General features: G+C 70.6%; 52 protein-coding genes and 1 tRNA gene (2 of these 53 only partly in view). 26 read left to right on the forward strand and 27 right to left on the reverse strand.

The annotated features are described in order from the left end of the window. The 4 genes from F8S09_RS12545 to F8S09_RS12560 form a co-directional block, all read right to left on the reverse strand. Window positions 1-173, reverse strand: the 5' portion of a protein-coding gene (locus F8S09_RS12545) for an ABC transporter ATP-binding protein (protein ID WP_152871833.1). It extends 661 nt beyond the left edge of the window; 173 of the gene's 834 nt are visible here — the first part of the coding sequence; it begins with the start codon at window positions 171-173; its stop codon lies off the left edge, out of view. After that, a complete protein-coding gene (locus F8S09_RS12550; RefSeq protein WP_152871834.1) occupies window positions 166-1,149 on the reverse strand; it encodes a branched-chain amino acid ABC transporter permease in 984 nt (327 codons plus the stop codon). The genes F8S09_RS12545 and F8S09_RS12550 overlap by 8 nt, the downstream gene beginning before the upstream one ends. Window positions 1,150-1,186: 37 nt before the next feature. After that, complete coding sequence (locus F8S09_RS12555; protein WP_152871835.1) at window positions 1,187-2,047, reverse strand: branched-chain amino acid ABC transporter permease; 861 nt, start codon at window positions 2,045-2,047, stop codon at window positions 1,187-1,189. A gap of 148 nt (window positions 2,048-2,195) precedes the next feature. Further along, window positions 2,196-3,335, reverse strand: a complete 1,140-nt coding sequence (locus F8S09_RS12560; RefSeq protein ID WP_152871836.1) for an ABC transporter substrate-binding protein — start codon at window positions 3,333-3,335, stop codon at window positions 2,196-2,198. A 177-nt stretch (window positions 3,336-3,512) separates the two neighbouring features. On the opposite strand from F8S09_RS12560, the gene F8S09_RS12565 reads away from it, so the two are divergent. Together F8S09_RS12565 and F8S09_RS12570 are read left to right on the forward strand one after the other, a co-directional pair. After that, on the forward strand, window positions 3,513-3,986 hold the full coding sequence (locus F8S09_RS12565) for an acyl-CoA thioesterase (RefSeq protein ID WP_152871837.1): 474 nt from the start codon (window positions 3,513-3,515) through the stop codon (window positions 3,984-3,986). Between the two features lie 26 nt (window positions 3,987-4,012). Continuing rightward, a complete protein-coding gene (locus tag F8S09_RS12570) occupies window positions 4,013-4,600 on the forward strand; it encodes a histidine phosphatase family protein (protein WP_322618818.1) in 588 nt (195 codons plus the stop codon). 56 nt (window positions 4,601-4,656) lie between these two features. Here the strand turns inward: F8S09_RS12570 and F8S09_RS12575 are convergent, their stop codons facing one another. Beyond that, window positions 4,657-5,178, reverse strand: a complete 522-nt coding sequence (locus F8S09_RS12575) for a DinB family protein (RefSeq protein WP_152871839.1) — start codon at window positions 5,176-5,178, stop codon at window positions 4,657-4,659. A gap of 47 nt (window positions 5,179-5,225) precedes the next feature. Between F8S09_RS12575 and F8S09_RS12580 the strand changes: the two genes are divergently transcribed. Then, window positions 5,226-5,822 (forward strand): hypothetical protein, encoded by a 597-nt coding sequence (locus F8S09_RS12580; protein ID WP_152871840.1) that lies wholly within the window; start codon window positions 5,226-5,228, stop codon window positions 5,820-5,822. A 7-nt stretch (window positions 5,823-5,829) separates the two neighbouring features. Here F8S09_RS12580 and F8S09_RS12585 read toward each other — a convergent pair whose 3' ends face one another. Continuing rightward, window positions 5,830-6,447 (reverse strand): CAP domain-containing protein, encoded by a 618-nt coding sequence (locus F8S09_RS12585; protein ID WP_152871841.1) that lies wholly within the window; start codon window positions 6,445-6,447, stop codon window positions 5,830-5,832. 100 nt (window positions 6,448-6,547) lie between these two features. Between F8S09_RS12585 and F8S09_RS12590 the strand changes: the two genes are divergently transcribed. From F8S09_RS12590 to F8S09_RS12605, 4 genes are all read left to right on the forward strand, one after another. Then, a complete protein-coding gene (locus F8S09_RS12590) occupies window positions 6,548-7,384 on the forward strand; it encodes an enoyl-CoA hydratase/isomerase family protein (RefSeq protein ID WP_407643665.1) in 837 nt (278 codons plus the stop codon). A gap of 177 nt (window positions 7,385-7,561) precedes the next feature. After that, window positions 7,562-8,554: a malate dehydrogenase gene (locus tag F8S09_RS12595; RefSeq protein WP_152871919.1), complete on the forward strand. Its 993-nt coding sequence runs from the start codon at window positions 7,562-7,564 to the stop codon at window positions 8,552-8,554. Between the two features lie 168 nt (window positions 8,555-8,722). Beyond that, the gene (locus tag F8S09_RS12600; protein WP_322618797.1) at window positions 8,723-10,780 is read left to right on the forward strand and encodes a prolyl oligopeptidase family serine peptidase; all 2,058 of its coding nucleotides are present in this window, start codon (window positions 8,723-8,725) and stop codon (window positions 10,778-10,780) included. 87 nt (window positions 10,781-10,867) lie between these two features. Then, a tRNA-Leu gene (locus F8S09_RS12605) sits at window positions 10,868-10,952 on the forward strand. Between the two features lie 62 nt (window positions 10,953-11,014). On the opposite strand, the gene F8S09_RS12610 is transcribed toward F8S09_RS12605, so the two are convergent. Further along, window positions 11,015-12,190, reverse strand: coding sequence for a glycosyltransferase family 4 protein (locus F8S09_RS12610; protein ID WP_322618798.1), 1,176 nt, complete (start codon window positions 12,188-12,190; stop codon window positions 11,015-11,017). Between the two features lie 120 nt (window positions 12,191-12,310). On the opposite strand from F8S09_RS12610, the gene F8S09_RS12615 reads away from it, so the two are divergent. Together F8S09_RS12615 and hisA are read left to right on the forward strand one after the other, a co-directional pair. Continuing rightward, window positions 12,311-13,114: a MerR family transcriptional regulator gene (locus tag F8S09_RS12615; protein WP_152871843.1), complete on the forward strand. Its 804-nt coding sequence runs from the start codon at window positions 12,311-12,313 to the stop codon at window positions 13,112-13,114. Between the two features lie 99 nt (window positions 13,115-13,213). Beyond that, window positions 13,214-13,945: a 1-(5-phosphoribosyl)-5-[(5-phosphoribosylamino)methylideneamino]imidazole-4-carboxamide isomerase gene (gene hisA, locus F8S09_RS12620; RefSeq protein ID WP_152871844.1), complete on the forward strand. Its 732-nt coding sequence runs from the start codon at window positions 13,214-13,216 to the stop codon at window positions 13,943-13,945. Window positions 13,946-14,005: 60 nt separating this feature from the next. Here hisA and F8S09_RS12625 read toward each other — a convergent pair whose 3' ends face one another. Next, the gene (locus F8S09_RS12625) at window positions 14,006-15,187 is read right to left on the reverse strand and encodes a YihY/virulence factor BrkB family protein (protein ID WP_152871845.1); all 1,182 of its coding nucleotides are present in this window, start codon (window positions 15,185-15,187) and stop codon (window positions 14,006-14,008) included. Window positions 15,188-15,288: 101 nt separating this feature from the next. Here F8S09_RS12625 and F8S09_RS12630 point away from each other — a divergent pair, with 101 nt between their 5' ends. After that, the gene (locus F8S09_RS12630; protein WP_152871846.1) at window positions 15,289-15,714 is read left to right on the forward strand and encodes a thioesterase family protein; all 426 of its coding nucleotides are present in this window, start codon (window positions 15,289-15,291) and stop codon (window positions 15,712-15,714) included. A 50-nt stretch (window positions 15,715-15,764) separates the two neighbouring features. Here the strand turns inward: F8S09_RS12630 and lon are convergent, their stop codons facing one another. From lon to clpP, 3 genes are all read right to left on the reverse strand, one after another. After that, the gene (gene lon, locus F8S09_RS12635; protein WP_152871847.1) at window positions 15,765-18,212 is read right to left on the reverse strand and encodes an endopeptidase La; all 2,448 of its coding nucleotides are present in this window, start codon (window positions 18,210-18,212) and stop codon (window positions 15,765-15,767) included. Window positions 18,213-18,347: 135 nt separating this feature from the next. Then, a complete protein-coding gene (clpX, locus tag F8S09_RS12640) occupies window positions 18,348-19,565 on the reverse strand; it encodes an ATP-dependent Clp protease ATP-binding subunit ClpX (protein WP_322618799.1) in 1,218 nt (405 codons plus the stop codon). Beyond that, window positions 19,562-20,173 carry an ATP-dependent Clp protease proteolytic subunit gene (clpP, locus tag F8S09_RS12645; protein ID WP_152871848.1) on the reverse strand — a complete coding sequence of 204 codons (612 nt, stop codon included), beginning with the start codon at window positions 20,171-20,173 and terminating at the stop codon, window positions 19,562-19,564. Before clpP ends, clpX begins: the two co-directional genes overlap by 4 nt. 148 nt (window positions 20,174-20,321) lie before the next feature. On the opposite strand from clpP, the gene F8S09_RS17700 reads away from it, so the two are divergent. Next, a complete protein-coding gene (locus F8S09_RS17700; RefSeq protein WP_194165336.1) occupies window positions 20,322-20,492 on the forward strand; it encodes a hypothetical protein in 171 nt (56 codons plus the stop codon). 60 nt (window positions 20,493-20,552) lie between these two features. On the opposite strand, the gene F8S09_RS12650 is transcribed toward F8S09_RS17700, so the two are convergent. Next, window positions 20,553-22,223 carry a ribonuclease J gene (locus F8S09_RS12650; protein WP_152871849.1) on the reverse strand — a complete coding sequence of 557 codons (1,671 nt, stop codon included), beginning with the start codon at window positions 22,221-22,223 and terminating at the stop codon, window positions 20,553-20,555. A gap of 251 nt (window positions 22,224-22,474) precedes the next feature. Here F8S09_RS12650 and F8S09_RS12655 point away from each other — a divergent pair, with 251 nt between their 5' ends. The 3 genes from F8S09_RS12655 to F8S09_RS12665 are packed head-to-tail and all read left to right on the forward strand — an operon-like array spanning window position 22,475 to window position 25,882. Further along, window positions 22,475-23,140, forward strand: coding sequence for a response regulator transcription factor (locus F8S09_RS12655; protein WP_104989698.1), 666 nt, complete (start codon window positions 22,475-22,477; stop codon window positions 23,138-23,140). A 7-nt stretch (window positions 23,141-23,147) separates the two neighbouring features. Continuing rightward, window positions 23,148-25,424, forward strand: a complete 2,277-nt coding sequence (locus F8S09_RS12660; RefSeq protein WP_322618800.1) for a PAS domain S-box protein — start codon at window positions 23,148-23,150, stop codon at window positions 25,422-25,424. Then, window positions 25,421-25,882, forward strand: a complete 462-nt coding sequence (locus F8S09_RS12665; protein ID WP_322618801.1) for a response regulator — start codon at window positions 25,421-25,423, stop codon at window positions 25,880-25,882. Before F8S09_RS12660 ends, F8S09_RS12665 begins: the two co-directional genes overlap by 4 nt. A gap of 128 nt (window positions 25,883-26,010) precedes the next feature. Here F8S09_RS12665 and F8S09_RS12670 read toward each other — a convergent pair whose 3' ends face one another. From F8S09_RS12670 to F8S09_RS12695, 6 genes are all read right to left on the reverse strand, one after another. Continuing rightward, entirely contained in the window at window positions 26,011-26,469 is a 459-nt protein-coding gene (locus F8S09_RS12670) for a hypothetical protein (protein ID WP_152871851.1), read from the reverse strand. A gap of 114 nt (window positions 26,470-26,583) precedes the next feature. Continuing rightward, window positions 26,584-27,126 (reverse strand): HD domain-containing protein, encoded by a 543-nt coding sequence (locus F8S09_RS12675; protein WP_152871852.1) that lies wholly within the window; start codon window positions 27,124-27,126, stop codon window positions 26,584-26,586. A gap of 290 nt (window positions 27,127-27,416) precedes the next feature. After that, window positions 27,417-27,989 (reverse strand): HNH endonuclease, encoded by a 573-nt coding sequence (locus tag F8S09_RS12680; RefSeq protein ID WP_152871853.1) that lies wholly within the window; start codon window positions 27,987-27,989, stop codon window positions 27,417-27,419. A 209-nt stretch (window positions 27,990-28,198) separates the two neighbouring features. Then, window positions 28,199-28,879 carry a MarC family protein gene (locus F8S09_RS12685; protein WP_322618803.1) on the reverse strand — a complete coding sequence of 227 codons (681 nt, stop codon included), beginning with the start codon at window positions 28,877-28,879 and terminating at the stop codon, window positions 28,199-28,201. A gap of 56 nt (window positions 28,880-28,935) precedes the next feature. After that, the gene (locus F8S09_RS12690; RefSeq protein WP_152871854.1) at window positions 28,936-29,586 is read right to left on the reverse strand and encodes a hypothetical protein; all 651 of its coding nucleotides are present in this window, start codon (window positions 29,584-29,586) and stop codon (window positions 28,936-28,938) included. 41 nt (window positions 29,587-29,627) lie between these two features. Next, window positions 29,628-30,032, reverse strand: coding sequence for a Fur family transcriptional regulator (locus tag F8S09_RS12695; protein ID WP_152871855.1), 405 nt, complete (start codon window positions 30,030-30,032; stop codon window positions 29,628-29,630). Between the two features lie 139 nt (window positions 30,033-30,171). On the opposite strand from F8S09_RS12695, the gene F8S09_RS12700 reads away from it, so the two are divergent. Next, window positions 30,172-31,110, forward strand: coding sequence for a biotin--[acetyl-CoA-carboxylase] ligase (locus F8S09_RS12700; RefSeq protein WP_322618804.1), 939 nt, complete (start codon window positions 30,172-30,174; stop codon window positions 31,108-31,110). After that, complete coding sequence (locus F8S09_RS12705; RefSeq protein WP_152871857.1) at window positions 31,107-31,694, forward strand: biotin transporter BioY; 588 nt, start codon at window positions 31,107-31,109, stop codon at window positions 31,692-31,694. The genes F8S09_RS12700 and F8S09_RS12705 overlap by 4 nt, the downstream gene beginning before the upstream one ends. Window positions 31,695-31,898: 204 nt before the next feature. On the opposite strand, the gene F8S09_RS12710 is transcribed toward F8S09_RS12705, so the two are convergent. The 4 genes from F8S09_RS12710 to F8S09_RS12725 all read right to left on the reverse strand — a co-directional run bounded on the left by F8S09_RS12710 (window position 31,899) and on the right by F8S09_RS12725 (window position 37,140). Beyond that, complete coding sequence (locus F8S09_RS12710) at window positions 31,899-33,764, reverse strand: glycoside hydrolase family 2 TIM barrel-domain containing protein (protein ID WP_322618805.1); 1,866 nt, start codon at window positions 33,762-33,764, stop codon at window positions 31,899-31,901. A gap of 351 nt (window positions 33,765-34,115) precedes the next feature. Further along, window positions 34,116-35,195 (reverse strand): recombinase RecA, encoded by a 1,080-nt coding sequence (recA, locus tag F8S09_RS12715; RefSeq protein ID WP_152871858.1) that lies wholly within the window; start codon window positions 35,193-35,195, stop codon window positions 34,116-34,118. Further along, window positions 35,192-35,926 (reverse strand): RNA 2',3'-cyclic phosphodiesterase, encoded by a 735-nt coding sequence (gene thpR, locus F8S09_RS12720; RefSeq protein WP_152871859.1) that lies wholly within the window; start codon window positions 35,924-35,926, stop codon window positions 35,192-35,194. Before thpR ends, recA begins: the two co-directional genes overlap by 4 nt. Next, window positions 35,923-37,140 carry a CinA family nicotinamide mononucleotide deamidase-related protein gene (locus tag F8S09_RS12725; protein WP_152871860.1) on the reverse strand — a complete coding sequence of 406 codons (1,218 nt, stop codon included), beginning with the start codon at window positions 37,138-37,140 and terminating at the stop codon, window positions 35,923-35,925. Before F8S09_RS12725 ends, thpR begins: the two co-directional genes overlap by 4 nt. Before the next feature lie 131 nt (window positions 37,141-37,271). Between F8S09_RS12725 and F8S09_RS12730 the strand changes: the two genes are divergently transcribed. The 5 genes from F8S09_RS12730 to F8S09_RS12755 all read left to right on the forward strand — a co-directional run bounded on the left by F8S09_RS12730 (window position 37,272) and on the right by F8S09_RS12755 (window position 44,230). Next, on the forward strand, window positions 37,272-38,657 hold the full coding sequence (locus F8S09_RS12730) for an NCS2 family permease (RefSeq protein ID WP_322618806.1): 1,386 nt from the start codon (window positions 37,272-37,274) through the stop codon (window positions 38,655-38,657). 220 nt (window positions 38,658-38,877) lie between these two features. Continuing rightward, window positions 38,878-41,172: a DNA polymerase III subunit gamma/tau gene (gene dnaX, locus F8S09_RS12735; RefSeq protein ID WP_152871862.1), complete on the forward strand. Its 2,295-nt coding sequence runs from the start codon at window positions 38,878-38,880 to the stop codon at window positions 41,170-41,172. A 61-nt stretch (window positions 41,173-41,233) separates the two neighbouring features. Continuing rightward, on the forward strand, window positions 41,234-43,021 hold the full coding sequence (locus F8S09_RS12745) for a glycoside hydrolase family 10 protein (RefSeq protein WP_322618807.1): 1,788 nt from the start codon (window positions 41,234-41,236) through the stop codon (window positions 43,019-43,021). Between the two features lie 440 nt (window positions 43,022-43,461). Then, a complete protein-coding gene (locus F8S09_RS12750; RefSeq protein WP_152871864.1) occupies window positions 43,462-43,950 on the forward strand; it encodes a flavin reductase family protein in 489 nt (162 codons plus the stop codon). Window positions 43,951-43,960: 10 nt separating this feature from the next. Further along, a complete protein-coding gene (locus tag F8S09_RS12755) occupies window positions 43,961-44,230 on the forward strand; it encodes a hypothetical protein (protein ID WP_322618808.1) in 270 nt (89 codons plus the stop codon). Window positions 44,231-44,325: 95 nt separating this feature from the next. Here the strand turns inward: F8S09_RS12755 and F8S09_RS12760 are convergent, their stop codons facing one another. Further along, window positions 44,326-46,161, reverse strand: a complete 1,836-nt coding sequence (locus tag F8S09_RS12760) for an ABC transporter ATP-binding protein (RefSeq protein WP_322618809.1) — start codon at window positions 46,159-46,161, stop codon at window positions 44,326-44,328. Window positions 46,162-46,222: 61 nt separating this feature from the next. Here F8S09_RS12760 and F8S09_RS12765 point away from each other — a divergent pair, with 61 nt between their 5' ends. From F8S09_RS12765 to F8S09_RS12775, 3 genes are read left to right on the forward strand one after another with little or no spacing between them, the layout of a single operon-like run. Beyond that, window positions 46,223-47,173 carry a CobW family GTP-binding protein gene (locus F8S09_RS12765; RefSeq protein WP_152871866.1) on the forward strand — a complete coding sequence of 317 codons (951 nt, stop codon included), beginning with the start codon at window positions 46,223-46,225 and terminating at the stop codon, window positions 47,171-47,173. A 34-nt stretch (window positions 47,174-47,207) separates the two neighbouring features. Then, window positions 47,208-47,924, forward strand: coding sequence for a hypothetical protein (locus F8S09_RS12770; protein ID WP_152871867.1), 717 nt, complete (start codon window positions 47,208-47,210; stop codon window positions 47,922-47,924). A gap of 15 nt (window positions 47,925-47,939) precedes the next feature. Next, entirely contained in the window at window positions 47,940-48,404 is a 465-nt protein-coding gene (locus tag F8S09_RS12775) for a PaaI family thioesterase (protein WP_152871868.1), read from the forward strand. Between the two features lie 53 nt (window positions 48,405-48,457). Here the strand turns inward: F8S09_RS12775 and csaB are convergent, their stop codons facing one another. The 4 genes from csaB to F8S09_RS12795 form a co-directional block, all read right to left on the reverse strand. Beyond that, entirely contained in the window at window positions 48,458-49,429 is a 972-nt protein-coding gene (gene csaB, locus F8S09_RS12780; protein WP_322618810.1) for a polysaccharide pyruvyl transferase CsaB, read from the reverse strand. Continuing rightward, on the reverse strand, window positions 49,426-51,360 hold the full coding sequence (locus F8S09_RS12785) for a DUF5693 family protein (protein WP_407643666.1): 1,935 nt from the start codon (window positions 51,358-51,360) through the stop codon (window positions 49,426-49,428). The genes csaB and F8S09_RS12785 overlap by 4 nt, the downstream gene beginning before the upstream one ends. Window positions 51,361-51,515: 155 nt before the next feature. Beyond that, entirely contained in the window at window positions 51,516-52,130 is a 615-nt protein-coding gene (udk, locus tag F8S09_RS12790) for a uridine kinase (RefSeq protein ID WP_322618811.1), read from the reverse strand. Beyond that, entirely contained in the window at window positions 52,127-53,188 is a 1,062-nt protein-coding gene (locus F8S09_RS12795; RefSeq protein WP_152871869.1) for a Glu/Leu/Phe/Val dehydrogenase family protein, read from the reverse strand. Before F8S09_RS12795 ends, udk begins: the two co-directional genes overlap by 4 nt. A gap of 378 nt (window positions 53,189-53,566) precedes the next feature. Between F8S09_RS12795 and F8S09_RS12800 the strand changes: the two genes are divergently transcribed. Both F8S09_RS12800 and F8S09_RS12805 read left to right on the forward strand, forming a co-directional pair. After that, window positions 53,567-55,039 (forward strand): E3 binding domain-containing protein, encoded by a 1,473-nt coding sequence (locus F8S09_RS12800; RefSeq protein ID WP_152871870.1) that lies wholly within the window; start codon window positions 53,567-53,569, stop codon window positions 55,037-55,039. Window positions 55,040-55,202: 163 nt separating this feature from the next. Next, on the forward strand, window positions 55,203-55,859 hold the 5' portion of the coding sequence (locus tag F8S09_RS12805) for an adenylosuccinate synthase (RefSeq protein WP_152871871.1). It continues 558 nt past the right edge of the window; only the first 657 of its 1,215 coding nucleotides appear in the window; it begins with the start codon at window positions 55,203-55,205; its stop codon lies off the right edge, out of view.

Below are 55,859 nucleotides of genomic sequence, written 5' to 3' on the forward strand. Positions count from 1 at the left end.
GGCTGGTAGAACCCCGAGATCAGGTTGAAAAAGGTGCTTTTGCCCGCCCCGTTCGGCCCGATGATCGCGGTGATACGCCCCGCCGGAAGGCGGGTCGTCACGTCGCGCACGGCGTGCAGGCCGCCGAAGCGGATGCCCAGCCCCTCGACATCCAGGATGCTGCCCTCAGGCATGGTCCACCGCCCGTTCGGTGCGGGCGCTGGCCCGGCGCGTCTGGGCGCGGTCCCACAGCCCCGCGAGGCCCTGCGGCGCGAACAGCACCAGCAGCACCAGCAGCGGCCCGAACACGATGTACTGGTAATCCTGCAGCCCCTTCAGGAACTGCAGCGCCACGTAGACGATGCCGGTGCCCAGCAACGGCCCCGCCAGGGTGCCCACCCCGCCGACCAGCAGGTACAGCAGCACCGTGAAGGTGGTCGTCGGCCCGGCCACCGCCGACCCCAGGAACCCCACGTAGGCTGCGTACACGCCGCCCGCCAGCCCCGCGATGGCCGTCGAGAGCATCAGCGCCCGCAGCTTGTGTGAGAAAACGTCGATCCCCGCGCTCCGGGCGAGGTCCTCGCCGCCCCGGATGGCGACCAGCGAACGCCCGAACACGCTCTGCCGGGTGCGGGCCACGAGCAGCACCGTCAGCGCGAGGGCCGCGAGCGCCACGTAGTAGAAGTTGGCCGACTTGGAAAAGTCGATCCCGAACAGGCTGGACGCGGGCGGCACCCCGTTCAGGCCGTCATTGCCCCCAGTCAGGCTGTCCCACTTGTTGATGATCAGCGCGATGATCACGCCCACGCCCAGCGTGAAGATGGAAAAGGCGTCGCCCTTGGTCCGGAAGGCCACCAGCCCCAGCAGCAGCCCGCCCAGCGCACAGATCAGAACGGCGGCGGGCCACGCCAGCCAGAAGTTCCAGCCCTGCTTGAGCGTCAGGATGCCCACCGCGTAGGCCCCGATCCCGAAAAAGCCCGCGTGCGCCAGCGGTAACTGCCCCGTGTACCCCAGCATCACGTTCAGGCCGTAAGCCACCATCGACCAGATCATCACGTTGATCGCCACGTCCAGCACGAAGCCGCCGGGCTGAAACAGCGGAATCAGCGCCGCGAGGGCAAAGACGGCGACCCACACCAGGGCGCCGGGTTTGAAGCCGGGGCGGGTCATCGGGCGCCCCCCCCGTGACGAAGTCCACTCACCCGGATCACGTCCCCCTCCGGAACAGCCCCTGCGGGCGAATCGCCAGCACGATCACCAGCGCCGCGAAGCCGATCACGTCCGCGAAGTCGAGGTTGATGTAAAAGCCGCCGAACACCTCCGCGAAGGCCAGCAAAAAGGCCCCCACGATGGCCCCCGGCACGCTGCCCATCCCGCCCAGGATGATGATGGCGAAGACCTTGAGGTTCATCACCTCGCCCATCGCGGGCGTCACCGACACGATGGGCGCGATCAGGGCCGCCGCCACCGCCGCGAGCGCCCCCGAGATGGCGAAGGTCAGCATCCCGACCCGGTTCACGTTGATGCCGACCAGCCGGGCGCCCTCGCGGTTCTGGCTCATCGCCTCGATGGTCGCGCCCGTCAGCGTGCGCTTGAGGAAGAAGTTCAGCCCCAGCATGACCAGCACCGAGGCCACGATCACCAGCAGCCGCTGCCAGGTGATGACCACGCCGCCCAGGTTGAGGATGCCGGGCACCGGCTCGGCGATCTGCTTGAAATCGGCGCCCCAGATTAGTTGGACGACCGCCTCGAAAAAGAACAGTACCCCGATGGCCGCGATCATCGCGTGGACGTGCGGAGCGTTGCGCAGGGGATAGAACACCAATCGTTCGAGCAGCGCCGCGAGCAGCGCGACCGCGACCGCCGCGATCAGCAGCGCGGCGAGGTAGGGCACGCCCAGCCCGTTGAGCACCGCGTAGGTGAAGTAGGCCCCCAGCATGTACAGGCCGCCGTGCGCGAAGTTGGGCACCCGCATCACGCCGTACACCAGCGTCAGCCCCAGCGCGACGAGGGCGTACACGCCGCCCAGCGCCAGCGCGTTGGAGAGTTGTTGAAAGAGGATGGTCAAGGTGGGGTCTCCTGAAAAGCGCGAGAGGCCGGGAAGAAAGCAAAGGAGGCCGCGTCCCGCTGGGTAGGGGGCGCGGCCAGGGCCGGATGGGGAAGAGGCCGCGCCGCCGGGCGTGGAACGCGGGGGGCGGACCTCTGCGGCATTCCGTTTACTTGTAGACCTTGGTCACGCGCAGGCGGTTGTACTTGCCACCCTTGACGCTGGCGATCACGAACTCGGCGTCCACGTGGCCCCCGGCGGTCACGCCCGCGAGCTTGTAGATCGTCTGGCGCTGGGGCAGTGCCCGCGCGGCGGCGTTGAGCCGGGCGCGGATGGCCTCGGGGTTGTCGGTGGTTCCGGCGAGCGTCATCGCGCGGGCGATGATGTTCATGCCCATGTAGTTCAGCGCGGCCTCGCTGGTGGGGTCTTTCTTGTAGGCCCGCACGTACTGGGTGCGGAAGACCTGGGTGCCGGGGTACTCGACGGTGGGCAGCACGCCCACGCTGCCGTCGAGGTAGCTGCGCGGAATCACGTCGTCCATCTGCTCGAACTTGGCCTGGTCCATCACGATGAAGCCACCCTTGAAGCCCTGCTCCCGCGCAGCCTTGATCACCTGCGCGGTGGGCTGCGAGGGACCGCCCACGAACAGCACGTCGGGACGCTCGGCGAGGGCCTTGGTCACGGCGCTGGAGTAGTCCACGGTGGTGTTGTAGTCCACGCCGTTGTTGGCGCCCACCGTCCCGCCCTGCTGCTTCCACCCGTCGCTGATCGCCTCGGTCCACTGCTTGCCGTAGGCGCTGGTGGTGCCGATCAGCCCGAGCTTCTTGCCGAAGGCCTTCATCTGCGTCTGCACGAAAGGCTGGATGTAGTTGTCGTAGCGCGGCGGCAGCATAAAGGTCAGCGGGTTTTTCGCCGCCAGAATCGCGGGTTCGCTGGAATACGCGACCAGCAGGAAGTTGGGGTCACGCACCGCGAGCGGCTGCACCGCCTGAATCCCGCCCGCGTGCGGCACGAAGATGATGTCGATGCCCTGCGAGGTCAGGCGCCGCACGTTGGTAGCCGTCTCGTTGGGAAGGTAGCGGTCGTCGAGCGACACCAGCCGGAAGGTGACCTTCTCGCCCCCCACCGTGATGCCTCCGGCCTTGTTCAGGTCATTGATCGCCATCTCGATGCCGCTCTGGACATCCTTGCCGTAAAAGGCCGCGCCACCCGACAGCGGCCCGCTGTAGCCGATGCTGACCACCTTGTCGGCCAGGGCGGGAGCCGCCGAGAGGGCAAGGGCCAGCGAAAGCAGAAGACGCTTCTTCATAAGACCTCCGGTGCAGTTCTGAACACCGCACGAGACTTGACGTGTGCCAGGTGGGCTGGCAGCCGAACAGCGCAGGATTGTGGGTAGGCGCATGCTGGCATGGACACGGGGGGGTGTCAATTGTCCAGCCCCCATTCCTTCACCGTTCCCGGCGCGGGCCGTACACTGCCGGGCGCGATGACCGACTCTGCGCCCGTTCAGCCCCCCCAGCCCCGCACCCCTGCGCCCCGGAGCCGCGCCCGGATGCTCGAACTCGTCTTCCCCAAGGACACCAACTACCTGGGCACCGCTTTCGGGGGTTTCGTGCTGTCGCTGATGGACAAGGCGGCGAGCGTGGCGGCGGTGCGGCACGCGGGGCCGGGGGGCGCAGTGGTCACGGCGCGGATGGACGGGGTGGACTTCCGCACACCCATCCGGGTGGGGGACGCGGTGGCCCTCGACGCCCGCGTGGTGCGGGTGGGCCGCTCCTCCATGACCATTCAGGTGGATGTGTACCGCGAGCACATGGCCTCCGGCGAGCAGGAACTCGCCACCACGGGCCTGTTCGTCTTCGTGGCGATCGGCGAGGACGGCACTCCCCGCCCGGTGCCCCCCCTGGCCGAGGGCCTGGACATCGCCAGCGCCCACCCTGACGCCGAGGCCCGGCCCTGAGCACCGCTCCCCTCCAGCTCACGCTGATTCGCCACGGGGCGACTGCCTGGAACGGCGAGGGCCGCTGGCAGGGCTGGACCGACACGCCGCTGGGCGAGTTGGGGGAGAGACAGGCCGCGCGGCTGGCGGGGCGGCTCCTCGGCACCGACCCCGGACAGGTTCACTCCAGCGACCTTCAGCGGGCGGTGGACACGGCCCTCCTCGCCCTGCCCGGCGAGCCCCTGACCCTCGACGTGCGCCTGCGCGAACTGCACTTCGGGCGCTACGAGGGCGCGACCTCCGAGCAGGTGCTGCACGACCCCGAGTACGCCGCGTGGCAGCGCGACCCCTGGCGCCTGCCCGCGCCCGGCGGCGGCGAGAGCCTGGAGGCAGTGGGAGAGCGGATGCGCGACTGGGCCGAGGGGCTGCCCGGCGGGACCGTCACCGCCTTCACCCATGGGGCGGCGCTGCGGGCGCTGCTGTGCACCCTCTTCGGCTGGCCCGCGACCCCGCAGCCGGGGTACGTGCTGCCCTTTCCCTACCGCCACGCGCACACCGGCCTGACCCGGCTGGAGCGTGGCGCGGCGGGCTGGACGCTGATCATGTACAACGACCACGCGCATCTGGAGGGGTAAAGGGTCGTCAGCAGCCAGTCGCCAGGACCCCACCGGAGCGGCGGGGGGCTGCTCCTTTACTGATTTGCCAGCGCCAACCGCACGTGCGCGAGGTGATGCCGGAGGTGCCAGTCGTGCTTGGCGACGAGGCGCCACAGGTCCTGCTCGCCCTCCTGCGGGTGGGTGACGCGGCGGGTGAACTGCGCGGGGTCGGTGCCGCGCAGCAGGGCCGTCCAGCGCATGTTCGCGGCGTCCATCAGCCCCAGCGCCTCCCCCACGGGCAGCGCCGCGTCCGCCAGCCCGAGCCACGCCTCCTGCGCGAACGGCTGAATGACGTAGCCCTCCACTGTCAGGCCATATTTCAGGCGGTTCAGGCCGTGCAGATGCGCGTCCGCCGCGTGGTGCGCGAGCTGGGCCACCGTCCAACTGCCGGGGCGGTAGGTGCGGGCCAGCGCCCCCGCGTCCAGCCCGGTTACGGCGTTCCGCCAATCGCGCCCGGTCGACTCCATCCGCAGGGCGACGGCCTCCAGCGCCGCCCGGTCCCGCGCGGGTAGGTCCTGAATCGGGCCGATAGGAAAGCGGCGGTCCTGGGCAGTCATGGGGGCAGTATCCCCCGCCCGGTGACCTCCCTGCTAAGCTCCCCTCCATGCTGACCTTCACCGAGGCGGCCCGGCAGCCCGCCGCCGTGGTCGGCGCCGAGACGCACCGGCTGGCCGCGCACGCCGGGCGCCTGAGCGCCGGGATGGTGGTGCCCGCGAGCTACGAGGAGGCCTTTTACCGGGGCAACAACCTGCCCGAGCAGCTCCGGCGCCTCTTCTCGGTCCTCAATCCCGCCCGGCTGGACGAGGACCTGCTGGAGGCGCTCGCTCCCCGCGCCGCCGAGCTGATTCGCACGAGTGCTTTGTCAGACGACGCGGTGCAACTGTTCTACCGGGCGCTGGGCAATGCTCGGCTGCTGGGCGGCGAGCTGCACCTGCGGCGATCCGGCGAGCGCGAGGTGGAAACGGCGCAAGTCGCCCCACCCGGCACGGCGGCCCTGCACGCCCTCAAGCGGCTGTGGGCGCTGGACTGGACCTTCGAAGCCGTGCTGGCGCGGCTGGACGATCACGGCAGCGTGGGCCTGGAAGCCCGTCCGGTGCTGCTGTTCGCGGGTGAACCGGGCCGCCCCAACTCTGACCTCGCCGCCGAGCTGGGGGTGGGGACGGCGCTGGTCAACGGGCGGGGGCTGGTGGGCCTGCCCTGACCGGGGCTTACCAGCCCGCCGTGTTCAGCACCCAGTAGGCCCGGCCCGCCCCGTCGGCCCGCGCCACGCTGCCGTGGGGCACCGGGCTGTACAGGGCCGCGCAGTGCGAGACGCTGCCCTTCCACGCCGCGATGACCTCGGCGGGATCGGTCATTCCGGCGGCGAGGCTTTCCTCGAAGCGCAAGGTCATGCCCGCAGGGGGGGCGGGTTTGAAGCCCGCCTCCACCATGCGCCGGGCCGGGGTGCTCGTCCCGAGTTTATGGGGAAGCTCCAGGGTGCCCCGGCCCGCCAGCACCACCGCGTACCGGGTCGCCGCCTCGTGCAGGTGCCCCTCGAAGGTCAGCGCGGCGCGGGCCGGGAACGTCCGGCCGTCCGGGCAGGTACCGCCCCGGCGGCGCTCGGCGTTCACGGCGTCCAGCATGGCCTTCTCGGCCCCCGACTGCGGGAATCCGGCCACGGGAACGAGCGCAGGGCGGAAGTCGGCGGACCCCTGGTAGCTGAAGGTGTCGGCGTAGTCGGAGTCGCTGACGGTCACGGTGACGCCGCCCGCGCCGGGAGCGGGGGTGGGGCCGCCGCAGGCGGCGAGCAGCAGGGAAAGCAGCAGGGCAGGCAGGGCGATACGCATGGGGGGCACCTCCGGGGAAACCAGCGTCAGCGTAGGGCCTGACCCCTCCCTGCGGGCTTGCCTCTTCGGGGGGGCCATCCGGGGGTGTTAGCCTCCCCCCATGCACGCCCAACCCCTGACCGCGCAGCAACTTACCGCGCCGGGCGCCTACCCCGGCCTGCACCTCACCCTGCATGAGGGCGGCATCCTTGAGGTCGTCCTCCGCAACGAGAAGACCCTCAACTCCGTGGACGCCGAGGCCCACCGCGCCCTGACCTCCATCTGGCGCGACATCGACGCTGCTTCCGGCATCCGCTGCGTGCTGGTGCGCGGCGAGGGCCGGGGCTTCTCGTCGGGCGGCGACTTCGCCCTGATCGAGGAAATGAGCCAGGACTTCACGGCGCTGGCCCGCGTCTGGAAGGAAGCCCGCGACCTCGTGTACAACCTCGTGAACTGCGGCAAGCCCGTCGTGAGCGCCATTCACGGTCCCTGCGTGGGGGCGGGGCTGGCAGTCGCTCTGCTCGCGGACGTGAGCGTCGCGGCGAAGTCGGCCCGGATTCTGGACGGACACGTCCGGCTGGGTGTGGCGGCGGGTGACCACGCGGCCATCATCTGGCCCCTGCTGTGCGGCCTGAACAAGGCCAAGTACCACCTGATGACGGGCGAACCCGTGAGCGGCGAGGAAGCCGAGCGCATCGGCCTCGTCAGCCTGTGTGTGCCCGACGAGGAACTGCTCGACCGCGCGTGGGCGGTCGCCCGCAAGCTTGCCTCGGGCAGCCCCACCGCCGTGCGCTGGACGAAATACGCCCTGAACAACTGGCTGCGGGCGATGGGGCCGACCTTCGACACCAGCCTCGCCCTGGAGTTCCTGGGCTTTACCGGCCCCGACGTGCGCGAGGGATTGACCAGCCTGCGCGAGAAGCGCGAGCCGAGATTTCAGGAGGACGCGCCGATTTGAGGAGAGCGGCCAGCTTCCAGCGACCAGCCGCCAGATCGGGGGGCTTTTGCTGGAAGCTGGCCGCTGGTCGCTGGCTGCCCGCCCTCGCTGTCTCCCCCACAGGCACGCCGCCTTCCTCTCGCCCCCGCGTTATTGTTGGGCGAAAAACTTCAACCCTGGGGAGGATTCACCATGACCATGAACACCAAGCAACCCGTCCGCGTGGCCGTCACCGGCGCCGCCGGGCAGATCGGCTACAGCCTGCTCTTCCGCATCGCGTCGGGCGACATGCTGGGCAAGGACCAGCCCGTCATCCTGCAACTGCTGGAAATCACGCCCGCCTTGAAGGCCCTTCAGGGCGTCGTGATGGAGCTGCGCGACTGCGCCTTCCCGCTGCTGGCCGACATCGTGACCTCGGACGACCCGATGGTCGCCTTCAAGGACGCCGACTACGCGCTGCTCGTGGGCGCGATGCCCCGCAAAGCCGGGATGGAGCGCGGCGACCTGCTGAGCGCCAACGGCGGCATCTTCAAGCCACAGGGCGAGGCCCTGAACGCCGTCGCCAGCCGCGACGTGAAGGTGCTCGTGGTCGGCAACCCCGCCAACACCAACGCCCTGATCGCGCAGCAGAACGCCCCCGACCTTGACCCCAAGCAGTTCACCGCGATGGTGCGTCTGGATCACAACCGCGCGATCTCGCAGCTTGCCGAGCAGACGGGGCAGCCCGTGAGCGCGATCAAGAACATCACCATCTGGGGCAACCACTCCTCAACCCAGTACCCCGACCTCTCGGAGGCGACCGTGGGCGGCCAGCCCGCGCTCGACCTCGTGGAGCGCGAGTGGTACGAGGGCACCTACATCCCCACCGTCGCCAAGCGCGGCGCGGCGATCATCGAGGCGAGGGGGGCCAGCAGCGCGGCCTCGGCGGCGTCGGCGGCCATTGACCACATGCGCGACTGGGCGCTGGGCACCCCGGAAGGCGAGTGGGTCAGCATGGGTATCCCCAGTGACGGCTCCTACGGCGTGCCCGAGGGCCTGATCTACGGCTTCCCGGTGCGGTGCAGCGGCGGCAAGTATGAGATCGTCCAGGGCTTGGACGTGTCCGAGTTCAGCCGGGGCAAGATGGACGCCACCGCCCAGGAACTGATTGAGGAGCGCGACGAGGTCCGCAAGCTCGGCCTGGTGAAGTAAAGGCCGGAAGGACAGGAGAGGGCGGGGCTTGCGGGCCTCGCCCTCTCGCATTGTGGGCTTGACGTGCTGTTCGGTGCTGGGTGGTGGGGGTCCGGCCCCTGGAGGACGCCGTGGCCGCATTGAAGATCGGCAGTCCTGCCGTTTCGTCCCCGTGACAGAATGCCCCCCGTGACCCCCTCATACCCGGAGTCTCCGCGTGGCGACCACGTGGACGTGTACACCGACCCCCACGGCCGCGAGGTCCGCGTGCCCGATCCCTACCGCTGGCTGGAGGACCCCGACTCGCCCGAAACCCGCGCCTGGGTGGAGGCGCAGAACCGGGTGACGGGGGCGTACCTGGAGGCCCTGCCCGCCCGCGCCGCTTACCGGGAACGCCTGACCTCCCTGTGGAATTACCCCAAGGAAGGCACGCCCTGGAAACGCGGCGAGCGGTACTTCCGGCAGTTCAACCCCGGCTTGCTGAACCAACCTGTGCTGGAGGTAGCGGACGATCCGCGTGGGCCGTGGCGCACCCTGCTCGACCCCAACACGCTGAGCGCGGACGGGACGGTGGCGCTGGCGGGGGCGTCGGTGAGCGAGGACGGCAGGCGGCTCGCCTACGGCACCCAGAGCGGCGGCAGCGACTGGGTGACCTGGCAGGTGCGCGACGTGGCGACCGCAGAAGACCTCCCCGACCGCCTCGACTGGAGCAAGTTCAGCGGCGCCGAATGGCTCCCCGACGGCTCCGGCTTCTACTACAGCGCCTACGACGCGCCCACGGAAGGCGGCGTCCTGACCGGGGCGAACAAAAATCAGCGCCTGATGTTCCATCGGGTCGGTACTCCGCAGGCCGAAGACTCCCTCGTCATCGCCCGGCCCGACGAGCCCGACTGGGGTTTCCGCCCGCAGGTGACGCATGACGGCCGCTTCCTCGTCCTGCACGTCTGGAAGGGCACCGACCCCAAGAATCTGCTGTGGGTGCGCGACCTCGCCTCGGACGGCCCCTGGACCGAACTCGTTCCCGACTTCCGGGCCAGCTTTGAGCTGATCGGCAACGAGGGCGACGTGCTGCTGCTCAAGACCGACGAGGACGCGCCGCGTGAGAAGGTGATCGCCTGGGACATCAGCACGGGCGAGCGCCGTGACCTTATCCCGGAAGGGCCGCACAAGCTGGACTACGTGGCGGCAGTGCCCGGCGGCCTCCTCGCCGTCACCTTGGAGGATGCCAGCCACCGGGTCACGCTGCACGGGCGCGACGGCACCCGCCAACGCGAAATTGCCCTGCCCGGCCTCGGCTCCCTGATGGGCCTGAGCACCCAGGAGGACGACCCCGAGGTCTTCCTGGGCTTCACGTCCTTCCTGACTCCGGCCATGCCCTACCGCCTGCTCCTCCCCGACGGCGAACCCGAACCGCTGGCCGACCCCGCGCTGACCTTCGACGCCTCCGCCTACGAGGTCACGCAGGAGTTCGCCACCAGCCGCGACGGAACGCGGGTGCCCCTCTTCCTCGTGGCGCGAAAGGACATGGTCCGCGACGGCCAGAACCCCACCCTGCTGTACGGCTACGGCGGGTTCAACATTAGCCTCACGCCTGCCTTCAGCCCCTCGCGGCTGGCGTGGCTGGAGCGCGGCGGCGTGTACGTGCAGGCCAACCTGCGCGGCGGCGGCGAGTACGGCGAGGAGTGGCACCGGGCGGGCACGCTGGGGCAGAAGCAGAACGTCTTCGACGACTTCATCGCGGTGGCCGAACACTTGATCGCCTCGGGCGTGACCTCGCCCGCGCACCTCGGGATTCAGGGCGGCAGCAACGGCGGGCTGCTGGTCGGCGCGTGCATGACCCAGCGCCCAGACCTCTTCGCAGCGGCCATTCCGCAGGTCGGCGTGCTGGACATGCTGCGCTATCAGCACTTCACTATCGGCTGGGCTTGGGCGTCCGACTATGGCCGCGCCGATGACCCGCAGATGCTGGCGGCCCTGCTGGCCTACTCGCCCCTGCACAACCTGAAGGAAGGCACCGCCTACCCCGCCACCCTGATCACCACGGGCGACCACGACGACCGGGTGGTTCCGGCGCATTCCTTTAAGTTCGCCGCCGAGTTGCAGCGGGCGCACGGGGGAGAGGCCCCGGTGCTCATCCGCATCCAGACGCGGGCCGGGCACGGGGCAGGCAAGCCGACCGCACTGGTGATTGAGGAGGCCGCCGACGTGTGGGCCTTTCTGGAGGACCGGCTGGGCGGCCCCCGCTGAAGCGCAGCGGTTGACAGTCCCCCGCCTCGCCGCTAAAGTAAGCAAGCCCTGAAACGCGCCCCCGCGCGGGCGCGAGAGCCAAGGAATGCCGAGGTGGCGGAATTGGTAGACGCACTAGTTTCAGGGACTAGCGCCGCGAGGCGTGTGGGTTCAAATCCCATCCTCGGCACCAGAAAGACCCCCGCGAACAGGCGGGGGTTCTTCTTTTGGCAAGGGGGAAAAGCTGCGTCCGGCTCAGCCGCTCCGCCCGGTCCAGAGTCGGCTGCGCGTGCGCCCCTGCGCCACCGTCCGGCGGTACACCTCCTCCAGCGCGGCGGCGCGGGTGGGCAGGTCGTACTGCGCGGCGCTCGCCCGCGCCCCGGTCTGCAACTCGGGCAACCGGGCGGGGTGCAGCACGTCCAGCAGCCCGGCGGCCAGCTCGTCCGGGGTGGCCTCGGTGACGGTGCCGTTCACGCCCTCCTGCACGAGGTCCAGCGCGGCCGGACTCTGCGCGGCCACCAGCGGCGCTCCGGCCGCGAGGGCCTCAATCATGCTCATGGGGAGCACTTCCGAGGTGCTTGCCGTGATGAAAGCGTCGGCGGCGGCCAGCGCTTCGGGCACGCGGGCGTAGGGCACGGGTCCGGTGAAGGTGACGCCGGGGGGCGCCACCGCCTGCGCCGCCGCCCGCCCCGGCCCGTCGCCCACGACGAGCAGCCGCAGCTCGGGCCGCGACGCCTGTGCCTGGGCAAAGGCCCGCAGCATCACGTCCAGATTCTTCTCGGGGGCGAGGCGGCCCAGGTACATGACCAGCGGCACGTCCCCCGGCACCCCGTACTCGGCCCGGAAGGCCTCGCCCCGCGCCTCCCGGAAGCTGGCGAGGTCCACCGGGTTGGGAAACAGCTCCACCTCTCCGCCGAAGCCGTAGTCGCGCAGCATCTCCACCATCGCGCGGCCGGGGGCCAGCACGGTGTCGACCCGCCGCGCAAACGCGGCCACATGCGGGCGCAACATCGCCCGGCCCACCCGCTTGGGCATGGGGGCGTAGTGCAGATACTGGTCGTACTGGGTATGCGCGGTAAAAACGACTGGGGCGCCCGAGAAGCGCGACCAGCGCAGCGCGAGCCGCCCGGCCAGGAAGGGATGCATGGTGTGCAGCACGTCAAGGTCGCGCAGCGGCAGGCGCGAGGTCAGCAGCGGCCCCGGCGCGAGCAGGACTGGGTAATCGGCCGGAGCCCCGAGCGCCCGCGCCCCCGCGAAGGACGAGTTCAGGCGGTAGACGCCTTCCTCATGGCCACGCGCCTGGGGGTGGCGCGGCGCGAAGACGCGGACCTCGTGCCCGCGTTCGCGCAGGCCACGGGCGTACAGCGCGGTACTCGTGGCGACGCCGTTGCGGGACGGCAGGTAGGTGGCGGTCACGATCCCGATTCGCACGATTCCCCGGAGTGTACCCCTGAACACAGGGGCCGGGCGCCGGGCGATCAGGCCCGCGCTCCCGGACCGCGCCTGCCCAGGGCTTGACCTTCCCGCCACTGGAACCCTTAGCGTGCCGGTATGCGAGGTCGCCTGAGCATCTCCCGGTTCGCCGCCCTCACCGGCCTCTCGACGAAGACCTTGCGGTACTACGACGCGGTCAACCTGCTCCGGCCCCAGCACGTCGATCCGCTCACCAGCTACCGCTTCTACGGCGTGTCCCAGATTGACCCGGCCGTCCGCATCCGCCGCTGGCGGGAGCTGGGGCTGCCCATCGACGAGATTCGGCGACTCCTTGACCATCCCGAGCAGGCAAAGGAGGTCTTCCATCATCACGCCCGTCGCCTGAGCGCCGAGATCGAGGACCGGCAACAGGCCTTGCTGCACCTGCGCCACTTTCTTCAGGAGGCCCCCATGAATTACCGCACCGAGCTCCTGCCCGCCCGCCAGACCCTCAGCATCCGCACCCGGCTCCAGCCGCCCCACTACGAGGTCATTCCCGAAGCCCTGCGGGAACTGATGCTGTACGCCAGGGCCCAGGGCTATCAGGTGGACGCCCCGAGCTTCTTCGTGCATGACAACGACGACCAGGGCGAGGGCAGTCTCGTCGAGATCTGTCTGCCCATCGCGGGCGAGGTGAAACCCCAGGGGCGCATCGAGGTCCGGACCTTTGAGGGGGGGAAGGCTTTTCTCGGCCGGTTTGTAGGCCCCTACGACCAGACGGGGGCCGCGTATTCGGCTGTGGTGGAGGAGGCCCTCCGGCGGGGGCTGAGCATCACCGGAGTCACCGCCGAGTTCTACGTCAAGAGCGTGCCGGATACCCCGAATCCCGAGGCTTACGAGACGGACATCGCCTTCTTTCTGGAAGAAGAGACAGGAGTGTGACCCGTCGGGGGGAGGAGCCGGACAGCAGCGAAGCGGCCCACGAAAGAGGCGCAGCCAGCCCATGAACCGCCCACCCTGGGCACCGCTATCCTGACCCCCATGACGCCCGGCTCCCCCCGCCCCCAGCCCCAGATCATTCCCTGTGTGGACATCCAGTCGGGCCGCGCCGTGCGGCTCTACGAGGGCGACCCCGACCGCGAGACCGTGTACTTTGACTCGCCGCTGGACGCGGCCCGGCACTGGGTCAGCCTGGGTGCAGGGCTGGTGCATCTGGTGGACCTTGACGCGGCGACCGGGCGCGGGGAGAACCGGGCTATTCTTCGCCAGATTGCCGCCGAACTGGGCGTACCCGTCGAGGTCGGCGGCGGCATCCGCGCCCGCGCTGCCGCCGAAGCCCTGCTGAGGGCCGGGGTCGAGCGGGTGGTCATCGGCACGGCGGCGGTGAAACACCCCGAACTGGTGCGTGACCTGATTGCCGCGCACGGCCCCGAGCGGGTGGTCGTGAGCCTCGACGCGCGGGGCCTGGAGGTCGCCATCCACGGCTGGGCCGAGGGCAGTGGGTTGGGGGTCGCGGAATTGACGCCTCAGCTGGCCGACGCCGGGCTGGAAACCCTGATCTTTACCGACGTGACCCGTGACGGCACCCTCAGGGGCCTCGACCGCGAACTCATGCGGCAGGTGCGCGGCCTGTGGGTGAACACCCTGATCGTGGGGGGCGGCGTGGCGAACGTGGAGGACGTGCGCCTGCTGGCCGAGGAAGGCATCGAGGGCGCCATCGTGGGCCGCGCGATCTACGAAGGCACGCTGCCCTACCCGGTGCCGGAGCTGTGATCAAAAGAATGGGGGCGCGGAGGAGTCTTTCTCCCCGCGCCCCGACTTCCATCTCTGCTCCTACTTCTTCTGGCCGCCTGTCAACCCCAGCACCCGCAGCACGATCACGGTGGGCACGGCCAGCAGCGCCGTCACGGCGTTCCACAGCGTTCCGCGCACGGTGGGAAGCACCCGGCCTTCCTCGCGGGTGGGGACCTCCGGCAGCACGCGCGGCAACTCGGCCCGACGCTCCTGGACCCCGTGAACCAGCCGCGCCCAGCGCCCCGGAATGGGCTTGCCCTGCTCGGCGGCCTGCTTGAGGCCCTCCAGTTCCTGGTCGCTGGGGGTGGGGTCGAGGTCGGCGCCCTTGTTGATCAGTTCCTCTTTCTTGGTGACGCTGACGGCGCCGCCCGCGCCCGAGCCGTACTTCTGCGAGTAGACCCAGGTGACTTCCGCCCCGAAGAAAAAGATCATCGCGGAGTAGTAGATCCACAGCAGCAGGATGACCAGCGCCCCCGCCGCCCCAAAGGCGCTGCCCGGCGCGAAGCGGCCCAGGTACCAACTGATCGCCAGTTGCCCCAGCCCGAACAGCACGGCGGTCACCGCGCTGCCCACCCAGACCTCGCGCCACTGGAGCTTGACGTTGGGCAGCACCTTGAACACCCCCGCGAACACCAGCGTCAGCACGCCCACGCTGACCAGCAGCGTCACCACCCGCACGAAAAAAGCGCCCAGCCCGATGGCGTTGCCCAGCTCCCCGGCGATGGACGACAGATAGGTGTTGCCCACCAGAAAGGCGATGACCAGCACGCCGAAGGCCAGGATCAGCACGAAGGCTTGCAGGCGCGACTTCACGATGTTCCACACCCCGCCCGCTGGTCCCGGCTCTGCGCCCCAGAGGGTGTTGAGGGCGTCCTGCACCTGCACGAACAGCCCGGTCGCGCCCAGAAACAGCGTCACGAAGCCGATGATGCTGGCGATCACGCTCGACTGCTGAAGCTGGTTGCCCGACGGCAGGATGCCCTGCACGAACTCTACCGCGCTCTCATTGATGTTCTCGGCCAGGAACGAGAAGAGGCGTTCTTGCACGTCCACGTTGGCGAGCAGCCCGCTGGCGACCGCCAGCACGAAAAACAGCAGCGGCGCGACGGCAAAAATCGAGTAGTACGCCACCGCCGCCGCCAGCCGGGGGGCCTTGTCCTGCCCGAAAGCCAGGGCCGCTTCCCGGATCAGGGTGAAGAGGTCAGGCAGTTTGAGCTTCATGGGGAGCAGTGTACCGGGGGGAGGCCTGAGCGCCGGACACCGCGCCGGGGCAGGTTTCTTCACGCTCGGCCCCCTCCCCGCCCCTCTGTTAGCCTCACCCCATGCGCCCCATCCCGCCCGGTTTCACCCAGACCCTCACTGTGCTTGTCACCGACGAGATGACCGTGCAGTTCGCCGAACTCGGTGCCGTTCACCCGGTGTACGCAACCTACTGGCTGGCCCGCCACTTCGAGGAAGCCGGGCGCAAGATCATCCTTCCCTTTCTGGAAGACGGCGAGGGCGGCATCGGCACCCAGGTGGATGTGACCCACACCGCCTCCGCGCTGCCCGGCATGACGGTCACCGTCACCGCCACCTTCACCCGGATGGAAGGCCGCCGGATTTTTTGCGACCTCCGCGCCGTCTCCGAACTGGGCGACGAGATCGGGCACGGCACAACAACCCAGATGGTGCTGCCCCAGGCGAGAATTGACGCGAACTTTGAGACGCTGCGGGAACGCTGGCAGGCGCACCGAGAGCAGGCCTAAGAAAACCCCCGCCGAAGCGGGGCTGGAGGATGATGGCCTGCTGGCGGCGCTTACGCCCCCGGCTGCGTCACGTCCCGGCCCTGGGTGGGCGGGATGGTCGCGGGTTCCTCAGCGGGCTTGGGCAGCAGCACGAGGTCCAGCACCTGCCCCACCCGCTCGAAGGTGTGGATGCGCAGGTCGCCCCGGATGGACTCGGGCACGTCCTGAAGGTTGGGTTCGTTGTCCTTCGGGATGATGACCTCGCGGATGCCGCCCTGATGGGCCGCGAGCAGCTTCTCCTTGACGCCGCCGATGGGCAGCACCCGGCCGCGCAGGCTGATCTCGCCCGTCATCGCCACGTCCAGCCGCACCGGGCGCCCAGTCACCGCGCTGATCACGGCGGTGGCGATGGTGATGCCCGCGCTGGGGCCGTCTTTCGGGGTCGCCCCGTCGGGGAAGTGGACGTGCAGATCCATCGTCTTGTGGAAGTCGGGGTCGGCCCCGTAGCGGGCCGCGTTCGCACGCAGGTAGGCGATGGCGGCGGCCACGCTCTCCTTCATCACGTCGCCCAGCGAACCGGTCATGACGATCTTGCCGGTGCCGGGGGTCGCCAGCGCCTCGACCAGCAGCATCGTGCCGCCCACGCTGGTCCACGCCAGGCCCTGCGCCACGCCGACCTGCGGCTCTTTCTCCATCCGGTCGGGGCGGTGCTGCGGCACGCCGAGGTACTCGGGGATGTCGGCCGCGTCGATCACCTTCAGGCCCTCCCAGGGCTGCTCCAGCAGTTCGCGGGCGGCCTTGCGGGCCAGCTTGCTGATCTGGCGGTCGAGGTTACGCACGCCGCTCTCGGCGGTGTACTCCTCCACGATCCGGTTCAGCGCCGCGTCGGTGATCTCCAGCCGCCCGGTCAGGCCGTGGCTCTTGATCTGGCGGGGCACTCGGTAGCGCTTGGCGATCTCCACCTTCTCGGGCTGGGTGTAGCCCGGAATCTGGATAACCTCCATGCGGTCCAGGAGGGGCCGGGGAATGGTCTGAAGCGTGTTCGCCGTCGTGATGAACATGACCTGCGAGAGGTCGTAGGGCACTTCGAGGTAGTGGTCCTGGAAGGTGTGGTTCTGCTCGGGGTCCAGCACTTCGAGCATCGCGCTCGACGGGTCGCCGCGCCAGTCGCTGCTCATCTTGTCGATCTCGTCGAGCAGGATGATCGGGTTAGTCACGCCCGCCGTCTTCATCGCCTGGATGATCCGGCCCGGCATCGAGCCGATGTAGGTGCGGCGGTGGCCGCGAATCTCGGCCTCGTCACGCACACCGCCCAGCGCCATGCGGACGAACTTGCGGTTCAGGCTGCGGGCGATGCTCTTGCCCAGCGAGGTCTTGCCGACTCCGGGAGGGCCGACCAGCACCAGGATGGGCGCCCGCAGCTCGGCGTCGTCGGTGCGCTCCTCGGCGGCCCGCTCGCGGCGCTGCTCCTCGGTCTCGCCCTCCTTGTGGGTGAGCTGGCGCACCGCCAGGAACTCCAGGATGCGGTCCTTCACGTCGCCCAGGGCGTAGTGGTCGGCGTCCAAGATCTCGCGGGTGCGCTGAATATCGAGGATCTCCTCGTCGCGCTTGCTCCAGGGCACGTCGGTGAGCCAGTCGATGTAGTTGCGCACGACCGTGCTCTCGGGGCTGCCGCCGGGGGTGCGCTCCAGTCGGGCGAGTTCCTTGAGGGCCTTGTCCTTGACCGTCTCGGGCATCCCGGCGGCCTCGATCTTCTCACGCAGGGCGTCGACCTCGGCCGGGCCGTCCTCGCCGCCGCCGAGTTCCTTGCCGATGGCCTTCATCTGCTCGCGCAGGTAGTACTCGCGCTGGTTGGCGTCCATCTGCTCCTTGACGCGCCCGGCGATCTTCTTGTCCATGTTGAAGCGCTCGGTGTCGCGCGTCAGCAGCCGCAGCACCGCCTCCAGCCGCGCCCGGACGTCCAGCGCCGAGAGAACCTCCTGCTTTTCCTCGGGGGTCCAGGTGGCGTGGTGCGCGACCGAGTCGGCGAGCGCTCCCACGTCGGTCAGGTTCTTCAGGCCCTCGAGCTGGTAGTTGTCCAGCCGCAGGTTCTTGTTCTGGCGCTGGTACTCCTCGAAGGCGGCCTTGACCTCCTGCGCGATCACCTGCACCTCGCGGGCCTGGGTCTCGTCCGTGGGGACCGTGGCCGCCTGCGTCTCGGCGCGGACCCGCAGGTAGCTGCTGGGCACCTCGTCTTGCACGCGGGCGCGTTCCTGCGCCTCGACCAGCACCTGATAGGTGTTGTCGGGCATCCGCACGACCTGCTTGACGACCGCCAGCACGCCGACCTCGTACAACTCGGCGCGGGTGGGGTCGTCGGTGCGGGGGTCGCGCTGGGTCAGCAGCAGCACGCGGCGGTCGCTGCTCTGCGCCTCGTCCACAGCCCGCTTGCTCTTGGGACGCCCCACATCGATGTTCATGGTGATGCCGGGCAGGATGACCATATTTCTGAGGGCGACTACGGGAAGTTCCCAGATCATGCTTGCTCCTTCGGAAACCGGCCGGGGGCCGGGAATTGGGTGAGTCTAACGCGGGAGGCCACAACGACAGTCCCGCCCACGATGTCCCGGAATTCTAGGGACCTGGGCGGGAAACCGCTGTAATCTCTCTTGCGTTTAGGCAGACTTCTTGAGTCCGTTAGACTCAAGCAGCGCGAGGGGATTGTCGATGTGCTCGGCGTCGAAGCGCAGGTCGCGCAGGCCCTCGACCGGCAGCTCGAACAGCAGATCGGTCATCGCCTTTTCCAGCACAGCCCGCAGTCCACGCGCTCCCGTCTTGCGCTCGCGGGCGCGGTGGGCGACCTCACGCAGCGCCGCCTCGCTGAATTCGAGGTTCACGTCCTGAAAGCCGAACAGCGCCTGGTACTGCCTCACGATGGCGCCCTGCGGCTCGGTCAGGATGCGGACCAAGGCGTCCTCGTCGAGGTCCTGAAGCTGCACGACCAGCGGCAGGCGGCCCACGAACTCGGGAATCAGCCCGAACTTCACGAGGTCCTCGGGCAGGAAGCGCAGTTCCTCCTTCTCCTCGCCCTTGTGCTCGGCGCCGAAACCCACCGCGCGGACATTGGTGCGGGCGCGGGCGATCTCGGCCATGCTCTCGAAGGCCCCGCCCACGATGAAGAGGATGTTCCGCGTGTTGACCTGCACGAGTTCCTGCTGTGGGTGCTTGCGGCCCCCCTGCGGCGGCACCTGCGCGACTGTGCCCTCGATGATCTTGAGCAGGGCCTGCTGCACGCCCTCGCCGCTCACGTCGCGGGTGATGGAGGTGCCTTCGGACTTGCGGGCGATCTTGTCGATCTCGTCGATGTAGATGATGCCGCGCTCGGCCGCCGACACGTCGTACTCGGCGGCCTGGAGCAGGCGCACGATCACGTTCTCCACGTCGTCGCCCACGTACCCGGCTTCCGTCAGCGTGGTCGCGTCCGCGATGGCAAAAGGAACTTCCAGCATCTCAGCCAGCGACTGCGCGAGCAGCGTCTTGCCCGTCCCGGTCGGCCCGATCAGGAGGATGTTGCTCTTTTGCAGGTTCACGTCGGGGTGCGCGAGGCGCTGGTAGTGGCTCACGACCGCGACCGCGAGAGCCTTCTTGGCCTCGTCCTGCCCGATCACGAACTCGTCGAGGTAGGCCTTGATCTCGCGGGGGGTGGGCAGTTCTTCCAGAGAGAACTCGCTCCCGGCCTTCTTGTTCTGCTTGACGAGTTCGTGCGCCCGGTCGGTGCACTCGTTGCAGATAAAGGCCGCGCGGCCCGGCGCCTCGATCAGCTGGGCGATCTGGGGGTGCTGCCGCCCGCAAAAGGAGCAGCGGTCCCCACCCGGTGCGCCGCGCCCGGTCACAGCGCGGCCTCCAGCGAGCGGGTGTTCTCGATCACGGAGTCGATCAGGCCGTACTTCTGGGCCTCCTCGGGCGACATGAAGTAGTCGCGCTCCATGTCGCGCAGCAGCTTGTCGTGCGGGAGGTCGGTGTGCTTGTGGTAGATGCTGACCAGCTTGTCGCGCAGGTGCAGCACCTCCTTGGCCTGCACCTCCAGGTCGGGGGTGTTGCCCCGGAAGCCCGCCGAGCCCTGGTGGATCATGATGCGGCTGTTGGGCAGGGCCATGCGCTTGCCCTTGTCCCCGGCCATCAGCAGGACCGAGCCCATGCTCATGGCGATGCCGACGCAGATGGTCGAGACGGGCGCCTTGATGTAGCGCATGGTGTCGTAGATCGCCAGCCCCGCGTAGACCTCGCCGCCGGGGCAGTTGATGTACATCTGGATTTCCTGCTCGGGGTTTTGCGAATCGAGGAGCAGGAGCTGGGCGACGATGGTGTTCGCCATCTGCGACTCGATGGGCGTGCCCACAAAGATGATCCGGTCTTTGAGCAGGCGCGAGTAGATGTCGTACATCCGCTCGCCCCGACCGGTCTGTTCGATCACGTAGGGAATCACGCTCATGGCGGGCATTATCGCACGGGTTCCCGCGCCGAACGTGGGCAAGGCTGCGCTGGGCGGTCGCCGCTAGGCTCCTTACCGACCCTTGAGACGGCCCGCCGTGCCCCGTGGGGCCGGGGTAGGCTGGAGTTCAAGTTCACAACCCAGGAGGTGTCCAGCGATGACCAGACGCGAACACGAGGAACACACCGAGACCACCGAGGTCACCACGCCGGACGGCGAGACCCACCGCCACACCGAACACCACGAGGTGACGGGGGAGGCCCCGCGCGAGCCCGAACCCCAGACCGAGACGACGACCACCACGACGACCACGATCTTTCAGGACTGACGAGAGAGAAACAGGGCCGGAGCGGCGAAGGCTCCGGCCCTGTTCCCCTGTCCCGCTCCCTCAGTCCACGATCATCGGAATCAGGACCGGGTTGCGCCCCGTCGCCTTGCGGACAAAGCGGCGCACGGCCCCGTACATGTCGTCTCGCACGTCTTCCAGCCGCTTCTTCTCGCGCAGGCCGCCCTCGACGGCCTCCAGCGCGACCTTGCGAATCTGGCTGTCGAGTTCGCGGTTGGACCGCACGAACCCGCGTGAGACGATCTCGACGTGCGGGGTGGGATGCAGCACCGCCGTCATGATCAGGATGCCTTCCTGCCCCATGGAGGCGCGGTCGAGCAGCACGTCGTCCCCGATGTCGCCCACGCCGAGGCCGTCCACGTACACCGCCCCGGCGGGCACGGTGCCCGTCACCTTGAACTCGTCGGGGCCGACCCGCACCACGTCGCCGTTCTTGGCGATCAGGGTGCGCTTGGGGGGGCGGGGCAGCGTCTGCGCGAGCTTGGCGTGGTTGATCTGGTGCCGGGGCTCGCCGTGCCAGGGCAGGAAGAACTTGGGCCGCGCGAGGTTGAGGATGGTCGCCAGCTCCTCCTGCGACCCGTGCCCGGAGGCGTGGACCCGGTAGGTGGGCGGATAGTACACGTCCACACCGATCTCGTACAGGCGGTTGACGATCAGGTTCACCGCCTCCTCGTTGCCGGGGATCGGATTGCTGGACAGGATCACGCTGTCCCCGCGCCGCAGGGCGATCTTGGCGTGGTTCCCGAACGCGAGCCGCCCCAGCACCGCCATCGGCTGCCCCTGCGAGCCGGTGCAGACATACAGAATCTGCTGGTCTTGCAGTCCGGACACTTCCTCGGAGGTCAGGAAGGGGTCGGGCGTCTCGAGGTGCCCGGTGGCCTGCGCGACCTGCGCGTACTTCAGCATCGAGCGGCCTTCCATCACCACCCGGCGGCCCTGGCGGTGGGCGATGTGCAGCAGATTCTGGATGCGGTTGACCTGCGAGGCGAAGGTCGTCAGGAAGACCCGGCCCTTCAGGCCCGAGATCAGCTCCTCCAGATTCCTGGCGACCTCGGCCTCGCTGGGGGTGCGGCCGGGGCGCTCGGCGTTCGTCGAGTCGCTGATCAGGAGCAGTACGCCGTCTTTCCCGGCCTGCTCGATGCGGGCGAGGTCGGAGGGCTTGCCGTCGGCGGGCTGCTCGTCAAGCTTGAAGTCGCCGGTGTGCATGACCACCCCGGCGGGCGTGGTCAGCAGGTAGCCCATGTTGTCGGGGATGGAGTGGGTCATCCGCAGGAACTCGACGTGGAAGTGTTTGCCGATGCGGACCTTGTCGTTCAGGTCCACCTCGCGCAGGTCCACGTCGCCGTCCTTGATGCCGAACTCGGAGAGTTTCTCGCGCACCAGCCCCAGCGTCAGGGGGGCCCCGTACACCGGCACCTTGGGCAGCCGGGGCAGGATGTAGGGCAGCGCCCCGATGTGGTCCTCGTGGCCGTGGGTCAAAATCCAGCCCTTGATCAGCCCGGCGTGCTGCTGGAGGTAGTCGATGCGCGGAATGATCAGGTCGATGCCCATCTGGTGGGCGTCCGGAAAGGCGAGGCCGCCGTCAACGACCATGATCTCGTCGCCATAGCGGTAGGCGGTGATGTTCTTGCCGATCTCGCCCATGCCGCCGAGCGGAACGACTTCGAGGTGGGGAGCGGCGCCCGTCGGCGCGTCTTGGGATGGTTTGGTCATGAGGTCTCCGGGGGAGTCCGGTACGCGGCGGGGAGGCCGCGGGCACGGGGCGAGAGATGCAGCCAGGCCCGAAACGGCGCGGGGCATGGCCCAGGGACAGCGGATTGTGTCGGCCCGGTCCGGGAGGGGAGCACGGGGCGCAGTCCCCGCAGCCTAGCACAGCGTCCCGCGCCCCCGGAGGTGCGCGGGGCGAATGCAGCGCCCTGCACGATTTCTTCTGAACTGCCCGTGAAGCCGCGTATCATGAGGGGGTGAGTGCCCAACGGATTCTTGTGATCGAGGACGACCTCGACATCGCCAACGTGCTGCGCATGGACCTCGGGGACGCGGGGTATGCCGTGGAGCACGCCGACTCGGCCATGAACGGCCTGATCCGGGCACGCGAGGACCACCCGGACCTGATCCTGCTCGACCTCGGCCTGCCCGACTTCGACGGCGGCGACGTGGTGCAGCGGCTGCGCAAGAACAGCGCCGTGCCCATCATCGTGCTGACCGCCCGCGACACCGTCGACGAGAAGGTCCGGCTGCTGGGCCTGGGCGCCGACGACTACCTCATCAAGCCCTTTCACCCCGACGAGCTGCTCGCACGCGTCAAGGTGCAACTGCGGCAGCGGGTCACCGAAAGCCTCACGATGGGTGACCTGACCCTCGATCCCCAGAAGCGGCTGGTGACCTACAAGGGCGAGGAACTGCGGCTCTCGCCCAAGGAGTTCGACATCCTCGCCCTGTTGATCCGGCAGCCGGGCCGGGTGTACTCGCGCCAGGAGATCGGCCAGGAAATCTGGCAGGGCCGTCTCCCCGAGGGCAGCAACGTCGTGGACGTGCATATGGCGAACCTGCGGGCCAAGCTGCGCGACCTCGACGGGTACGGCCTGCTGCGGACGGTGCGCGGCGTCGGGTATGCCCTGCGCGGATGAGGCCCCGGTGTCCCTGACGCCCCCGGCAGGGGCCTCGGCCCTGCTGGGCGCCCTCCCTGACCCCGTGCTGCAGCTGACGGAGGAAGGGGGCGTGGCCTGGCTCAACCCGGCCGCCCGCGAGCGGCTGGGCGAGCCGGGGCCGGGGGGCTGGCGGGACCTCTTCTCGCCGGAGACGGCCGGGCTGCTGGCCGAGGCCGCCGCGCAGGTCCGCGCCGGAGCGCCCGAGGTGCGCCGCAGCGTGGGCCTGCCCGGCTCGCTCTCCTCGGCGCTGGCGACCCTGACCCCCGACGGAGGGGGGGGCGTGCTGCTGCACCTGCGCGACTCCCGGCACCCGCTGGAGGTCGCCGAGGAACTGATGGATGGCCTAGGCCTGGGGCTGCTGGTGCAGGCGGAAGATGGCCGGGTTTTGCAGGCCAACGCCGCCGGGCAACGCCTGCTGGACCTCAGCCTCGCGCAGATGACGGGGACGGTCCCGGCGCAGGGCGACTGGCACGTCGTCTCGGCGGCGGGCGACCGGCTGTCCTCGGAGGAACTGCCCACCCGCGCCGCGCAGCAGACGGGCGAGGCGCAGCGTGACGTGCTGCTGGGGGTGGCCCTCCCGCAGGAGGCGGGGGGCACCCGCTGGCTGAACGTGACGGCCCTGCCGCGCCACATTCCTGGCACCCGGCAGGCCAAGCAGGTCACGACCGTGTTCGCGGACGTGACGCGCGAGCAGACCCTGCGCCGCGAACTGGAAAGCAGCGAGCAGCGTTACCGCTCGCTGGTGGAGGCGACCTCGCAGATCGTCTGGACCACCAGTGCCGACGGCACCTTCGGGGGACCGCAGCCGGACTGGACGGCCTTTACCGGGCAGCCGGAGGCCGAGTACACGGGCGCAGGTTGGCTCACGGCCCTGCACCCTGAGGACCGCGCGTCGGCCGAGCTGGCCTGGGCGCACGCCTCGGCCACCCGCAGCCTGTACCAGACCGAGTACCGCCTGCGCCGCGCCGACGGCACCTACGTGCCCATGCTGGCGCGGGGGGTGCCTGTGCTGGCGCCGGACGGTCAGGTGCGCGAGTGGGTGGGCGTCAACCAGGACCTCAGCGCGGTGCGGGCGGCGGAAGAACACCTGCGGGCGCTCAACGCCGAGCTGGAGGACCGGGTGGCGGGGCGCACCCGCGAACTGGCCGAACTGACCCGCTTTTCCACCCTGCTGCTCACGGCGGCGGGCGAGGGCATCTTCGGGCTGGACCGCCGGGGGCGCACCACCTTTGCCAACCCGGCGGCGGCCCGGCTGCTGGGCTACAGCATCGAGCGCCTGATCGGGGCCGACCAGCACGCCCTGATTCACCACCACCGCGCGGACGGCGCGGCCTACCCGGTCGGAGAGTGCCCCATCCACCAGACCCTGCAAGACGGCCAGCCCCGCCGCTGCGAGGAGGACGTGTTCTGGCACGCGGGGGGCCGGGCCGTGCCCGTGTCCTACGTGGTGTCCCCCACCCATGACGCGGCGGGGGAGGTCAGCGGGGCGGTCGTGATGTTTCAGGACATCGGCGAGCGCCAGCAGGCCCGCGCCGAACTCGAAGCCGCCGTGCGCGACCTGGAGCGCAGCAACGCCGAACTTGAACAGTTCGCTTACGTCGCCTCGCACGACCTGCAAGAGCCGCTGCGGACGCTGGGCAGCTACGCCGAACTGCTTGCGCGGCGCTACCACGGGCAGCTCGACGACCGCGCCGACCAGTACCTCGGGTTCATGGTGGAGGCGGTCGGGCGGATGCGCGGGCTGATTCAGGACCTGCTGAGCTTCGCGCGGGTGGGCCGCGCCGGGGGAACCGGGGCCGTCCCCACCCCGGTCTCGCTCGACGGGGCGCTGCGGCAGGCCCAGGGCAATGTCCGTGCCCTGCTGGAGGCGACCGGGGGGGAGCTGATCTGGGATACGCCCCAGACGGTGCGGGGCCATCCGGGGCTGCTGATCCAACTGCTGACCAACCTGATCGGCAACGGCCTGAAGTTTCACCGGGGGGGAGTGCCGCCCCAGGTGCGGGTTACAGCGGCGCAGGAAGGAGAAGAAGTTCTCATTCGGGTGGCCGACAACGGAATCGGGATTGCACCTGAGTATCATGAACGGGTGTTTGCGATCTTCCAGCGCCTCAACCCCCGCGAGACCTATCCCGGCAACGGCATGGGCCTCGCCATCTGCCGCAAGATCGCCGAGGCGCATGGTGGTGGCCTCACCCTGACCTCCACGCCCGGCGAGGGCACGACCTTCCTGTTGCGGCTGCCGCTGTGGCGGGAGGACGCGTGACCCCCGACCTCACCGCCCCGGCCCGGACCGGGCACATCGAAATTCTGCTGGTCGAGGACAGCGAGCCGGATGTCCTGCTGACTCAGGAAGCCTTCGAGGGAGCGCGGGTACCCAACCGCGTCCACGTCGTCCGCGACGGCGTCGAAGCCCTGCGCTTCCTGCGCCGCGAGGACGAGCACGCGGGCGCTCCCCGCCCCGACGTGATCCTGATGGACATCAACATGCCGCGCAAGAACGGGTTGGAGGTGCTGGGCGAGATCAAGGCCGACCCTGACCTCGCCACCATTCCGGTCGTGATGCTCACCACCAGCCAGTCGGACGACGACGTGCGCGGTTCCTACGCCCGGCACGCCAGCGGCTACGTGGTCAAGCCCGTCGGCTTCGAGAATTTCCTTCAGGCCATCCGCGCCTTCGAGGACTTCTGGATGACCTTCGTGCGCTTTCCGCCCCGCGCCTGATCGGCGCCCGCCCCCCTGGCCCCTCGGCCGGGGGTCTTCTTTGTGGCTTCGCAAGGCCAGGACATCACAGCGACCGGCCAAAAAAACCGCCCCCAGCCCGGAGGCGGGGACGGTCTTGGAACCCGCGCTTAGCGGCGGTCGGTGGTGCTGGTGGTGGTCGTGTGGGTGGCGACGGGCACCGGGCCGGGGCGGTTGCGGCCCAGCAGCCCGAAGAGGCCCGCGAGGCCCAGCAGGCCCCAGGGGAACTGACGGGTGTCGGCCACGCCGTCGTTGTTGGCATCCACCACGCCGTCGTTGTTGGGGTCCACGGCGTCGTTGACGTCCTCGACCGCAGTGTCCACCGCCTCGCCGGTCTCGGTGGCAGCGGTGTCGATCGCCTCGCCAGTCTCTTCAGCGGCCTGGTCCACGTTCTCGCCGAAGTCCTCGGCCACGCCCTCGTCGCCCTCACCGGGGGTACCACCGAAGTCGTCGGTGGTATCCGTCCCAGTGGTGTCGTCCTGCACCTGGAGGTAGCCCGCCGTCGGGGCGGTCGCCAGGGCGGTGGGGGCGGCAAAGATCAGGGCCAGAGTCAGCAGGGTCTTGTTCATGGGTCTCCTTGAGGTCGCTGTGTCAGCAACGGTTGAATTGAGCACAGTCTGAGCGGGCGACATGGCCGGGCGCTGAGTGCGCGTCCATGAGTCCTTCATGTGTGGCTGCCAGTCTCATGAGGCAGAGGTGGCTTCCTGCAGCGCCCGCAGCACATTCGTCATGTGGGTCTCCAGCGCGACCCCCAGTTCCTGCGCTCCCTGCTCAACTTCCTCGCGGTTCACGCCCGCCGCGAACGAACGGGTCTTGAACCGCTTGTTCAGACTGCTGGGTTCCACCCCGCGCACGTCCCGGTCGGGGCGGATCAGGGCCGCCGCCTGCACCAGCCCGGTGAGCTCATCCACGGCGAACAGGGTCCGCGCCAGCCGCGTCTCGCGGGGGACCCTGGTATAGCTCGCGTGGCCCAGGATCGCGTCCAGCACCTCGGCGGGGAGATCGGTGTGCTCCCGCAAGTAGGCCACACCCCAGGTCGGGTGCTCGTCGGGGTGCTGTTCATAGTCGAAGTCGTGCAGCAGGCCGGTGACGCCGTACAGCTCCTCGTCCTCGCCCCAGAAACGGGCATACCAGCGCATCGCGGCTTCCACGTTCAGCATGTGGCGGCGCAGCGACTCGGAGGGGGTGTGGGCCTGCATCAGCGCGAGGGCTTCTTCGCGGGTCATGCGGCAGTGTAGGGCCGAAAAGCGCCGGGCGGGTCGCTGGGTCTGACGCTCGGCTTGACTCTGCTCCAGGGGCAAAATCCAGACTGGAGCGGTGCCCCAGCCGCCCGCACCCCTTCTCAGCCTCGGCCAGTTCACAGGCCTGTCCCGGCTGTCGCCCAAGGCTCTCCGGCTCTCCGACACGCTGGGCCTGCGGCGGCCCGCCCGTGAGGTGTCCCCCTTCAGCCTGCGGGCCAGAGCGCCCGCTGGAGAGCGCCCACCCCCTGACGTGGCGAGCCAGACGGGGCTGCCCCTCAGCCCTGGCCGATGTACCGCGCCCACTCGGGTTGCCAGTGGGCGAACTGGCCGTGGGCGTAGACGCCGAAGGTGGGGGCGCGGGGGCGGGTGCGCAGGGGCATCCCGGCCTCGTCGGGGGTGCGGTTGCCCTTGCGCTGGTTGCAGGGGCGGCAGGCGGTGGTCACGTTCTCCCAGCCATGCCGCCCGCCGCGCGAGCGGGGCAGCACATGGTCGAGGGTCAGGTCCTGCTCCGAGCCGCAGTACTGGCAGGTGTAGGTGTCGCGCCTCAGCACGTTGCGGCGGTTGAAGGGCACCGGGTGCACGCGCGGGCGCCGCACGTAACGCCGCAAGCGGATCACGCTGGGGACCCGCAGCACGGTCGAGGGCGAACGCACCACGTCGCCGCCGATTTCCAGCACCTCCGCGACCCCATACTGCACGAGCGTAATGGCACGCTTGACGCTCGTGACGTGCAGAGGCTCATAGGATGCGTTCAGCACCAGCACGCGCGGTGCGTTGAGGTCGGGGACCACCCGCAGCTCGCGTGCCTCCTTTCCGGTCACGCTCGTGTGTAGGTTCACGCGGAGCATTCTAGAGCGGCCCCCCCGCGCAGATGTTGCGCCAAGTCGCTTAGGGCGGGGGCAGGAAGGGACCACTCACCCCCTCACTGCGCGAGGCCTCTCTCCCAGGGGAGACTCGTAGAGCGGCTTGCCGACTTGCAAAGCTCGGCAGGCAAGGGGCGCTGCGGCAGCAGCGGGGTGAGAGTCCTTTTACCAGCGAAAGCGCTGGGACCGGGCGCTCAGCCCCCCGCGTGCCACCACCCGCGCAGCGCTTCTTCTGTTCCGCCGCGCAGGAGTTCCAGCACCCCGTCGGCCACGTACTGCACAGCCAGGGCGCCCAGCAGTACCCCCAGCACGCGGGTGACCACATGCACGCCCGTCACGCCGATCACGCGGGCGATCTGCCCGGAGAGGCGCAGGGCGAGGTAACACAGCAGCAGCACCACGAAGGTCACGAAAAAGACCGCTGAGAGCAGCGGCAGGCTGCCGTGCGCGTCTCCGGCCAGAATCATGATGCTGGCGAGGGTGCCGGGTCCGGCGATCAGCGGAATGGCGAGCGGAAACACGCTGATGTCCTGACGCTCCTGCGCCTCCTGTTCCTCCTCGGGGGTTTCCTTGGAGCCACTGGGGCGGGCAAACACCATGTCCAGCGCAATCAGGAACAGCAGGATGCCCCCCGCGATCCGGAAGGCGCTGAGGCTGATGCCGAGGTGTTCCAGCAGCGCCCGGCCGAACAGCCCGAACAGCAGAATGATGACCCCGGCGACCAGCGTGGCCTTCATGGCCACCCGCCGCCGCTCGAAGCTGGGGCGGTTTCCGGCCAGCCCGATAAAGATGGGTGCGAGGCCGATCGGGTCCATCACCACCAGCATGGTCAGGAAGGTCTGGAGACTGATGCTGGAGAGTTCCGCCACATTCACCCCCCCAGCCTACCGCCCGCCCCTGGGGAAGCGGACCCGGCCAGTGCCCGTACGCCTCAGCGCCGCACGTTGAGGGTCAGCGTGCCGGTCGCCTCGAAACTCTGTTCCCCCTTCCGCTGCACCCCGCGCACGTTCAGGGTGTAGGTGTTGGCCGGAGTGCTGGGCGAGACGGTTACCCGCAGGGGCACGGTTTCACCAGCGGCAGCCTGCGCCTGCCCGAAAGTGGCGTTTACGCCGGGCGCGGTGGTCTGGCTGCTGAACACGAAGGGGCCGGGGTGCGTCTGCGCCGAGTAGCCGCCCACCCGCGCGGTGAGGTCGAGGGTCGTGCCCGCGTCCACGGTGAGTTCGGCGACCGATTCGCTCTCACGCGACACCACCACGTACCCCCCCGCGCAGCCCGAGGCCCGCAGCACGCCGATGTCCCGCGCCCCCACCGCCAGCGCCGGGAAGAGCGAGGCCACCACCAGCCCCAGCGTCAGCGCGGCCCGGCGGGGGCGGCCCCAGTTCACGGCCGTCAGGGCCAGCCCGCCTGGTCCCAGCAGCAGCGGCGGCAACAGCGCGAGCACCGTGCGGCCCTGGCAGGGGCCGTCCAGCACGGCGAAGCCGACCCCCCGCACCAGCAGCAGCACCAGCGCCCCCAGTCCCCACCCCAGCAGGAAGGCGGGCAGGAAGAAGCGGGGGCGCGGCGCGGCGGCAGGAGCGGTCATCCCGGCAGGCTAGCGCGGAGGGGGCGGGACGGTCTGCCCAGCTAGTCCGTGATCGGAGCCTTGGTTCCGCAGTCGGGGCACACGCCCATGAACTCCAGCCGCACGTCGGTGACCTGAAAGCCCGCGGGCAGGGCGGAGGGCGGCAGCACCGGGACGGCGGCGGCCTCCACGTCGAAGATCGCCCCGCAGCAGCGGCAGACCGCGTGGTGGTGATCGTGGCCCGCGTGCTTGTAGTCGTAGCGGGTGGCCTGCCCCGCCCGCTCGATGGTCACGACCACCCCGTCGCGTACCAAGGCGTCGAGCGTGCGGTAGACCGTGCCCAGGCTGACCTGCGGCAACGCCTCGCGCACCCGGCCATGAATCCACGCGGCGTCCGGGTGTTCGCGCGACTCGCGCAGCACCTCGATCACCGCCTGTCTCTGCCGGGTCTGCCGCACCATCGTCATGTCCCGAAGATAGCAAACGGCCTGAAGTGGGCCTGACGCGGGGATCACGGTTGGCCGTCGCCTCCCTGCCGCCAGGCAACCCGCCTCTCTGAACCCGGTTCATTGCCTTTCGTTCAGCCGATCCTCTAGAACACTGAACGTGCCCGAGCGCCTTCTGCCCCTGCTGACCGACCAGCCCCAGTCCGGGGACGCCCTGGGAGCGCGGCTGGGGGTGAACCGGGTCACCGTGAACACGCTGGCGCGGCGGCTGGAGGGGGAGGGGGTGCCCGTGGTCACTGGCCGCGCCGGGTACGCCCTCGCGCCCGGCACGCCCGCGCCGGGGCTGGTGGCCGTCTCCGGCACCTTCGGGCGGGCGCTGCGCTACCGGGGCACCCTGGGCAGCACCCAGGATGAGGCGCGGGCGTGGGCGGATGACCCTGGAGGCCCCGCTCCGCACGGCGCGGTGGTCGTGGCCGAGCGGCAGACCGCCGGGCGCGGGCGGCGGGGCCGGACCTGGGACACGCCGCACGGCACCCTGGTCTTCAGCGTGCTTTTGCACGGGCCGCTGCCCCTGCCTGACCTCGCCCTCATGCCGCTGGCTGCCGGGGTCGCGCTGCACGCGGCCTGCGAGGTCGGCGGACTGAAGTGGCCCAACGACCTGCTCGCGCCGGATGGCCGCAAGCTCGCCGGAATTCTGCTGGAGGCCGACCTGCGGGGCGAGGAAGCCCGCCGGGCGGTGCTCGGCCTCGGCGTGAACGTGGCCGCCGCCCCGCCCGGCGCCGCCGGGCTGCACGAGTTCCGGCCGGGGCTGACCCGCGCCGCGCTGCTCTCGCGCCTGCTGGCCGAGCTGGAGCGCTGGCTCTCAGCCCCGCCGGACGAGGTGCTCGCCGCGTGGCGCCGCTCCAACCTCACCCTGGGCCGCGAGGTCCGGGTCAAGGCGGCGCGGGGCGAGGTGTCGGGCACCGCCCTCGATCTGGACGCGGGGGGCAGCCTCCTCGTCCGCCTTCCTGGCGGCTCCACCGTCCCTGTCCACGCGGGCGACGTGCAACTCGTCGGTTCCCTTCAAGCCCCTTCCCGTCCCCAGGAGGACACCCCATGACTCAACTTGCTCATCCCACCCTCGCCCGCACGCTCGTGCCCCGCTCCAGCCTCGTCCGTGACGCCGCGCTCGTCCTCGGGGGCGCGGCCCTCGTCGCCCTCGTCGCGCAGGTCGAGATTCCCCTGCGGCCCGTGCCGGTCACCCTCCAGACCCTGGCGGTGCTGCTGGTGGGCGCGGCGCTGGGCTGGAAACGGGGCTTCGCGGCGCTCGCGGTCTACCTGGTGGCGGGTGCGGCGGGCCTGCCCGTGTTCTCCGGCGGCACCGGCACCCTCCTGAATGCTGAGGGCGCCCTGCGCCCCAGCCTCGGCTTTCTGCTGAGCTACCCCTTTGCCGCCGCGCTGGTGGGCGGGCTGGTGCAGCGCTACGCCCTGGACCGCCAGCCCGCCGGGGCTGCCCTCGCCATGCTCGCGGCCAGTGGGGTGATCTACGCCTTCGGCCTGACCGGTCTGGGGCTGCTCACGGGGCTGAGGGGAGAAGCCCTGCTGACGGCGGGCCTGACCCCCTTCCTGGTCGGGGACGCCCTCAAGATCGGCCTCGCGGCGCTGCTGCTGCCGGGAGCGTGGGCGCTGGTGCGGCGGCGCTGAGCTGAAGGAAGGCTGCGCTGAGGGAAGTTGGGAAGGGCGGGCGGCTCCGGGGGAGGGAGGCCCGCCTTTTTGCTGGGCTGCTGGCGAGGAGAGACCCCTCACCCCCTCGCTGTGCGAGGCCCCTCTCCCCCTGGGAGAGGGGACGAAAAACCCCTCTCCGAGTGGAGAGGGGTGCTGCGGCAGCAGCGGGGTGAGGGGTCCTTCCTACGCTTCCGCCTCCTCCACTACGCGGTGGGGGGCCAGCGTGTCCTGACGCTTGCGCCAGCGGGCCGAGTGGCCGAAGGGGTTGGAGAGGGGGTCCACGGCCATCTCGCGGGCGGTGCGGGGTCCCTGGGTGCTGCGGGCGAGCGTGCGCAGGTCGGCCTTGGGGCGGCGGTCCTCGTACAGCAGGCCGTTTTTCTCCTGGAAGGTGTCGGCGAGCTGGGTGTAACAGAAGCCCGAGAGCCCCTCGCAGGAGTGGATCACCGAGAGCAGCAGCGAGTAGTCGCTCAGAAAGGCCGTCTCGCTCTGCGACTGGCTGTAGCCCCAGCCGCTCTGGCGTCCCGGAATGTACGCGATGCCGCCGAACTCGGAGAGGATCACGGGCAGCCCGGCTTCGGGGAGGTGGCCCAGCGTGAGCAGGCGGTCGGCGGGCTGCTGGTGTTCGAGGGTCTGGTGGGTGCTCTCGGAAGTCCCGTAGCGGCGCCGCAGCATCTCGGGGTCGTCGGCATAGTCGTGGATGGTGAGTAGGTCGGTGGCGGTGTGCTCCCAGCCGTCGTTACCAATCACCGGGCGGCCCGGGTCCAGCGTCTTGGTGAGGTGGTAGAGCGCCCGCACGTAGTCGCGGTGGGCGGGGTTGTTGGGCAGGTCGGGCACCCCCCACGACTCGTTGAAGGGCACCCACGCCACGATGCAGGGGTGCGACATGTCGCGCTCCAGCACTTCCAGCCACTCGCGCGTGAGCCTACCGACCGCCTCGGGCGTGAAGCGGTAGGGGCTGGGCATCTCCTCCCACACCAGCAGGCCCAGCACGTCGCACCAGTACAGCCAGCGGGGGTTCTCGATCTTCTGGTGCTTGCGGGCACCGTTGAAGCCGAGTTGCCGCGCCAGCTCCACGTCGCGGCGCAGCTCCTCGTCGGTGGCGGCGAGCAGACCTTCCGGCCAGTAGCCCTGGTCCAGCACCATCCGCAGGTAGTAGGGCCGCCCGTTGAGCAGGAAGCGGTTGCCGGAGACGCCCACCGACCGCAGCGCCGTATAGCTCTGCACCCGGTCGAGCAGCACCTCGCCGCGCCACAGCTCCACCACGGCCCCCAGCAGTTGCGGGTGCCCCGGACTCCACAGCAGTTCGTTGCGGAAGTCGTCGATGCCGGGGTCGGCCAGCGAGAGCTGCCGGGCCATGTGGCTATGGGTCGCGGCGTAGCGGTCGTCGATCAGCAGTTCGTCGCCGCGCCACAGCCGCACCCGCAGGGTCAGGTCCGGCCCCAGCTCCCCGCTGATGATCGCCCGCACCCCGATCTGCCAGCGCTGCATGTCGCTGGTCCAGGTCAGGCGCTCCAGGTAGGTGTCCGGCACCGGCTCCAGCCACACGGGTTGCCAGATGCCGGTCGTGCGGGGATACCAGATCGAGTGCGGCTCGCGCTGCCAGTCCTGCTTGCCGCGCGGCTGGGTCAGGTCGTGGGGGTCGTCCTCGGCCCGCACCACGATCTCCAGGGTGGGGCTGAAGGCCGCCTGCCGGGTCACCTCCGCCGTGAAGGGCGTGTGCCCCCCCTCATGCTCGGCCACCAGCTCGCCGTTAACCCACACGCGGGCGCGGTAGTCCACCGCCCCGAAGTGCAGCAGCAGCCTTCCGACCCGCTCGTGGGTGTCCAGCGTCACCGTGCGGCCGTACCACACCACCCGGTGAAAGCCCTCATCGTGAATCCCGCTGCGTTGGCTCTCGGGCGGGTAGGGCACCACGATCTCGCGGTCGAAAATCACTTCCTCGGGGTGCGACCACTGCGCGGCGTCGTCAAAAGCAAAGCGCCACGAACCGCTCAGGTCGCGCCAGTGCTCGCGCTCCAGCAGCGGGGTGGGGTGGGTGGAATAGGGCACGCGGGAACTCCTGGGGTGGGGGAGCGGGGGCAGGGCCGGTGGGCGGACAGATGAGAGATGGTCCACGCTACACGGTCTGGCGTGAGGGAGTAGGGGATGGGTTACGGGGTGGGCGAGCCACGAAAAAGCCCCACCTTCACTCGGGTGGGGGCTTCGTCTTGGGGCGGGTTGTGGGTGTGCTCCCGTGCGGAGACCCCGCCCGAAGGATGGCCCCAGTGTGGCCGCCCGGCCCCAGCGGGGGCATCCGCCGAAAGGGGGAGGAGCGGGTAGGGGAGATGGCGGGGCACCTCCCCACGCAAAACGCCCCCACCCGACTTCCGGGCAGGGGCGCTGACGGCGAATGCTGTCGGCTTATTCCGCGACGGCGGGCACGCTCGTTGCCGGGGCCACGTCCCCGGTGCGGCCTTCCTTGATGCTCGCCAGCACGCGCTCGCGGATCTCGGCTTCCAGCTCGGGGCGCTCGGCGATGTATGCGATGGCCTTTTCCTTGCCCTGGCCGATGCGGTCCTCGCCGTAGGAGTAAAAGGACCCCGCCTTCTTGATGATGTCCATGTCGGACGCCAGCGTCACGAGGTCGGAGAGCTGATCGAAGCCCTTGCCGTACACCAGCGTCAGCTCGACTTCCTTGAAGGGCGCGGCAACCTTGTTCTTCACAGTCTTGACCTTGACGGTGTTCGCTACGGCGTCGTTGCCGACCTTGACCGGCTGACCGATCTTGCGGACGTCGAGGCGCACGCTGGAGTAGAACTTCAGTGCCCGGCCGCCCGTGGTGGTTTCGGGGTTGCCGTACATCACGCCGATCTTCTCGCGCACCTGGTTGATGAAGATGGCGGCGGTACCCGTCTTGGACAGGATCGCGGTCAGCTTGCGCAGCGCCTGGCTCATCAGCCGGGCCTGAAGGCCGGGCAGCGAGTCGCCCATCTCGCCCTCGATCTCGGCGCGGGGGGTCAGCGCGGCGACCGAGTCCACGACAACCACGTCAATCGCGCCCGAACGCACCAGCAGCTCCATGATCTCCAGCGCCTGCTCGCCGTTGTCGGGCTGCGAGACGAGCAGCTCGTCGGTGCTCACGCCGAGGCTGCGGGCATACACCGGGTCCAGCGCGTGCTCGGCGTCGATGAAGGCGCACGTGCCGCCCGCCTTCTGCGCCTGCGCGATGATGGAGAGCGCCAGCGTGGTCTTGCCGCCCGACTCGGGGCCGTAGATTTCGGTGATGCGCCCGCGCGGAATGCCGCCCACGCCCAGCGCGAGGTCGAGGCTGAGGCTGCCGGTGCTCACGGCCTGCACGTCGAGCTTGCTCTCGGCGCCCAGCCGCATGATCGACCCCTTGCCAAAGGCCTTCTCGATCTGGGTCATGGCCGTTTCGATGGCCTTGGAGCGTTCCTTGCTGTCGCCGGGGGTGCCGAAGTCCTTGGGGTTGTCCTTGCTCATGGGGTCTCCTGGGAGGGGGAAGGGGCGGAGGGGGTCATTTCCTCGCTGACTGCTGGTGGCTGGCCGTTGGCCGCTCCGCGCAATCGGAAGGTGCTCACGGTGTCGTAGATCGGGCCGGTCTTACGGAGGGTGCTGCGAATCAGCGCCATATTCCCTGCCTGCCAGCCCAGATCGAAGAGGAGCGGCGAAACACGCGGCGCCGGACCCTTCTTGCGGGCCAGCGTGACGTGCGCCTTGAAGGGGAGGTCGTCGGTGGCGATGCCCAGCTCTTTCAGGCCCACCCGCAACTCGGCAGCCAGCTCGTTCAGGCCCTCGGCCTCGGCCTTCACGAACCAGACGCGCGGGCTGCCCTCGTTGGGAAAGTAGCCGGTGCCGCGCAGCCGCACCTGCATGGGGGGAAGGTGCTCGGTGAGCCGCGTGCCCAGCCGCTTGAGGTCGGCCACCCGGTCCGGCGGCACGGCGGGCAGATACGCCAGGGTGATGTGCAGTTGGTCCGCCCGCACCGCCCGCCAGTTGCCGCGCAGGTGCCGCTGCGACTCCGCCAGGGGCGTCGACACGTCGCCAGGCACCTTGAAGGCGAAGAAGAGACGGAGGGTCTGGGAGGCCTGATGTTCGCCCGTGGTGCGCGAGGGGGCAGGACGGGGCTTGGAATCTGGCCGGGGAGTCTCGGTTTTGACCTTGATGTCCTCCGCGGGCGGCGCGGCGGGCCTGGGCGTCTTGCGAATCTTCATGCGCCCACCGCCGGGGAGCGCAGCACGCGCAGGGCCAGCGCGAGCGCTGCAACCGCCGCCCGCTCCCGAATCTGCGCGGCGTCGCCGGGCCAGTCCAGCGTCCGGACCTCGGCCCGCTCCCCGTCGCTGAGGGCGACGAAGGTGCGGCCTGCGCCCTCGCCCTTAGCGGCGGTCACAACGGCGAGGCCCACGTCCGCGCCCAGGTGTTCCCGCGCTCCGGCGGCGAGTTCCAGGGCGGCGGGTTCGCTCACGACCCCGTGGTCGCGCAGGGTGACTGGGGTCAGGCCCAGCGTGATCAGCCGGGCGTGGTCCACCGTGACGGCGGCGTCCAGAAAGCCGGGTTCGTCGGCCAGCAGCGAGGACAGCGCCCCGCCGCTTCCGGCCTCGATCACGCCCAGGGTGCGCCCGGCGAGAGCGCCGGTCACCGCTCCGGCCAGCGTGTCACCGTCTTCGCCCCACAGCCAGCGGGCCAGCCGCTCACGCACGGTCGTCAGCACCGGGGCGGCGAGGGCCTGCGCGTCCTCCAACGTCGGCGCACTTGCGGCCACCCGCACGTCCACCCCGGTCTTGCGGGCGTAGGTGGCGACGCTGGGATTGGCCGCCCGCGTCAGCTCGCCCAGCAGCTCGGCCACGTTGCTCTCCCCGATGCCCTGGGTGTGCAGGGTGACCGCGTGCAGCGCCGAATCCGGCAGGGGCAGCCGGGGCAGCACCTGCTCGCGCCACATCCGGTGCATCTCGCGCGGGGGGCCGGGCAGGGCGACGATGAAGCGGTCCCGGCCCTCCACCTGCGTCCGCACGAACCACCCCGGCGCGGTGCCGACCGGGTTGGGCAGCGCTTCCGCCGAGGGAATCAGCCACGCCTGCTTGCGGTTGACCTGCGGCATGACCCGGCCCCGGCTGGAATACAGACCCTCCAGCCACGCGATCAGGTTCGGGTCCTCCTGCGGCGTTTCATTCAGCACGGCGGCAATCGCCTCCCGCGTGAGGTCGTCGTCGGTGGGGCCGAGGCCACCGCCCATGATCACAATGTCGGCGCGGGAGAGGGCCAGCCGCAGGCCCTCAGACACCCGGCCCAGGTTGTCGCCCAGCACCGTCTTGCGGTGCAGCGTGACGCCCCGCCCGGCGAGTTCGCGGGCGAGAAAGGCGGCGTTGCTGTCGACGATTTCGCCGAACAGCAGCTCCGTTCCCACGCTGATAATTTCTGCTAGCAGCATAACAACCTCGGCTGAGTATAGGCGATAGCGAAGCTGTATACCAGGGGGATCACGGCCCGAGTGTAGGGGGTAGCAGGCGGGAACTGCGGGAGTATGGCCCCCATCTCCGTGCGGGGGTCATAGTGGAGACCGTGACGACGACTCCAGCTTCGACGGGCGGGTTCCTCGACCGCTACTTCGGCATTCGGGCGGCGGGCAGCACGGTGGGCACCGAGGTGCGGGCGGGCCTCACCACCTTTCTGACCATGAGCTATGTGCTGTTCGTAAATCCGCAGATTCTCAGCACGGCGATCCAGGTCCCGAACGCCTTCGTGCAACTGCTGATGACCACCGCCATCGCCGCCGCGTTCGGTTCGCTGGCGATGGGGCTGGTGGCGAAGTACCCCTTCGCGCAGGCCCCCGGCATGGGCCTGAACGCCTTTTTCGCCTTCACGGTGGTGGGCGGGCTGGGCGTGCCGTGGCAGACGGCACTGGGGGCGGTGTTCATCTCCGGCGTGCTGTTCGTGCTGCTCAGCGTGCTCGGCGCCCGGCAGGCCATCGTGCGGGCGATTCCCAATGTGCTGAAGTTCTCCATCACGGCGGGGATCGGGGCCTTTCTCGCCTTTATCGGGTTGCGGAATGCCGGGATCGTGGTGGCGAACGAGGCCACCCTGGTCGGCCTGGGCCGCCTGACTGCCGCGCCATCGGTGGTGGCGCTCACTGGACTCGTCATCACGGCGGCGCTGCTGGCCCGGCGGGTCAAGGGGGCGATCCTGTGGGGCATCCTGGCGGCGACCGTGCTCGCCATCGCGCTTCAGCTTCCGGTGTACGTGGGGGCGAACGGGCAGTCGGTGCCCTTCAGCGGCTTTACCGGGCGCTTCCTGGGCATCTTCGACACCCCGGTGTGGCCCGCCTCGCTCGTCGGGCAGCTCGACATCACGGGGGCGCTGGGGCTGGGGCTGCTGAGCGTGGTCTTCACCTTCTTCTTCGTGGACTTCTTCGACGCGACCGGAACCCTGACGGGGCTGGCGCAAAAGGCGGGGTACCTCAACGAGCAGGGCGACATGCCCCGCGCCCGCCGGGTCTTTGCGATGGACGGCCTCGCGGCGATGTTCGGGGCCTTGATGGGCACCTCGACCACCACCGCCTACGTGGAGTCGGCGTCGGGCATCGAGGACGGGGGCCGCACCGGGCTGACCGCCGTGGTGGTGGGGGTGCTGTTTCTTCTCGCCATGTTCCTGTGGCCGCTGGCGAGCGCGATTCCCGCCGCCGCGACCGCCCCCGCGCTGATTCTGGTCGGGGCGCTGATGCTGGAGGGCCTGCGCCACGTGAACTGGGACGACGTGACCGAGAGCATCCCGGCTTTCCTGACCATCATCGCCATGCCGCTGACCTTTTCCATCGCCAATGGGGTGAGCTGGGGGGTGATCAGCCTGTGCGGAATCAAGCTGCTGTCGGGCCGGGGCCGCGAGGTGCATCCCATCCTGTACGGGGTGGCGGCGCTGCTGCTGGCGCGGTACATCTGGCTGGCGGAGTAGGGGTGGCGGGAACGGAAGGGGCGTCCGGAGGGGCGCCTTTTTCGCGTGTGGTTGGACGGAACCTGCCCCCCCTCACCCCCTGGCCGCGACCTCACGGCTACACTGATTGAGTGAAGGGCACAGAAGCGGGGCGCGGCGTGAGGTGGACCGAAAAATCTCGGTGGGGACGGCGGTTCGGCTGTCCTGACCTCGCCTGCTCTGCTCGCCCGGAGGGGCCAGCATGAGCGCCATCTACCAGCGTGCCCGGCCCATCCGCTGGGATCAGGTGGTGGGCCAGGAACACGTCAAGGACGTGCTGAAAACCGCGCTGGAGCAGGGGCGGGTGGGGCACGCTTACCTGTTCTCCGGGCCGCGCGGGGTGGGCAAGACGACCACCGCGAGGCTCATCGCCATGACCGCCAACTGCACCGGTCCGTTGCCGAAGCCCTGCGGCGAGTGCGAGAGCTGCCTCGCCGTGAGAAACGGCTCGCACCCCGACGTGCTGGAAATCGACGCCGCGTCGAACAACTCGGTGGACGACGTGCGCGACCTGCGGGAGAAAGTCGGCCTGGCGGCCATGCGCGGCGGCAAAAAGATCTACATTCTGGACGAGGCGCACATGATGAGCCGGGCGGCCTTCAACGCTCTCCTCAAGACGCTGGAGGAGCCGCCCGGCCACGTCATCTTCATCCTGGCGACGACTGAGCCGGAAAAGATCATTCCGACCATCCTCTCACGCTGCCAGCACTACCGGTTCCGCCGCCTGACGCCGGAGGAAATTGCCGGGAAGCTCGCGGGGCTGGTAAGCCGGGAGGGCATGACCGCCGAGCCGGAGGCCCTGAACCTGATCGGGCGGCTGGCCGACGGCGCCATGCGCGACGGCGAGAGCCTGCTGGAGCGGATGCTGGCGGCAGGCACGGCGGTCACGCGGGCGGCGGTGGAGGACACCCTGGGCCTGCCCCCCGGGGAGCGGGTGCGCGGCATCGCAAGGGCGCTGGTGCTGGGGGACGCGGCGACGGCCCTCCAGGGTGCGGCGGCGCTCTACCGCGAGGGCTTCGCGGCGCGGACGGTGGTCGAGGGGCTGGTCGCGGCCTTCGCAGACGCCCTGCACGCCGAACTGGGGCTGGAGGGCGAGGCGCTGGAGGGGGCCGACGTGCCCCGGCTGCTGAGACTGCAAGCCGCGCTGGACGAGCAGGATTCGCGCTTTGCCCGTTCCGCCGACGGCCTGAGCCTGGAACTGGCCCTGACCCATGCCCTCCTCGCGGCGGATGGGGGAGGGGGAAATGCGGTCCCGGCAGGAGCGGCCGCTGCCCCCGCCCTTCCCGCCGATGTGACCCAGCGCCTGAGCCGCCTGGAGCGCGAGTTGGCCGAGTTGCGGAGTGCGGGGGTGCGGGTGTCCCCGGCGCCGACCCAGGAAGCTCCGGCCCCCCAGCCTGGGGCGCGGCGTTCCGCTCCGGCAGCACCCTCGCCCGCTCAGGAGGCCCCGGCGTCCACCCCGGCCCCCGCTCCCGCCCCCGTGCAGGGCAACTGGGCGGACGTGACCCGGCAGGCGTCCATGCAGCTCCGGGCCTTTCTCAAGCCCGCCCGGATGCACGCCGAACCCGGCTACGTGAGCCTGAGCTACGACGAGAAGAACGCCTTCCACGCCAAGCAGATCGCCTCCAAGTTTGACGAGGTGGCGGCGCTGGTGCTCAAGGTCTTCGGCCCGGTCACCTTTGAACTCGTCGCGCCGGAGGGCGGGCGGCGGGTGCGGCTGGGCGGGGGTGGCGGGGACGGTCCGGGGCCGGGAGGCGGGGGTGGGGGAGGAGGCGTGTCGCCGTCCCCCACTCCAGCGCCTGCCAGTCCCCCTCCAGCGCGGGCTGCGGCGCCAAAAGCGGACATCCCTGCCTTTGACCCGGCTCCCCGCCCCCGCGCCACACGGGGGCCGGACTTCGCCCCGGTGGAACGGGCGGCCCCGGAAAAGTCTGTTTCCCAGACCGCGCCCCAGGCCCGTGCCGCGACCGCCACCCTGGACGCGCCGCCCGCTGCCGGGCTGCGCCCCGCCCCGCCCCCCAGCCCCGACGACGTGGCCCCTGCGCCACTGGCCGAGCCTGCGCCCGCCCCCTGGGAGGACGACCACGCCGCCGACCCACCCCCACCGCCTGCCGACGCGCAGGCTGGGGACCGGCTGGCCCCGCCGGGCGCCGCCCGCGAGCTGTATGTCGTGGAGGAAGTGACCCAGGAACCCGACTGGGACGACATCGGTGGGTCGGTGGATGGGCCGCCGCCTTCGCTGGAGGCCGCTCCCTTCGCGGACGTGGTGCCTGCCCGTCCCACGCCCACCCCGCGCCCGACGGCCCCGGCTCCCGCGCCCGCCCAGGCTGCCCCCTCCCGCCCCGGCGACATCCGCGCCCACCCGCTGTACGAGGAGATCAAGGGCCGATTCTCCGGCCGCGTGCGCGAGATCGGCAAGAACCGCCGCGTTCAGGCCCAAGCTGCCGCCGCCGACGGCAACGCCCCCGACGATGAGGGTGAAGGCGCCGAAGCCCAGGCCTAGCACCGCGGGTGCCACCTTCACCCGCCTGCCCCGGCCCCTGCGCTACGCTGCGAGGCACACCGTGAAGACTTTCCCCCCTGTGCGCCTTGCCCTGTCCCTGACCCTGCTGCTCTCGGTGGCGGCGCTCCCAGTGGCCGGGGCGACCGCGCCCATGCCCGAGCCTCTGCCGCCTGCTCCCGCGCCGGTGGTGCCCGCCCCGGCTCCGGTGGACCCCGCGCCCCCGGCGACGCCGGTCGAGCCCGCGCCGACTGATCCGGTCCCCGTACTGCCCGCTCCCGTCGCTCCGGCTCCGGTCCCTCCGGTCGTCCCAGTCATTCCAGCCGCGCCCGTGGCCTCGCCGCTGGCCCCCCCGGTGTCGGTGCCCGTCGTCCCGGCTCCCGCCGTGCCCGCCCCGGTGACGGTGCCGCTCCCTCCCGCCCAGCCCGCACCTATCAGCACCGTGCGCGGTCTGTGGGTGGACGCCTTCGGGCCGGGCCTCAAGACACGGCAGCAGGTCGCGCAGGTCGTGGAGGACGCCGCGCGGCTGGGGGTCAACACCCTCTTCGTGCAGGCGGTGCGGCGCGGAGACTGCCTGTGCCTGCGGGCCAGCGTGCCGCCCATCACCGACAAGGACTTCGAGCGGAACTTCGATCCCCTGACCATCGTGACCCGGCTGGCGCACGCGCGGGGCATGCGGGTGATCGCCTGGGTCAGCGTGACGGGCGGGGTCAATGCCCGCGTGCCCAACACCAGCCCCCGCCACGTCTCGCGGCTGCACGGCCCCACCGCCGGGGCCAACTCATGGATGTCCCGTCGTCCGGACGGGTCCTGGCAGGAGGGCGGCGACGGCTGGCTGGACCCCGCCATTCCCGCCGCCGCCGACCACATGGTCGAGTCGGTCGTCAGCCTCGTTCGCAACTATCCGGTGGACGGCGTGCAGCTTGACCGCATCCGCTACCCCGACGGCGGCGCGTGGGGCTACGACCCCAAGACCCTGGCCCGCTACCGCGCCGAGACGGGGGCAAAGGGCACCCCCGCCGCCTCGGACCCGCGCTGGCAGGCCTGGAAACGCGAGCAGGTCACGGCGCTCGTGCGCCGCGTCAGTCTGGAGGTCAAGGCCGTGCGCCCGACCGCCTGGGTCACCGCCGCGACCATCACCTACGGAGCGCCGCCCGCGCCGGGGGACCTCGCCGCCTTCCGCAAGTCGCGCACCTACACCGACGTGTTGCAGGACTGGCCGACCTGGATGCGCGAGGGCCTGCTGGACCTCAACGTCCTGATGAACTACAAGCGCGACGCGGTGGGCGAGCAGGGCGAGTGGCTGGACGGCTGGAACGCCTTTGCCGCCAGCGTGCGTGGGCGTTCGGAGGTCGCGGGCGGCACCGCGCTGTACCTCAACACGCCCGCCGTGACCGCGTCGCAGGCCCGGCGCACGGTCGCCACCGGGCTGGGATGGGTGGGCTACTCCTACCGCACGCCCACCCTGGACGTGTACGGCACCCGTCAGAGCACCGGGCAGGGGCTGGAAGCGATTCGCGCGGCCCTGACCGCGCCGGGCGGGGCGCTCGCGGGGCGGGTGGACTGGCAGGTCAAACCGCCGACGCTGCGGGGGCTCTCGGGGCGGATTGTCGGCACCACCGTGCCCGGAGGCCGCACGGTGGAGGCCGTGCAGGGCGGCAGGGTCATCGCCCGGACCACCACGGACGGCGGCGGGCACTACGGGTTCCTGACGCTTCCCGCCGGACCGGTGGAAGTCCGCGTGGGGGGGCAGCGCTGGGCCGAGGCGGTGCCGGAGGTCGGCGTGGTGCGCTTGCCCGATCTGCTGCTGCGGGATGCGGTGGCGGCTCCGGCGGCGAGTGGAAAGCGGTAGGGGACAGGGGACCTTGATTCGGTCTGCCCCTCCCCCCAGCCCCCTCTGCGGCGCAGCTCTCTGAGTCCCCGGAGGGAAGGGGGAGTAGCGCTGCGCTAGGCAAAGGTCGTCCCCCCATCCCCTTGCTTGGCCCGCCCCGTCCCCGTTCCCCCTTCCACGCCATCCTGCCGCCCAACCGAATGCCTCGGCGCGTCCGCGCCGAACGGCTCGTCTGCCTGGAACGTGGACTTGAGGTGTGGGGACGTTGAGATCGGCGGACACGGGAAAAAGAGAGCTTAAGCAGGGGCGGATCAGGGTCTGTCCTTTCCCCTTGTGTGAGAGGATGGGACTCGTAGAGCGGCGGAGCAGAGGGGGACCGCCCGCGCCGCTTGCCCCCTCCGGCACCCTCGCCCCCCGGACTCCAGCCGACGCCACCCCCCACCCCCGCTACACTCACCCCCATGACCACTCCCGCCACGGACGGTATTCCTCCCTTCGAGTTCCGGCAGACGCTGGGGCGGTTCGCCAGCGGCGTGACCGTCATCACGGCGGCGGACGGGGAGGAGCGGCGGGGCATGACGGCGAGTGCGTTCGTGTCGGTGAGCCTGGCCCCGCCGCTGATTCTGGTCAGCGTGGACCACCGCGCCCAGATGCACGCGCTGCTCTCGCGGCCCGAGGTGGGGCGCTTCGGCGTGAGCATCCTCTCGGCGGCGCAGCGCCCCCTCAGCGACCATTTCGCCGGACGCCCCGGCCCGGAGGAGGCGGTGCCGTGGTTTACCCACGAGGGCCTGCCCCTGATCGGCGGCAGCGTGGCGCAGCTCGTGTGCCGCAAGCAGGAGGTGATCGCGGCGGGGGACCACACCCTCTACCTGGGGCTGGTCGAGTACGCCCGCTACACCGACGACGACCCGCTGGTGTACTTCCGGGGCCAGTACCACGAGCTGGTCTGAGGAGCGCCCCGTGCCTCCCTATGCCCTGCAACTCGTGGTCGCCCTCGCCCTGGCGGGGCTGACCTTCTTCGTGTCGTATCCCTGGAGCATCGGGAGCGGACGCAGCGTGGACGCGCTGGACGCCTTCTTGCTGGTCTTCGCGCTGGTCAATCTGCGGCTCGCGTGGTCGGCCGCGAATACGGCGAACGGGGGCCGGGCGCCCGCGTGGTTCTTGGTGCTGGGGCTGGGAACGGCGGCCCTGATCGCCACTGGGATGATCGGGGCGCTCACTCCGCGCTGAGATGGCTTCGGAACACCCCGGCATCCGGGCCAAGCGAGCAGCCGCACAACCGGAGGTCGGGCGCTGAAGGAAACAGGCGGTGCCCTCCCGACGGTTCAGGAATCGGACGGAACCCGCAGGACGGGGTCGGCGGGCAGCGGCAGATCCTCCGGCCACTCGCCCGGCAGCGTGCCATCCAGCCCCCGCGCGGCCCGTTCCAGCGCGGCGTAGGCCCCGTTCCGTGCCCGCAGCACGTCGGGCGGGCCGTCCTCCACGACGCGGCCTCCCTCCAGCACGAGCACCCGGTCGGAGGTCCGCGCGAGGCTGAGGCGGTGGGTCACGATCAGGGCGGTGCGCCCCCGCATCAGCCGCCCCAGGGCCGCCACCACGACGGCCTCGCTCTCGGCGTCCACCGCGCTGGTCGGTTCGTCCAGCAGCAGCACGGTGGGCCGCGCCAGCAGCGTCCGCGCGATGGCGAGGCGCTGGCGCTGACCTCCGCTGAGGCGCACCCCGCGCTCGCCCACCACCGTCGCCAGACCCTGCGGGAGCGCCCGCACGAACTCCAGCGCGTAGGCGGCCTCCAGCGCGGCCTCGACCTCCGTGTCGGTCGCGTCGGGGCGGGCGTAGCGCACGTTCTCCAGCACCGTGTCGTGAAAGAGGAAGGTGTCCTGCAGCATGGTGACCGCGTGGGTCCGCAGGCTCTCCAGCGTGAGGTCGCGCACGTCTATCCCGTCGAGCAGCACCCGGCCCTCCAGGGGGTCATGCCCACGCGGAACCAGCGAGAGCAGCGTGCTTTTGCCCGCGCCTGACGCTCCCAGCACCGCCACCCGCTGCCCCGCCGGTATGGTGAGCGTCACGTCCCGCAGCACTGGGCGGGCAGGGTCGTAGCCGAAGGTCACGCCCTCGAAGCGGACTTCGCCCCGCGCGGGTTCGGGGAGGGGCCGCGCGTCCGGCTTCTGGGCCACCGTCACGGGCGCGTCCAGCACCTCGAAAACCCGCCGCCCGCTCGCCTCGGCGCGTTGCAGCAGGTCCCCGATATTCACGAGGTCGTCAATCGGGCCGTAGAAGTAGCGCCCATAGCCCCGGTAGGCCAGCAGCCCGCCCAGCGTGAACTGCCCCGCCAGGATCAGCCACGCGCCACCGCCCAGCATCAAGACGTTCCCGAAGTTCGCCACGAAGCGGGCCAGCGGAAAGGCGCGGTTGCGCAGGGCGACCGCCTTGACCTGTTCCGCGTACAGCTCGCCCGCGAGCGCGGCCACCCGCTGCTCCTCGGCCCGCTCCCGCGCGAAGCCCTGCACCACCCGCACGCCGCCCAGCCGGTCGGTGATGAGCGCGGTGAGGTCGCCCAGCCGGGTCCGCGCCGCGCGGTAGGCGGGCCGCACCGTGCGGGCGTAGCGCCGCAGCATCAGGGCGACGGCGAGCATGGGCAGCGTGACGAGCACGCCGAGAAGCGGTTGCAACGCGATGAAGATGGCGACCACCCCGATCAGGCGCAGGGCATTCGCCAGCACCGCGTCCGTGCCGCGCACCAGCACGTCCTGAATCGCGTCCACGTCCCCGGTCACGCGGGCGATCAGGTCCCCGGTGCGCTGCGACTCGAAATAGCTCGCCGACTGGCCCTGAAGCTTGCGGTACACGCTCAGGCGCAGGTCCAGCGTGAGCTGCTGCCCGGCCCGCTCCAGCAGCAGCCCGCGCCACGCCGAGAGCAGTTGTTGCAACCCGAACACGCCCACCAGCAGGGCGAGCTGTCCCCCGATGAAGGTCCAGTCCCGCGCCGGAATCCCCTGGTCCACCACCCGAATCCACACCAGCGGCGGGTACAGCTCGGCGGCCACGCTGCCCACGAGGAGCAGCAGTCCCCAGCCCACCGTGCGGCGGTAGGGCGTGAGCAGCCCGTAGAGGCGGCGGGTCACGCCGGGGCCGAGCGTGGCGGGGTCGGGGGTGGAAGGCACGGGACAGAGGGTAGCGCGGTCCTCACGGCGCAAAGGGGCACCCCCGTCCTATCCTGCCCCCATGACCCTGCCCGCCGCCCGCCCCGACGACCGCATTCCCGTCCTCGTGATCGGCGGCTTTCTGGGCGCGGGCAAGACGACGCTGGTGAATCACCTGATTCGCTCGCTCCCGCACCGCCTCGGCGTGATTGTCAACGAGTTCGGGGCAACGGGGGTGGACGGTGGCCTGATTGAGAGGTTGCAGGACGACGTGACCGAGCTGACCGCCGGGTGCCTGTGCTGCACGGGCCGCGACGATCTGCTGCGCTCGCTGGTGACCATCGGCATGCGGGAGCAGAAGCCCGACGCGGTGCTCGTCGAGCTGAGCGGGGTGGCCGACCCCACGCCCGTCCTGACCACCCTGCTGGAGCGGTCGGTGCGGGCGGCCTTCCGCGTCACCACCCTCGTCGCCGTGGTGGACGCCCGGCACGTCCTCCAGACCCTGCGCGAGCACCCCGAGGCGGCGCGGCAACTCGCCTACGCCAACGTGATCGTGCTGAACAAGACCGACCTCGCGGACCCGGTGCGCCTCGACCACGCGGAGGAGGTGCTGCGCGGGGTCAATCCCCTCGCCCGCGTGGTGCGGGTGGAGCGGGGGCAACTCGACGCCGACGCTCTGCTCGCCCGCGACGACTTCGACCCCCGCACCCTGGAGGGGGCCGCGCCCGTGGCCCACACGCCGGGCCTGACCTCCTTCACCCTGCGCTCGGACGCGCCGCTGGACCCCTACCGCTGGCAACGCTTCATGACCGACCTCATCCTCTCGCGCCCCGCCGAGGTGCTGCGGGTCAAGGGCACCCTCTCGCTGCTGGGGTACCCCCACCCGGTGCTGTTTCAGGCGGTGCGTGACCTGTTCACCGCTGACGCCTGGGAGGGCGAGCCGGGAGCGTCCGAACTCGTCTTTATCGGGCGGGGGCTGGACCGGGCGGAGTATGAGGCGGCGTTTGCCGGGTGCGTGGCGGAGCGGGCATAAGCGGCCCGTCACCGCGCCCGCCTAGCCTGGGACCATGCTCGCCAGCCTCTTGACCCTGACTGCCCTGAGTCTCCCTGCCTGGGACGCGCCGACCTGGGGAGCGCCCGTGAAGTCCGACACCCGTCCCGCGAATGCCCATGAGGCCCGCGTGTTTCTCACGGCCTATTGCCAGGGCCGCCCGGACTGCCAGGTCGAATTCCTGCCCATCGGAGAAAACGGCACGAAGATTCCGGCCGCGAACCGCCGCATTCCCGTCAACGTCGCTTACGGCAGTTTCACCCGTCCCGGCACCCAGGAAGTGCTGATGACCCTCTGCTACGCCCAGAGTGACGCCTGCGACGGCACCACCCTGCTGCGGCGCGAGGGCGGGCGCTGGAAGGCCGTTCACCACACGGAGGGCGTTTCCCCCAGCGAGTGCCTGAAGTTCCGCCGTTTCGACGGTCGGGGTCAGCTTGCCTGCCGGAGCAACGGCATGGTGATGTACGGTTCGACGCTGCGGTTGATCAGCGCCGACGGGAAGCGCGCCGTGCAGAAAGACCTACTGCCGGACGGCCTGGGCAACTGCGAGGCGCGGCCCATGCCTGTGACCCGCCTGGGCGACTGGCGCAAGCAGGACGTGAACGGCGACGGCCGCCCCGACCTCGTGGTGGACGTGTACCGCTACAGGCTGCACTTCGGAAAGCCCGGCTGCCTCCCCGGCGAGCCGGTCCGCGTGGACGGCGAGCGCGTGGTGCGCCGCTTCGCCATGTAGCCCTATCCTCGCCCCATGACCCTGCACCCGGACCTTCAGATGCCCACCCCTGGCGAACTGGACACGCTGACCCCCGAGGACCTGGCCGCCCGCATGAATGGCCTGTCGGGGACCCTGGGCGAACGGCTGGGCATCCAGCTTCTGACCGCCGCCCGCGAGCGCCTGACCGCCCGGATGCCGGTGGAGGGCAACCGCCAGCCCGCCGGACGGCTGCACGGCGGGGCCAGCCTCGCGCTCGCGGAGGAACTCGCCAGCGTGGGCACCTGGCTGAATCTGGACGTGCGGCGGCAAGTCGGGGTCGGCGTGGATGTGAGCGGCACCCATGTGCGCGGCGTCTCGGAGGGCTTTGTCACCGCCGAGGCCACCCTCGCCTACCGGGGCCGCACGGTGATGGTCTGGACCGTGGAGGTGCGCGACGAGCGGGGCCGGACCACCACGCTGGCGCGGTGCACCTGCAACGTGGTGACCCACGGAGGCTAAAGGGAGAGGGCCAGCCCCGGCGTTTGCCTGAGCTGGCCCCCGGTCCTCGGCCCTCAGCCGCCCAGCGCCCACCTGAAGCTGTCCCGCGCCCGCCCTTTCATCTCAGCCACTGCATCCCAGTCGGGAGCCGTGCGGGCGAGGGCCTGAGCGGTCAGCGCCTCCGCGTCGGGCGTGACGGGGTGGGCAGGTGCGCCCGCGTCCGCGCAGAAGCCCGCGACTTTGGGGTCGTAAGCCACGCCCGCAAAAGGGACCCCGGCGGCAGCGGCCAGGATGACCGCGTGCAGCCGCACCCCGACCACGAACCCGGCCCCCGCGATGGCGTCCAGCGCTTCTTGCGGGTCGCGGGTGCTCAGGACCTGATCGGCACCGAGGGCCTGCGCCGCCGCGTCATCGTGGCCCGGCATGAAGCTCAGGGCGGTGACCCGGCGACCTTCGGCCCGCAGCCGCCGCACCACCTCGGCCAGCGCCGGGGCTGCTGCCGTCACATCCCCGCGTGGGGCGACGATCACGTGGGCGGGGTCGGGCGTCAGGCCCGGCGTGGGCGTGAGCAGCAGTGCCGGGTCCCCGCCCAGCCGTCCCTCTAGCCCCAGCCCGCGCAGCGTCTCCAGGCTGCCCCGGTCGCGCACGATCAGGGGCACCCCTTTCAGGGCCGAGGCCACCTTGCGCCCCCCCTCCTCGCTGAGTGGGCCGACGCTCTGGTTGAAGACGACCACGCGCTTGCCCAGCGCCCGTGCCAGCCGGATCACGCCTAGGTAATAGGTCAGCGTGCGCCCACTCGTCCTGTCTTGCAGCAGGCCGCCGCCGCCCGAGAGCAGCACCTGGGAGCGGGCCAGCGCCCCGACGAGGCCCAGCGGCTGCATCCGGGGCGCACTCTCGCTCCCGTAAGTCCGCGCCGTTTCGCTGGGCGTGTTCGACAGCAGCAGCGGCGTGTGCCCGGCGGTCTTCAGCTCCCGCGTGATCGCCAGGGCGATGGCCTCGTCCCCGGTGTTCCCGAACCCGTAATACCCGCTGACGGCGACCCTCACGCCCGGCTCTCCCCGCTGGTTGCTGGCGCCTGGCGGCTGGCCCCTCTCGCGCCCCAGGTCTGCCACAGCCGCAGCAGGTACTTCACGACCGGAATGGCGATCAATCCCAGCAGCAGCCCTGCGCCCAGGCCGATAAAGCAGCGGGCGGCGCTGATCAGCAGCGGCGTGTGGAAGTGCGAGAAGGTGTTCAGGATGCTGGCCTGCCCCACCACGCCGCCCAGAATCAGCAGCGGGCTGAAGTACCCCGGCAACGCGCCACTCAGGCCCACGATGGCGAGCGGATGCCCGGCCAGTTCCTTGAAGCGGGGCCGCACGATGGAATCCTGAAGGCCCTGCCGCAACTGCGCCTCGGCGTCGCTCACGCCCACCGCGCTGACGTTGCCCCGGCGCAGGAACACCAGCGCGAAGACGGCCAGCCCCAGCCCCATCACGGCGATGTCGCCCAACCGGATAGGCGAGTTGTAAAGGTCCCGCGCGGTCTTCCTTAGGTCCTGCCGGGGCAGGAAGCTCAGGGCCACCAGCACCAGCGGCACCAGCAGGGTCAGGCCCACTCCCCGGAAGGGTTCCAGGCCCAGCACGCTCTCCCGGCTGGCTCCCAGCGCCGAGACGAACAACACGCCGACGAGTGACAGGCCCGTCGCCAGGAACCAGTCGGTCACCCGGCTGCGCCGCAGCACCAGTCCCAGCGCCGGAAAGGTCACGGCGGCGATCAGCGCCGCGCCCGCGAAGGGCTGGAACCCGTCCAGGCTGTTCAGCGCGAATGCCAGCAGGGTCACGCCCGCCATCACCAGCAGCCCCAGCCGGGGCAGCGGGAAGCTCAGCCCCAGCAGCAGGGCGGCGGCGAGCGGTCCCAGCAGGCTCAGCCAGCGCAGGGTGGCATTCGGTTCGTAGGGGCGCACCTCGGGCGTGCCCACCGTCAGGCCCGAGCGCTCCAGCAGCTCGGAGGTGCGGCGCAGCAGGGCCTCGGTCTCGTTCACGGTGGGGTAGGGCCGCAGGTACAGCAGGCGGTGGCCGCGCTCGCGGGCGGCGAGGTTGTACTTGCTGGCGACCTCCTCTGGGTTCAGGCGGTTTTGCCACGACGGGTTCATCGCAAAGGTCCGCACGCCTCCCCGGTCCTCAATCAGGGTGTCCAGGCCGCGCTGATCCGTGCCCTCCACCAGCGCGGGCAGGCGGCTCCCCATCGCCCGGTCAATCTGTGCCAGCCGCTCGGGCGTCCGCGCCCCGATCACCTCGTCCCCGGTAAAGGCGACGAAGGGCACGTCCGGCCAGTCCGCGCCGGGGGCCTTGACCGCCACGTCGTCGTAGGGGCGGTAGACGGTCACGAGGCCCTGCGCCTTCAGGTCCGCGATCAGCTTGCTGTTCGGCCCGGCGGGCAGGAAGCTGGGGTCGGTGGGCCACTCCAGCCACGTCTGCCCGGCAATCTGCACCTCCCGCGTGGGGATGGTGTAGCGCTCGGCCAATCCGTCCAGCGCTCCTGGCTTCAGCTCGCGCATGTAGACCCACTGCGGGTTGACCCCCTCGCCGGGGTTCTCGGCCGCGAGGTCCGCACCCCGCTTCACGTACAGTTCGCCGCGCTGCTCGCGGTTACCGATCACGTCCTCATAGACGGCGACCCCGTTGACGCCCAGCGCTTTGTAGCGGTCCAGCAGCGCCTGCGGGGTCAGACCCACCCGCTGCGCCTGCACCGCCAGCGCCGGGTAGTCCATGACCAGCGCGACCGTCTTCTCGTTCCGCTCGTAATTCACCCGATCCCAGGCCAGCCCCAGCGCCGGAATCAGCGAGAGCAGGATCACCCCCAGCAGCGGAAGCGTCAGGCGGTGGCGGCTCGCGGGCGGCAGCGGCGTGGCCGGAGCCAGCGCTCCCCCCGGTGCAGGCGGCGGCGTGAGGTCGGAGCGGACAGGCGGCGGCGGGGTCGGGGCGGGGTCGGTCACAGGGTCATCCTAGGGGGCGCGGGTGAGGGGAGAGGCGGGTGGGCGGCTGGGGCAAGGGGAGGCCGGGCGTCAGCGTGCCCGCCGGGAGTGCGGGGCGTCGTCCGCCGAAAGGGGGAGGGGAGGCCACGCCTCCTGGCCTGCCCGCCCCATCTCCCTTAAATCGTCGTGCGAATCCGCGCCGCGAGCATGTCCAGCGCGGGCTCGTTCATGCCGCCGTGCGGAATAATCACGTCGGCGTATCTCTTGGTGGGTTCCACGAAGCTCAGGTGCATGGGCCGCACGAACTCCAGATACTGAGAGATCACGCTCTCGGGGGTGCGCCCGCGCTCCTGGGTGTCGCGCAGCAAGCGGCGGATAAAGCGCACGTCGGCGTCGGCGTCCACGAAGACCTTGAGGTGCATCCGCTCCCGCACTTCCTCGTCGTACAGGGCGAAAAAACCCTCCAGCACGACCACAGGCGCGGGCAGCACCCGGCTGGTCTGGGCCGAGCGGGTGTGGTGGGTGAAATCGTACTCGGGCATCTCGATGGGCACCCCGGCCAGCAGCGCCCCCAGATGCTCGCGCAGCAGCACCCAATCAAAGGCCGCCGGGTGGTCGTAATTGGTCGTCAGCCGCGCCTCAAAGGGGATGTCGTCCTGGGCGCGGTAATAGTTGTCCTGGTTCAGGACAGCCACGCTGCCCGCGCCCACCGTCTCGATCACCCGCCGGGTCACGGTGGTCTTGCCGCTGCCCGAGCCGCCCGCGACGCCAATCACGAAGGGAGAGGTCACGCGCTCCTCCCGTACACCCCGGCGCCCGCCCCGGCGCCCAGGCTGCCGATCAGGTCGATGCGGCGCTCGGCCATGCGGCGGGCGATCAGATGGGGCGGCTTGCCGTACTGCTCGGCGGCGGTGGCGATGCGCGAGACGGTCGCGTACACCCGCTCGGCGGCCTGCTCGGGCGTCAGGGTGGTCGCGGCGGCGATCAGTCCGGCGGCATTGATGGCAAAGTCGGGCATGTACACGATTCCGGCCTCCCGCACGGCGGCCTCGCCCTGGCGGGAGAGGGGGTGGTGTTCGCCGCCCGCGATCAGGCGGCATTGCAAGCGCGGCACGTCCGCGCTGCGAATGGAGTGCCCGTAGCCGCACGGCGAGAAGATGTCGCAGGGCACGTCGAACAGCTCCTGGGCGGACACCACGCTCACCCCGTCGAGGGCCTCGGCGAGCGCCTGCGCCCGCTCGGGGCGGGTGTCGGCCAGGGTCAGGCGGGCACCCTCGCGGTGGAGGTGCCCGGCGAGCGTGCGGCCCACCGCCCCCACCCCCAGGATCGCCACCCGCACCCCGCGCATGCTCTCGGAGCCCAGGGCGTGCCGGGCGGCGGCCTTCATGCCCCGGTACACGCCGTAACCCGTCACGCTGCTGGTGTCGGTGTTCACGCCCAGGGTGGCGGGCGTCTCCTGGGCGACAAAGGCGATGTCGGTGGGCGTCACGCCGATGTCCTCGGTGAGCACCACCCGCGACTCCAGCGGCCGCACCTGCCGCCCCAGCGCCCGGAACAGCGCCTCGCGGGCGTGCGGGTCGTCCACGCCCTGTTCGGGCAACATCAGCACGCACGCGCCGCCGCCGTAGTTCAGCCCCGCCAGCGCCGCCTTGAGGGTCAGGCTCTCGGAGAGGGCCAGTGCTCCGCGCAGCGCCTCGGTCTCGTCAAGGGGCCGCAGCCGCACCCCGGCGATGGCCGGACCCAGCACCGTGGAATGAACCGCCAGCGCCGCTTTCAGGCCGCTGGGCGCATGGTGAAGCAGCGTCAGCGCCTCGTGGCCCCGCGCCTGCATCTCGTCAAATATCTGCATTCGGACTCCTCGCCGCGTTCGCCGCGGCAACCCCCGTAGGGTAGCAAGGCGTGGGGCGGGGAGACGGGCGGCAGGTGTCCCATTCGGGAGAGAGCACGCTGAGCAGGCCAGGCTTCCTCTCCCTCCCTCCTTGTGGGGGACCCGTAGAGCGGCTTGCAGAGGGCCGGGGAAGGGGATGGCGGGCGAGGCTCACCCTCTTTCCAGACGATCGTTTCAGACGAGCGCCGCTCCCACCCGCCAGCGCCGCGAGACGTCCCGCCCCACCTGGCCCCCACGCTCTGAAAGAAGCCTGTCAGGGGGCAGGCGTCACCCTGGGACCGTATGCAAGGCAGTGGCAACCTGGCGCCCGCCCCACGCGGCGCCCGAAGGGGGACATGAATGGAACGGATTGCTCCGCTCGCCAAGATTCTGGCGGAAGCGAACGGCATCGAGTGGCAGCACCTGGATGGCAGCGGCGAAGGCGGCATGATCGTCGAGCAGGACATCCTGAATTACCTCACCCGCATCATGAGCGGGGAGGAAGAACCGCCCGCCACACCCGTCGATGCCCCCCCGCCCGAGTGGACGGGCACCGAACTGCCCCCCGGCGGCGGCCTCCTGGCCCCCGGCATGCCCAGCATGGACATGCTCAGCAGCGCGGGCGTGGATTCGGACCTCGCCGCCCTCGTGGGCCAGCCCGCCCCTGTGTCCCCTATGCCCGCCCCCGAGGCGAGCCTGCCCGAGGTCAGCCTGGAAGACGAGGCGATGGAATTCGAGCTGGAAGACGAGCCGGAGACCGTGGCCCCCGCGCCCGAGCCTGCCCCCTTCGCGGCGGCGAGCGAACCCGTGGACGTGACGCCCGTCACCCCGGCCATTCCCATGCCGAGCTTCAGCGGGCCGGTACCCACCCCGGCGGCGGCCAGCGAACCCGTCACCCCGGAACCTGCCGCCCCCGCCGCGGCGGCTGCCGCGACCGGCGGCGTGATGGGCGGTCTGGGAGGCCTGCTCTCGCGCCTGTACCAGAAGCCCAGCCAGGATCCGGCCCCCGTCACCCCCGCGCCGCCCGAGCTCCAGCCGACGGCCCCCGCCTTCACGCCCGCGCCCGTCTCGCCCTTCTCGGCACCCGTGGCCGAGGCCGCTCCGGCCGAACCGACCCCGGTTGCCCCCACCTTCACCCCGACGCCCCAGCCCGAGGCCACCCCCGAGCCTGAGGCTATCCCCGCCCCCCTGCCGGAGGTCGCCGCTCCCGAGGTGGTCGAGGAGCTCGCCGCCGAGCCGCTGGCAGAACCCGCTCCTCTGCCCACGGCGCCCGTGCAGCCTGAGCCGACCGAGATCGAGCCCACCGCGCAGCCCGAAGCCCAGCCCGAGCTTCAGCCTGTACCCACACTTATCCCCGCCGCGCCCGTCCGCGAGGCCGTGTGGTTCGGTCCCTACCTGCGCCGGGACGGGAATGTGGCCCCCACCCTGGAGCTGTGCCGCCAGCTTGCCGGGGCGCTGGGGCAGGACGTGCCGCTCGCGCTGCTCGTGGCCCGCGCCGCGCAGCGCCACGCCGAGATGCTGGAGCTGGGCACCGTCGGCGTCTACCGGGTGGGCGGCGAGCAGGCCCGCCCCGTGCAATCGGGCAGCCTGCGCGAGGCCCTCGCCGCGCTCGACGGCGACTTCGCTGGAACGCCCGACCTCCTCGTGACCGACGCCGGGGCGCTGGACCTCGACGAGCTGCACCTGCCGCACGCCCTCACCCTCAGCGTGGGCCGCGTGCAGGACGGCCGCACCGCCCTGACCCTCAACGGGCCGGTGGACCCCGCTCAGGGCGCCCGCTTCCTGGCAAGCGTGGCAGCCACGCTGGAGGAGCCGATCATCTTGGTGATCTGAAGTCGCCAGGAACCAGTCGCCAGCGGGAACGCTCTGCTGGCGACTGGCCGCTGGCTGCTTTCCTCTCCCAGCGGGCTACACTGGGGCACGGTGCCACGCGCCGTGCTTTTTTTTGGCCCCAGGCCAGGGAGGGGCAAGTCTGAGCGCGTGGCAGGAGGCTGCAATGCCGGGAATCGCCATCATCGGGGCGCAGTGGGGAGACGAGGGCAAGGGCAAGATCACCGATTTTCTGGCGCCGGAGGCCCGCTACGTGGTGCGCTATCAGGGCGGGGCCAACGCGGGGCACACCGTCACCGCAGGGGGACAGACCTTCAAGCTCAACCTGTTGCCCAGCGGCGTGCTGCACGAGGGTGTGGTGAGCGTGCTGGGCGACGGCATGGTCATCGACCCCGAGAAGTTCCTCGCCGAGCGCCAGAGCCTGCTCGCGGGCGGCCTCTCGCCCGAGCTGCGGATCAGCGACCGCGCCCACCTCGTGCTGCCGCACCACAAGTATGTGGATGGCCGGGGGGATTTCGTGGGGACCACTGGGCGCGGCATCGGCCCCGCCTACGCGGACCGGGCGCGGCGGGTGGGATTGCGCTTCGGGGACCTCGCCGACGAGGGCACGCTCCGCGAGCGCGTCGCCCGGCTGCTGGAGGCCAAGCCCAACTCCACCCGTGACGCGGGCTGGGCCACCGTGGAGGACGCGCTGGGCTACCTGCTGCCCATCCGGGACGCCCTGCTGCCCTTTGTCAACGACACCGGCTCGGACCTGCGCCGGGCGATCCGGGAGGGCGAGAACGTGCTGTTCGAGGGGGCGCAGGCCACCCTGCTCGACCTG

The organism is Deinococcus terrestris, assembly GCF_009377345.1.
GTDB lineage: Bacteria > Deinococcota > Deinococci > Deinococcales > Deinococcaceae > Deinococcus > Deinococcus terrestris.

What these genes read in the sequence shown, in the direction of transcription:
- F8S09_RS12690 (WP_152871854.1), bottom strand. Translation starts at nt 29,586, where the DNA reads ATGACCGCTCCTGCCGCCGCGCCGCGCCCCCGCTTCTTCCTGCCCGCC.
- F8S09_RS12705 (WP_152871857.1), top strand. Translation starts at nt 31,107, where the DNA reads ATGACTCAACTTGCTCATCCCACCCTCGCCCGCACGCTCGTGCCCCGC.
- F8S09_RS12675 (WP_152871852.1), bottom strand. Translation starts at nt 27,126, where the DNA reads ATGACCCGCGAAGAAGCCCTCGCGCTGATGCAGGCCCACACCCCCTCC.
- F8S09_RS12775 (WP_152871868.1), top strand. Translation starts at nt 47,940, where the DNA reads ATGACCCTGCACCCGGACCTTCAGATGCCCACCCCTGGCGAACTGGAC.
- F8S09_RS12585 (WP_152871841.1), bottom strand. Translation starts at nt 6,447, where the DNA reads ATGCGTATCGCCCTGCCTGCCCTGCTGCTTTCCCTGCTGCTCGCCGCC.
- F8S09_RS12580 (WP_152871840.1), top strand. Translation starts at nt 5,226, where the DNA reads ATGCTGACCTTCACCGAGGCGGCCCGGCAGCCCGCCGCCGTGGTCGGC.
- dnaX (WP_152871862.1), top strand. Translation starts at nt 38,878, where the DNA reads ATGAGCGCCATCTACCAGCGTGCCCGGCCCATCCGCTGGGATCAGGTG.
- thpR (WP_152871859.1), bottom strand. Translation starts at nt 35,926, where the DNA reads ATGAAGATTCGCAAGACGCCCAGGCCCGCCGCGCCGCCCGCGGAGGAC.
- F8S09_RS12770 (WP_152871867.1), top strand. Translation starts at nt 47,208, where the DNA reads ATGCTCGCCAGCCTCTTGACCCTGACTGCCCTGAGTCTCCCTGCCTGG.
- F8S09_RS12650 (WP_152871849.1), bottom strand. Translation starts at nt 22,223, where the DNA reads ATGACCAAACCATCCCAAGACGCGCCGACGGGCGCCGCTCCCCACCTC.
- lon (WP_152871847.1), bottom strand. Translation starts at nt 18,212, where the DNA reads ATGATCTGGGAACTTCCCGTAGTCGCCCTCAGAAATATGGTCATCCTG.
- F8S09_RS12795 (WP_152871869.1), bottom strand. Translation starts at nt 53,188, where the DNA reads ATGCAGATATTTGACGAGATGCAGGCGCGGGGCCACGAGGCGCTGACG.
- F8S09_RS12560 (WP_152871836.1), bottom strand. Translation starts at nt 3,335, where the DNA reads ATGAAGAAGCGTCTTCTGCTTTCGCTGGCCCTTGCCCTCTCGGCGGCT.
- F8S09_RS12565 (WP_152871837.1), top strand. Translation starts at nt 3,513, where the DNA reads ATGACCGACTCTGCGCCCGTTCAGCCCCCCCAGCCCCGCACCCCTGCG.
- F8S09_RS12800 (WP_152871870.1), top strand. Translation starts at nt 53,567, where the DNA reads ATGGAACGGATTGCTCCGCTCGCCAAGATTCTGGCGGAAGCGAACGGC.
- hisA (WP_152871844.1), top strand. Translation starts at nt 13,214, where the DNA reads ATGACGCCCGGCTCCCCCCGCCCCCAGCCCCAGATCATTCCCTGTGTG.
- F8S09_RS12765 (WP_152871866.1), top strand. Translation starts at nt 46,223, where the DNA reads ATGACCCTGCCCGCCGCCCGCCCCGACGACCGCATTCCCGTCCTCGTG.
- F8S09_RS12625 (WP_152871845.1), bottom strand. Translation starts at nt 15,187, where the DNA reads ATGAAGCTCAAACTGCCTGACCTCTTCACCCTGATCCGGGAAGCGGCC.
- clpP (WP_152871848.1), bottom strand. Translation starts at nt 20,173, where the DNA reads ATGCCCGCCATGAGCGTGATTCCCTACGTGATCGAACAGACCGGTCGG.
- F8S09_RS12575 (WP_152871839.1), bottom strand. Translation starts at nt 5,178, where the DNA reads ATGACTGCCCAGGACCGCCGCTTTCCTATCGGCCCGATTCAGGACCTA.
- F8S09_RS12590 (WP_407643665.1), top strand. Translation starts at nt 6,548, where the DNA reads ATGCACGCCCAACCCCTGACCGCGCAGCAACTTACCGCGCCGGGCGCC.
- F8S09_RS12615 (WP_152871843.1), top strand. Translation starts at nt 12,311, where the DNA reads ATGCGAGGTCGCCTGAGCATCTCCCGGTTCGCCGCCCTCACCGGCCTC.
- F8S09_RS12750 (WP_152871864.1), top strand. Translation starts at nt 43,462, where the DNA reads ATGACCACTCCCGCCACGGACGGTATTCCTCCCTTCGAGTTCCGGCAG.
- F8S09_RS12595 (WP_152871919.1), top strand. Translation starts at nt 7,562, where the DNA reads ATGAACACCAAGCAACCCGTCCGCGTGGCCGTCACCGGCGCCGCCGGG.
- F8S09_RS12550 (WP_152871834.1), bottom strand. Translation starts at nt 1,149, where the DNA reads ATGACCCGCCCCGGCTTCAAACCCGGCGCCCTGGTGTGGGTCGCCGTC.
- F8S09_RS12680 (WP_152871853.1), bottom strand. Translation starts at nt 27,989, where the DNA reads ATGCTCCGCGTGAACCTACACACGAGCGTGACCGGAAAGGAGGCACGC.
- F8S09_RS12725 (WP_152871860.1), bottom strand. Translation starts at nt 37,140, where the DNA reads ATGCTGCTAGCAGAAATTATCAGCGTGGGAACGGAGCTGCTGTTCGGC.
- F8S09_RS12630 (WP_152871846.1), top strand. Translation starts at nt 15,289, where the DNA reads ATGCGCCCCATCCCGCCCGGTTTCACCCAGACCCTCACTGTGCTTGTC.
- recA (WP_152871858.1), bottom strand. Translation starts at nt 35,195, where the DNA reads ATGAGCAAGGACAACCCCAAGGACTTCGGCACCCCCGGCGACAGCAAG.
- F8S09_RS17700 (WP_194165336.1), top strand. Translation starts at nt 20,322, where the DNA reads ATGACCAGACGCGAACACGAGGAACACACCGAGACCACCGAGGTCACC.
- F8S09_RS12695 (WP_152871855.1), bottom strand. Translation starts at nt 30,032, where the DNA reads ATGACGATGGTGCGGCAGACCCGGCAGAGACAGGCGGTGATCGAGGTG.
- F8S09_RS12670 (WP_152871851.1), bottom strand. Translation starts at nt 26,469, where the DNA reads ATGAACAAGACCCTGCTGACTCTGGCCCTGATCTTTGCCGCCCCCACC.